This window comes from Massilia aquatica (assembly GCF_011682045.1).
Lineage (GTDB): Bacteria > Pseudomonadota > Gammaproteobacteria > Burkholderiales > Burkholderiaceae_D > Telluria_A > Telluria_A aquatica.
This window is the reverse complement of the sequence record NZ_VVIW01000004.1, coordinates 282,441-340,111: the sequence shown is the minus strand read 5'-3', so window position 1 is coordinate 340,111 and position 57,671 is coordinate 282,441. Positions and strand designations below refer to the sequence as shown.

Here is a 57,671-nt window from a genome sequence, read left to right as displayed (position 1 = left end):
TCAGGGTGAACAAGGCCGGCAGCTTGGTGCGCAGCAGCGCATCGAGCTTGCGGTACACGTCGATGACTTCCTGGTCGGTCTTGAACGGCTTGTATTTGGCCTGCTGCGACACCCACACCGGCAAACCCGCCGCCGGCCCGGTGTAGCCCATCTTCGGCCCCACCACGCCGTACTCGCCCTGGATGCGCGCCACTTCGGCCACGCCGATCGCATGGATCTGCTCCGGCGTGAGATTGGTGGTGGTGCGCACCGCCACGCTCTTTTCGTACCACTCCTTCCCTTCGGGCAGGGCGCTCCAGCCGGTGCTCTGGCGCGCCGCCGGCAGGTAGTCTTTTTCGATGAAGGTGGCCAGGCGCACCAGCGCCGGCGCTAATTTTGCGTCGATCGCCTTGCGGTAGGCGGCGGTCAGCTGCGCCTTGTCGGCGGCCGAAAAACTGGCCGGCATGTTGCGGATCGGGGTGTAGTAGATGCTCTCTTCAGCCTTGGCGCTGACCAGCTTCTGGTACTGCGGCAGCATCGACACCACCGCCGCGCGCGGCAAGGTGACGTTCACGCGCATCCCTTCGCGCATGTTGGCGATGGCCTGGTCGATCCATCCTGGCAGCTGCGTCAGGCGGTTCAGGTAGGCCTTGTACTGCTTGACCGTTGTCAGGGGCTGGGCGGCGTCGCCGCCGGCGTAGTTGGCGATGGTGACCGGCATGCCATCCATCTGGTTCAGCGGCAGCATCAGTTCCGGCAGGTTGGAGAACGACAGCAGGCTGTTCAACTCGAATTCGAGCACGTCGTAGTTGGTCTGCGAGCGCAGGTCGAGCGCGCGCCGGTCCAGCGCGTGCAGGCGGTTCAGGAACACGTTGTAGCGCGCGTTCTGGCGTGCCCGCTCCTTGGGGCCGATGCTCATGCCGATCTGGTCGTCGAAGCGGTTGTCGCCGCGTTCGGTGGCGTCGACCGGGTCGAAGCGCGCCACCGCTTCATAGTAGTCGGCGGCGAGTGCGTCGAGCTGCTTCTTGGCTTGGGCCGATACCACGCCCGATACCTTACCGGCCAGCGGCGCGGCCGGCGGCGCGGCCAGCGCGGCGGCGGGTGCGAAGGTGAGGGCGAGCGCGGTCCACAGCGCGGTCTGGGCGAAGATTTTATGCATAATAATTATCCGGAGAAAAATGAGCGCGGCAGTCAGGATACGCGATTTTTTTGTTCGCGTACCCTTGGCCGGAGGCGATGGATTTGCCCGATCGGCAGCGCGCGCACGAATGGGAATGTGATGCGAGCCGCTCGCCGCTTGTTGCGGGAGCGGCTTTGTTTTTTCAGCGCACCGCTGGCGCTTCGGTCAGCATGCCGCGCTTCTTGAACCAGATTTCGAGCGGAATCGTCACCAGCGGCGGCACCGCGGCCACCAGGGCGATCAGGGTCGCCCACCATGGCCAGCGCAGGCGCAAAGCGGCCAGCACGGTCACCACCACATACACCATGAACGCGCCGCCATGTACGGGGCCGAAGAAGCGCACGCCCAGGTCGGTGGTCTCGGTCGTATATTTGAGGAACATGCCGATCAACAGGCCGGTCCAGGTCAGGCCTTCGATCAGGCAGACGGCGACGAACAGCTTGCCGATGCCGGTGGGTTTGGTTGTGGTCATGCCAGCTCCGCGATGGTTGTAAGATGCGCGAAGCATAGACCACTCCGGTCCATGCGATCAAGCAAGTTTTTGTAGGGGCGTGATCCGGTAGACACAGCGCGCGGCGCCGGCCAGCACATGCTGCTCGCGCGTGACGGTCGCATCAAGCCCGGCGACTTCGGCGAACAGCTGGAGCTCGGAGCGGCAAAAGCCCTGGCAGGTGCGCGCCGCCACGCAGATCGGGCAGTGGTCTTCGATCAGCAGCCAGCCCTGCGCGTCGGCCTCGACGCGCGCCATATAGCCTTCGTCGGTGCGTACCGCCGCCAGTTGCGCCAGGCGCTCCTGCACAGTGGCGCCGTTGCAAGCTTGCCGGTACAGCAGGCGCGCTTCGTTCTCGCGCTGGGCCACCAGTTTATCGAGTCCCTCTTCGCCGAACAGCTGGCGGATCGATCCGATCAGCTGCACCGTCATCTGCGCATGCGTGTCCGGAAAGCGCCGGTTGCCGGCCTCGGTCAGCACCCAGTCCTGGCGCGGCCGCCCGACCCCGGCCGCATCCTGCTGGCGGCCCTCGATCAAGCCCGCCGCGACCAGCTTCTGCACCTGCTGGCGCGCCGCTTCCGGGGTCATCTCCAGCATCTGCGCCAGGCGCGCGGTGGGGCTCGGCCCCTTCGACTTGATGAAGAACAGGATGCGTTCGGCGGGCTTGCCCTCGGCCGAGTTATCCAACGATTTGCTTGCGTAATTCACGGCTCAGCCTTATTATCCAAACGTTTCCTTGCATATTAAGCCAATCCCGAAGTCCTGTCGATCAAAGAACCATGTCCACTGCTGCTACCACCACACCTGCCACCGCCTCCTGGGGCGCGCTGTTTTCCGGCCAAAACGGCCTGCTGGCCCTGGCCCTCACCGGGGGCGTGGCGCTGCACGCAATCAATGTCCACATCGTCACCACCGTGCTGCCGTCGGTGGTGCAGGATATCGGAGGCCTGGACTGGTACGCGTGGAACACCACCTTGTTCGTGGTGGCCTCGATCATTGGCGCGGCGCTGTCGGTGCGCTTGCTGGCGGGCGCCGGCCCGCGCGGCGCATGCCTGGCGGCGCTGGGCATCTTCGCGCTCGGCTCGGCCGCCTGCGCGAGCGCGAATTCCATGCCGTGGATGCTGGCCGGGCGCAGCGTGCAGGGCCTGGGCGGCGGCGCCCTGGCCGCCCTGAGCTACTCGCTCATTCGCGTGGTGTTCCCCGCGCCCCTGTGGCCGCGCGCGGTGGCGCTGGTGTCGGGCATGTGGGGCGTGGCCACCTTGTGCGGGCCGGCCGTGGGCGGCCTGTTCGCCCAGTCCGGGCACTGGCGCTGGGCCTTCTGGACCCTGCTCCCGGTGGCCCTGTTGCAGGCCATGCTGGTGGCCGTGCGACTGGGACCTGCCGCCGGCGCCTCCGTCAAGCCGGTGATTCCGGTGGCGCAGATCGCCTTGCTGGCCGCCTCCGTGCTGGCGGTGGCGGCGGGCGGCTTGTCGCGCGCGCTGGTGTGGCAGGGCGCCGGCGTGGCGGCCGGCATCGCGCTCGGCGTGGCGGCGATGCTGGTCGAACGCCGCTCCACGGTGCGCCTGCTGCCGTCCGGGACCTGCGAACTGGCGTCGCCACTGGGCGCGGTGTACGCCAGCGTGGCCCTGCTGCTGGTCGGCACCACCACCGAAATTTATGTCCCTTACTTTTTGCAGACCCTGCACGGCTACACGCCGCTGGCCGCCGGCTACCTCACAGCCGCCATGGCGGCTGGCTGGAGCTTCAGTTCCATGCTCTCGTCCGGGCGCCAGGGTAACGCTGCCGTGGCGATGCTGCGCGCCGGCCCGCTGCTGGGCGCCGTCAGCCTGGTGGCGCTGGCGCTGCTGGTGCCGACCGCCGGCGCGCTATCACCCGGCATGCTGATGCTGTTGTATGGCGTGGCGCTGGCCGCTGCCGGCGCCGGTGTGGGCCTGGGCTGGCCGCACCTGCTTACGCGCGTTCTCACCCTGGCGCCGGCGGGCGAGGGCGGCCTGGCCTCGGCGGCGATCACCACCGTGCAGTTGTACGGCATGGCGATCGGCGCGGCGGTGGCGGGGCTGGTGGCCAATGCCGCCGGCCTGACCGAACCGGGAGGCAAGGCCGGTGCGCAATCGGCGGCCCTGTGGCTGTTCGCCAGCTTCGCGCTGGCGCCTGCACTGGCGGCGCTGCTGGCGCGCCGCATTGCCCGCAAACGAGGAGAAGGCGCATGAGCGCTTCCACCTCCATCTGGCTGTTCCAGTCGGTGCACGCGCTCGGGCTGTCGGCCTGGCTGTCGATTGCCGTCATCAATAACCTGCAAGCGTTTGCCGGGTCGGCCGGGGCGGTCGGCGCCACCCTGTCGATGGCGCCCTTGAAGCAGGCGCCGGAAATCGCGACGCCCTTGCTGGCGCGCGCCATCGCCTCGCCCTTGCCGGCGCGCTTTGCCATGTTGATCGTGCTGGCGCTGCAGATCGCCGCCGCCGGCGCCGGCTGGACCGGCGCGTATGCGCTGGCGGTCGGAGGCGACCTGGCGCTCGCCCGTCCCGCACTGAACCTGGCCTTGAGCAGCTTTGCCGCCTTCCTGTTCGCGATGCATCTGGGCGGGATGTGGTTCGCCTACTGGATCCGGCAGGAGGGCCTGCAACTGACGCATATCGCTTTGCTGGTGTGGAGCGTGGCGGCCTTTTTGCTGTTTAACCTGCCGCTGGCATAAGGAGCGCGATGCGCGAACAACTCGAACAACTGCTGGCGGCGGGGCGCGACAACGCGCTGCTGCGCTTCGGCCTGGGGAACGCTTGTCTGAAAGAGGGCGACGCCGCCGCCGCCGCCCTGCATTTGCAGCACGCCACCGAGCAGAACCCCTTGCATTCGGCTGCCTGGAAGCTGCTCGGCAAAGCCCTGCTGGCGCTGGGCCGGATGGATGACGCCGACGCCGCATGGAACAAAGGCCTGGAGGTCGCCGTGAAGCAGGGCGACATCCAGGCCTCGCGCGAGATGACGGTGTTCCTCAAGCGCTTGCGACGCTAAGCGCTTATTTATAGAAGCGCCAGCGCGGCTTGAAGTCGCGCGCGATCTTCTCGTTCTTGAGGCGCGCGCGTACCAGTTCGACCGGCAGCATGCCGCCGTCGAGAATGCGGTCGTGGTACTCCAGCAGTGTCATCTTGCCGCCGTCGACCAGCTCGCGTTTCAGTTCGCGCAGTTGCAGCGCGCCGACCATGTAGCCGGCCTGGTACAGCGGCGGATAGTCGCCGTTGAACGAACGCCGCACCTCGGCGCGCGCATTGTCCGGCTCATGGCCGACGCGCTCGATCAACATCTCGACCGCCTGCTCGGGCGTGACTTTCCCCATGTGGAAGCCGAGCGAAAACAGGATGCGCGCGGCGCGGTGATTACGCCAGAACATCATGCCGATGCGGTCTTCCGGCGTGACCGCGAAGTTGCGCTCGTAGAGCAGCATTTCCCAGTACACGGCCCAGCCTTCGACGTAGAAGGGCGAGTCGAACAGGCGGCGCTGCGGCTGGTAGCGCTCGGCCATGAACAGTTGCAGGTGGTGGCCGGGAATCAGTTCGTGCTGCACGGTCGCGCGCGAAAAATGCGGGTTATTGCCGCGCATGGACATCATCTTCTGCTCGTGCGTCATGTCGGCCGTGGGGTAGGACACCAGGATCGTGTCGCCGCCCAAAAAGAAGGGGCTGATCAACTGGCTCTCGGGCGAGAGCATGTCCATGCGCCAGCTGCGGCGCGCCACTTCGGGCACCGTTACCAGCTTGTTGGCCGCCATGTAGTCGATCGCTTCCTTGGCCAGGCGCCGCACCATGGCGGGCTGCTCGCCCGGCGCCACGTACATGGTTTTCACCTTTTCCATGGCCGCGTGCCAGTCGCTCCCGAACCCCATCTCGGCGGAAGCCTTGCGCAGTTCGGCCTCGCCCCAGGCCAGTTCCTTCTCGGCCAGCGCCATCAATTCTTCCGGCGTGTACGGGATCATCTCGCGCTGCAGGGCGCTGACCAGGCCATCGCGCCCGATCGGGTCGCCCGTCACATTGAGCAGCTTGGCCGAGGCCTTGCCGACCAGCCGTTCGTTGAGAACGGCCGCGTACTCGCTCATGGCCTTGTCCAGGTCCGCATACGGACGCTTGACCCACCAGGTCAGCTGCGGGTCGTACCCTTCGTAATAGCCGTACCAGGCTTTCAGGTCGCGCGCGGTGGTAGCCAGCACCTGCGCGGCGCGGTTGGCCACGCTGCGGGTCGCCATCGGCTTGCGCGCATTGATGTCGGCCCCGGCCAGCAAGGCCTGGTGCGCCTTGCGCACGCCCACCAGCGCTTGCTGGAGAACCGCCGCGCTGGCCGCGCCGTCCTGCGCCTGCATCACGCGGCGCGCTTCGGCCATGTCGATCAGCGCTCGCGCGAACGGCGCCAAAGGTTCGGCTTCGATGAATCGCTGGCGCTGGGCCGCCAGTTCGCGCAGCTCGAAGTCGATCTGGTTGCGCATCATGACCACGTCGATGCGGTCTTCCACGCCGTAGCTGTCGAACGGCAGCGCGTCGAGCGCGGCGCGCCACTGGGTGAAGAAATCCTGCATCTGGCGCGCACGCGCCGTACCGTTGGCCACCGTGTACAGCTTATCCAGACTGGCGTAATCGAGCTGGTAGCGCTGGATAAAGGCCGGCATGGCCTGCTGCGCGATGGCGAAATGCGACAGCGGCGGCGTCAAGGGCGCTGGCGCCTGTTCTTGCCCACCGGCGGCGGCGTGCGTGGCCAGGCCGGCCGCGCCCAGCGCCGCCGCCAGCAGCAGGGAGCCGCGCATCAGTAGGTGGCCAGCGCGGAAGGCACGCCGTTCTTGAAGGTGTAAACGGTGACGGCGGACTTCAACATGTTCCCCTTGTCGTCGTAAGCGTAATTACCGACCACGCCCTTGTAGCTGCTGGCGCGCATGGCCGTGGCCACCACCGACGGATCGAGCGAATTGGCCGACTTCATGGCCTGCGCGATGAACATGGTCTGGTCGTAGAACGAGGCCGCGTAGACATCGGGCGCCTGCTTGAAGCGTGCCTTGTAGCGGGCCTGGAAGGCCGGGCCGTCGGCCTGTTTTTCCAGGATCGCGCCACCCTGCGCGCACAGCACGTTCTCGCCGACGGCGTCGCCCCCGAGCTTGGCCATTTCGGGGCTGCACAGGGTGTCGCCGCCGAGCAGTTTCGCTTTCAGGCCGAGCGCGCGCATCTGGCGCGCCATCGGAGCGCCCTGGGGCGCGTAGCCGCCGAAGAAGATCGCATCGACGTTCTTCGATTTGAGCTTGGTCAGGATGGCGGCGAAATCGGTCGCCTTGTCGGTCGTGAACTCGTGGCCCGCGACCACGATGCCGGAGGCCTTGGCCTGCTTGACGAACTCCATGGCGATGCCCTGGCCGAAGGCGGTGCGGTCGTCGATCACCCCGATGGTTTTCAGTTTCAACTGCTTGGCCGCGTAGCCGGCCATCGAGGCGCCGAGCTGGGTGTCGCTGGCGACGATGCGGAACACGCCCTTGTAGCCGCTCTGGGTGACCTTGGGATTGGTGCCGACGGTGGACATGAGCGCGCCGGCGTCGTCGTACACGCGCGAGGCGGGAATGGCCACGCCCGAGTTGTAGGGGCCGAGCACGAAGCGCACGCCGGCGTCGACCAGTTTTTGCGCCACCACCACGCCGGCTTTCGGATCGCCCTGGTCATCTTCGGACTTGAGTTCGAACTTGATGGCCTTGCCGCCGATGCTGATTTTTTTGGCGTTGAGTTCCTCGAGCGCGAGGCGCACGCCGTTTTCGTTATCCTTGCCGGCAAAGGCGTTGGCGCCCGAGAGCGGGCCGGTCACGCCGATCTTGACGAGCTGCTCCTGCGCCAGCGCGGCTTGGGAAACCAGCAGCAGGGCCGCTGCGGCGAAGGGAATATGTTTACGGTTCGGTGCCATGCGTTTGTCTCTCCTCTGGTCTGGACAGCGGCATCATCGCACGATTCGACTGATTTTTATATGCTGTTTTAAGCCGGCAGGCGCTTCGAAATCAGGTCGAGCGGCAGCGCCGTGGTGTACTTGATCTGCTCCATCGAAAATGCTGACGACACGCCGGTGATGTGCGCCGTCTTGATCAGCTTTTTGTAAAAACGGTCGTAGCCGCCGATGTCGGTGGTGACCACCTTGAGCAGGTAATCGACGTCGCCGCTCATGCGGTGAAACTCCATGACTTCGGGCAGGGCGATGACGGCGGCGGCGAAGCGGGTCAGCCATTTTTCGTCGTGTTCGGTGGTGCGCACGCTTACAAAAACCGTGACCGGCAGGCCCACCTTGTCGCGGTTGATGATGCTCACGCGGCTCTGGATGTAACCTTCTTCCTCCAGCCGCTTGACGCGCTTCCAGCATGGGGTGCTGGTCAAACCGACCTTCTCGCTCAGGCCCGCGATTGACAGGGTGCCGTCGGCCTGCAGGGCCGCGAGGATGGCGCAATCATACTTATCGAGAGAACTCATTCTGCTTTCTGCTTAAATGTGAGATGAATATGCTAAACGAGTACGAATATGAGCAAACTTTGGCATATTTTCTCACGTTTTAGCCGATAACATATCACGCAAGAACGACATACCCATGACACACCCATTTCAGAGCCATGCATACCGAAATCTACCTTGACGCAAATGCCACATCGGCCGTCCACCCTGCCGCTCTCGCCGCCGCCGCCCAGGCCATGCGCGACTGCTACGGGAACCCCAGCAGCAGCCACGCCACCGGCCTGAAAGCGAAGGCCATGCTCGACGGCGTGCGCGCACTGGCGCGGCGCGTGGTCGGCGCGGGGCAGGGCAGGCTGACGTTTACCAGCGGCGCCACCGAAGGCATCCAGACGGCGGTGCTGTCCGCCCTGTGCGAGGTGCGCGCGCGCCGCGCCAGGGGCGAGGCGACTGGCGGGCTGCTGCTGTACGGCGCCACCGAACACAAGGCGGTGCCCGAAAGCCTGGCGCACTGGAATACGCTGCTCGGCACCAATCTGGAGCTGCGCGCGCTGCCGGTCGACGGCGAGGGGCGCCACCGCCTGGACGTGCTGCGCGAACTGGCGCCGCGCGCCGCCTTCGTGTGCACCATGGCTGCGAACAACGAAAGCGGGGCCGTTTCCGATCTGGCCGCGATCGAAGCGGTCTTGAACGAATGCGCGCCGAAGGCGCTGTGGATGGTCGACAGCGTGCAGGCGCTCGGCAAGCTGCCGCTCGACCTGGCCGCCACCCGCATCGACTACGCGCCGTTCTCGGGCCACAAGCTGTACGCGCCCAAGGGCATCGGCATGCTGTACGTGCGCGAGGGCGCGCCCTACACCGCGCTGATGATGGGCGGCGGGCAGGAATCGGCCCAGCGTTCCGGCACCGAGAACATGAGCGGCATCGCCGCGCTGGGCGCGGTACTGGCGGCGCTGGATGATGGCGCGAGCTTTCGCAGTCATGCGCAACTGGTGAACATGCGCGATCGCCTGGCTTGCGCCCTGCGCGAAGCGCTGCCCGGCATCGTGTTCAACGCGCCGTTCGATACCAGCCTGCCGACCACCCTCAATTTCTCCGTACCCGGCCTGGCCAGCAAGGAACTGCTCGACCTGTTCGACGCCGCCGGCGTGCGCGTCAGCGCGGGGTCGGCCTGTTCGGCGGCCAAGGCCGCGCCCAGCTACGTGCTGGCCGCGATGGACCTGGCGCCGTGGCGCTGCGCGGCGGCGGTGCGCATGTCGTTCGGGCCGATGGCCGACGACGCCTTTATCGACGCCGCCTGCGAGCGCATCGCCCGCTGCGGCGCGGCCCTGCGCGCCAGCTGCCTGGTGCCGTCGGCTATTCCCGCGCCAGGTGGCGACGGCGTGATTCAACTCGGCGCCGACGGCGCCTGCACCTGGCTGCTGCTCGACGCCGCCAGCCGCACCTGCGCCATCGTCAATCCGCTCGTAGCGCTGGCATCGCGCATCAACGACGTGGTGCGCTGCCAGGGCTACCGCGTGCGCGCCGTGATCGACACCCATGGCGACGGTGCCGGCCGCGCGGCCCTGGTGGCGGTGCTGGGCGGCCAGCTGGCCGGCGCCATCAGCCACGACGCGCTGGGCTGGCCCGCGCTGGACGATCAGGTCACGCTCGATAACGGCCAGGCCGCCAGCGCGCTGATGTTCGGCAGCCGCCTGCTGGCGCGCGTGCAGCACGGCAGCGGCGCCAGCTACCTGTTCGGCGAGCGTTCGGCCGCCGGCCTGGCAGCCGGCGACGTGCGCTTCGCCTTCACCGGTCCGGACGCCGACATTCAACAACTGGCGGAACTGGTGTCGCGCAAGACCATCGTGTGCCGGGCCAGCGAGGCGTCAAGCCCGGCCTGCACCACCCTGACGGCGGAACGCGGCGGCCCCATTGCGCCCGCCAACCCCTTGACGATGCAGCTCGAGGCACATGGCCTCGAGCGCTTCTTCAACGACCATCCGGACGCGCTGCTGATCGACGTGCGCGAAGCCTACGAACACGCGGCCGCCGACACCAGGCAGTGGCACGGCCATGCCGTCGACAGCGTGCCCTTGTCGCGCCTGGCCGACCGCCTCTCGGTGTGGCTGCGTGCCGAGGAGCGTCCGCTGGTGTTCTTCTGCCGCAGCGGAGCGCGCAGCATCAAGGCCGCGCAGTGCCTGCGCCGCCTGGGCTATCGCAACGCCTGGCACGTGGCGGGCGGGGTGGCATTGGGCGCCGGGCTGCCGCTTGCCGCGTAAAAGGGCGCATTGCTTGCGTCACGGTGCAATGCCGTCGCGCGCGTGCGCCGTGTATGCGATGCGTCCTGGATCTCCATTCTTGGCGGTCGTCATCGTTTGATGCCCGCGGATTACAGGGATGATGGAAGGCGCAATATTTTTGTTGGATTGCATCCAAACTGCCCCCAGTTGCTTCCGGCGGACAAGCCCGTAGTGTTCGCTGGCGCACAGTCGCCACAGTAGCATCGTTATAAGATTGCAACAGCCGTACGACCCGGTCGCAACTCGCTGTCCCGCAGCGTGTTGGCTACTTATGCCCACGCGAGGTCTCTGTTGAATCAAGAAAATACTAAATTAGCCGACACGCTCTATGCCTGGCGCAATGTCCACGACGGCGAACGCCATGGCGGCGACGACGTCCCCCTGCGCTCGGAACTGTTCAGTGCCGCTCAAATGGCGATGCACGGCAAGCATCTGGCCTCGACTCACAAGCTCAGCGAGCGCAGCGGACCGGATCGCCTGCTTCCGCGCCTGACCGAAAATGCCGCCATCATCACCGACACCTGTTCGGAGCTGACCGCCGCCATCAAGGCGGGGCGACAGATTACGCCCGCCTCCGAATGGCTGCTCGATAACTTCTACCTGGTCGAAGAGCAGATCCGCATCGCCCGGCGCCACCTGCCGAAAGACTACTCCAAGGAGCTGCCGCGCCTGGCCAACGACGAAGCCGACGGCAATCCGCGCGTGTACCAGATCGCGCTCGAGATCATCTCGCACGGCGATGGCCGGGTCGATCCCGAAAGCCTGTCGCGGTTCGTGGACGCCTACCAGGAAGCAGCGACCCTCAAGCTCGGCGAATTGTGGGCCATTCCGATCATGCTGCGCCTGGCGCTGATCGAGAACCTGCGGCGCGTGGCCGCGCGCGTGTACGACAACCGTGTCCAGCGCGACCGCGCCAACACCTGGGCCGACCAGATGGCCGAAACGGCCGAAAAGAATCCGAGCGACCTGATTTTGCTGGTGGCCGACATGGCCCGTTCCGGCCAGCCGATGAATAGCGGTTTCGTGGCCGAACTGGCGCGCCGCCTGCAAGGGCAGAGCCCCGCACTGACCCTGGCGCTGCAATGGGTGACCACGCGCCTGGCCGATGCGGGTCTGACCATCGAACAGCAGATCCAGGCCGAAATCGGCCAGCAGGCAGCCGACCAGGTCTCAATCAGCAACAGCATCGGCAGCCTGCGCTTCCTCGGCACCATGGACTGGCAGGAATTCGTCGAAACCATGAGCGCGGTCGAACAGACCTTGCGCCAGGACCCCGCCGGCACCTACGGCAAGATGGAATTCGCCACGCGCGACAACTACCGCCACGTGATCGAAAAGCTGGCCAAGCGCAGCGACTTCACCGAAGTGCAGGTTGCCGAAACCGCGCTCGAACTGGCCACGGCCAAGCGCTCGCCGGCCGCCGGCGGACTCGATGAACGCACGCGCCACATCGGCTACTACCTGGTCGGCAGCGGCCAGGAACAACTCGAAAAACGCCTGGCGGTACGCAATCCGCCGCTCGAAGCGCTGAACAAGAGCGGACGCGCCTCGCCCCTGTCGACCTATTTGGGCGGCATCGTGGTGCTCACCTTGCTGTTTACCGGCACCGCCATCATCCACGCCCGCGCCGATGGCGTGGACGACTGGATGCTGATCGTGCTGGGCCTGCTGGCCCTGCTCGGATCGAGCCAATTGGCGCTGGCGCTGGTGAACTTCATGGCGACCCAGCTCACGCGCCCGCACCCGCTGCCGCGCATGGACTTTAAAGATGGCATTCCGACCGATGCGCGTTCGATGGTGGTGGTGCCGACCTTGCTGTACAGCCGCGACAACGTCGCCTCGCTGTGCGAAGCGCTGGAAGTACGCTACCTGGCCAACCGCGATCCGAACCTGCGCTTTTGCCTGCTGACCGATTTTGTCGACGCCCCCAAGCAGCACATGCCTGGCGACGACGAACTGGTCGAACAGGCCCGCGCCACCATCGACGAACTCAATGCCAAATACGGCTGCGACGTCGACGAAGAAATCCTCGGCCCTGACGGCGAGACGGCCATGGCGCGCTGCCACCTGCTGCCGTTCCTGCTGCTGCACCGCCCGCGCATGTGGAGCGAAAGCGAAAACGCCTGGATCGGTTTCGAGCGCAAACGCGGTAAACTCGCCGCGCTCAACGCCTTCCTGCGCGGCGGCGCGCGCGACCAGTTCTCGATGGTAGCCGGTTCCACCGACGGCCTGGCCAACGTGCGCTACGTGATCACACTCGATACCGACACCCAGCTGCCGCGCGACGCCGCGCGCCAGTTCATCTCCACCATGGCGCACCCGCTCAACCGCCCGACCCTCGATAAAGACGGCAAACGCGTGATCGAAGGCTACGGCATCCTGCAACCGCGCGTGGCCGCTGCCCTGCCGGGCGACAACGCCTCGCGCTATGAGCACATGTGCGGCGGCGAACCGGGCATCGACCCGTACACCCGCACCGTCTCGGACGTGTACCAGGACGTGTTCTACGAAGGTTCGTTCGTCGGCAAGGGCATCTACGATGTCGATACTTTTGAGACGGTGCTCGGCCACCGCCTGCCCGACAACCAGATTCTCAGCCACGACCTGCTGGAAGGCTGCTACGTGCGCGCCGGCCTGCTGAGCGACGCCCAGCTCTACGAAGAATACCCGGCGCGCTACAGCGACGACGTGAGCCGGCGCCACCGCTGGATTCGCGGCGACTGGCAGCTGGCCGGCTGGCTGCTGCCGCGCGTGCCTGGCGCGAACGGCAAGCGCGAGGCGAATCCTTTGAGCGCGCTGTCGCGCTGGAAGCTGTTCGACAACCTGCGCCGCAGCCTGATCGCCACCACGCTTACCGCCTTGCTGATCTTCAGCTGGGCGCTGATGCCTACCCCGCTGTTCTGGACCCTGGGCGTATTGTCGGTGATCTTCCTGCCGACCTTCTTCAGCACCCTGTTCGACATTGTCGAAAAACCGCACGACGTGCTGTGGCAGCAGCACCTGGCGACCGCGTTCAAGAGCGCGCGCCTGATGTTCGGACACTCGGCGCTGCAACTGGCCTTTTTACCGTACGAAGCGCACTTCAGCCTCGACGCCATCGTGCGCGCCTCCTGGCGCATGCTGGTCACGCGCCGCCGCCTGCTCGAATGGCGTCCATCGAGCCTGAACCGCTCGAGCACCGACATGGAGAGCAACTGGCGCAGCATGTGGATTTCGCCGGTGCTGGCCGCAGCCACCGCAATCATGCTGGCGTACTTCCACCGCGCCGCGCTGCCGGTTGCCGCCCCCGTGCTGCTGCTGTGGTTCTTCGCGCCGGTCGTGGCCTGGTGGATCAGCCTTCCGCAGGAACGCGCCGCCACCGCCCTGTCGTCGCCGCAAACCATGTTCCTCGAAACCCTGGCGCGCAAGACCTGGAGCTTCTTCGAGACCTATGTCACGCAGGAGGACAACTGGCTCGCGCCAGACAACATGCAGGAGCACCCGGTCAAGGTGGTTGCGCACCGCACCTCGCCGACCAACATCGGCATGGCGCTGCTGGCCAACCTGACCGCCTGGGACTTCGGTTTCATTACCACCGGGCGCCTGCTCAAGCGCACCCGCGACACGCTCAACACCATGGCGCGCATGGAGCGCTACCACGGTCACTTCTATAACTGGTACGACACGCTGACCTTAAATCCGCTGCATCCGATGTATGTGTCGGCGGTCGACAGCGGCAACCTGGCCGGCCACCTGCTCACGCTGGCGCCGGGGTTGACCGCCCTGGCCGACCAGCCGATCGTCGGCAAGCAGACGCTCGACGGCATTTCGATCACCCTGAACGTGGTGCAGGAACACGCCGGCGAAGCCGGGCCTGCCGTCAAGGCGGCGATCGACGCCATGCGCAGCCACTTGTCCGCCGACCGCGTGCGCGAAACCGAGAGCCTGCCGGGCATGGTGGCCGAACTGGCGCGCCTGTCGGGCTGCGCCGACGCCATTCTGGCCGCGATGCATCCGGTGGGCGAACCGACCCTGCAAGGCTGGGCCGACAAGCTCGCCGACCAGTGCCACAGCGCGCGCGACGAACTGCTGCAGTTCGCGCCGTGGATGCGCTCGGCCCAGGAATATGTGGTCGACACCAGCCTGACCCGCATTCCGACCCTGCGCGAACTGGCCAATTTTGCCCTTACCGGCAGTGCCAGCACCGACCTGGCCCCGAGCGAGCGCGAACGCCAGCAAACCCTGACCGACCTGGTCGCCCAGGGCAGCACCCGCGCCGCCCAGCGCATCGAAGACATCAACCGCATGGCGGCTGAAGCGCGCGAGTTCGCGAACATGGACTTCCGCTTCATGTACAACACCACCACCAATCTGCTGGCGATCGGCTACAACGTCTCCGACCGCCGCCTGGACGCGGCCTGCTACGATTTGCTGGCGTCCGAAGTACGCCTGTGCAGTTTCGTCGGCATCGCGCAGGGCCAGTTCCCGCAAGAGCACTGGTTCGCGCTGGGCCGCCAGCTGTGCATCATCGGCAACGAGCAACTGCTGCTGTCGTGGAGCGGCTCGATGTTCGAGTACCTGATGCCGCTGCTGGTCATGCCGACCTACCAGAACACCTTGCTCGACCAGACCTACCGCTCGGTCGTCAACGCGCAGATCGAGTACGGCAAACAGCGCGACGTGCCGTGGGGGATTTCCGAATCCGGCTACAACACCGTCGACGCCAGCCTCAATTACCAGTACCGCGCTTTCGGCGTGCCGGGCACGGGCCTGAAACGCGGCCTGGGCGACGATCTGGTGATAGCGCCGTACGCAACCATGATGAGCCTGATGGTCCATCCGGATGCGGCGGTGGAGAATTTGCAGCGCATGGCCGATCTGGGCTTCATGGGCAAGCACGGTTTCTACGAAGCGATCGACTACACGGCTGCGCGCCTGCCGCGCGGCCAGACCTTTGCCGTGATCCGCTCCTTCATGGCGCACCACCAGGGCATGGGTTTCCTCGCGCTCAGCTACCTGCTGCACGACCGTCCGATGCAGCGCCGTTTCGAGTCCGACCCGCTGTTCCAGGCCACCATGCTGGTGCTGCAGGAGCGCGTGCCGCGCGCCGGCGCTTTCTATTCCAACACCGCCGAACTGGCCGCCATGCGCGCGCCGGCGCAGGAAGTATCGACCGCCGCCACCCGCATCATCAGCCAGACCACCACGGTGCAGCCGGAAGTGCAGCTGCTCTCGAATGGCCGCTACCATGTGATGGTCACCAGCGCCGGCGGCAGCTACAGCCGCTGGAAGGACCTGGCCGTGACGCGCTGGCGCGAAGATGGCACCTCCGACAACTGGGGTAACTTCTGCTACGTGCGCGATGTGGACAGCGGCCATTTCTGGTCGACCGCCTACCAGCCGACCATGGTCGAACCGCAATCGTATGAAGTCATCTTCTCGGAAGGGCGCGCCGAGTTCCGCCGCCACGACCGGGGCCTGGACCTGTACACCGAAATCGTGGTCTCGCCGGAAGACGACATCGAGATGCGGCGTACCCGCATCACCAACAAGTCGAACGTCAAGCGCACCATCGAGTTCACCAGCTACGCCGAAGTGGTGATGGCGCCGGCCGCCGCCGACAATGCCCACCCGGCGTTCAGCAAGCTGTTTGTGCAGACCGAAATCCTGCGCAACGAAAATGCGATCCTGTGTACCCGCCGTCCGCGCGCCAAGGACGAGCAGATGCCATGGATGCTGAACCTGATGACGGTGCACGACGGCGCGCTGCTGGACGTCTCGTTCGAGACCAGCCGCAGCGAATTCCTCGGCCGCGCCAACAGCACGGTCGCTCCGCGCGCCATGCTCGAACCGCAGCCACTGGGCGGGGGCGAAGGCTCGGTGCTCGACCCGGTGGTCGCGATCCGCTACAAGGTCACGCTCGAACCCGACCAGATGGTGGTGCTGGACGTCGTGACCGGCATGACCGACACGCGCGAACAAGCGGTGCACCTGATCGACAAATACCAGGACCGCCACCTGGCCGACCGCGTATTCGAACTGGCATGGACCCACAGCCAGGTCGTGCTGCGTCAATTGAACGCCACCGAATCGGACGCGCAGCTCTACAGCCGCCTGGCCAGCACGGTGATCTACCCGAACGCCTCGCTGCGCGCCGACGCCAGCATTTTGATCCGCAACCAGCGCGGCCAGTCGGGCCTGTGGGCGTACGCCATTTCGGGCGACCTGCCGATCGTGCTGATGCAGATCAAGGACCCCGCCAATATCGACCTGGCGCGCCAGATGGTGCAGGCGCACGCCTACTGGCGCCTCAAGGGGCTGGTGGTCGACCTGGTCATCTGGTACGAAGACCAGTCGGGTTACCGCCAGCTGCTGCACGACCAGATCATGGGCCTGATCGCCTCCGGCATCGACGCCCAGGCGATCGACCGTCCGGGCGGCATCTTCGTGCGCCTGCTCGACCAGATCGCGCAGGAAGACCGGGTGCTGATGCAGTCGGTAGCGCGCGCCATCATTTCCGACAGCAGCGGCACGCTGGCCGACCAGGTCAAGCGCGCCACGCCGGTGGCGCCGAAACTGCCATTGCTGGTGGTCGAATCGCGCAACGAAGAGTATGAGCTGCGCGCCGATATTCCGGCGGCCGGCGCCGCGGTCTTGGAGCGCGACCTGATCCTGCACAATGGACTGGGAGGCTTCAGCGCCGACGGCACCGAGTACGTCATCCGCACCGATGCGCAAAACCGCACGCCAGCGCCGTGGGTCAACGTGCTGGCCAACCCCAACTTCGGCAGTGTTGTGTCGGAGAGCGGCCAGGCCTACACCTGGAGCGAAAACGCGCACGAGTTCCGCCTTACGCCATGGGCCAACGACCCGGTCTCGGACAGCAGCGGCGAGACGTTTTATATCCGCGACGAGCAGACCGGCCGTTTCTGGTCGCCGACCGCGCTGCCGGTACGCGCGGCGGGCGAATACATCACGCGCCACGGCTTCGGCTACAGCGTGTTCGAGCACAGCGAAGAGGGCATTCACACCGAACTGTCCACGTTTGTGGCGCTCGATGCGTCGATCAAGTATTCGGTCATCAAGATCCGCAACGACAGCACGGTGGCGCGCCGCCTGTCGGCTACCGGCTACGTGGAATGGGTGCTGGGCGACCTGCGCGCCAAGTCGGCCATGCACGTCACCACCGAGCAGGATCCGATGAGTGGCGCGATCTTTGCGCGTAACGCCTACAACACCGAGTTCACCGGCCGCGTGGGATTCTTCCACGTCGACGCGCAGCAAAAAACCTTTACCGCCGACCGCAACGAATTCATCGGCCGCAACCGCACCCTGGCCAGTCCTGCTGCGATGGGCCGCGCGCGCCTGTCCGGAAAAATCGGCGCCGCGCTCGATCCGTGCGCCGCGCTGCAGGTAATGGTGGAACTGCAACCGGGCCAGGAGCGCGAACTGGTGTTCATGCTCGGTGTCGGCGGCCGCCGCAATGCGGACGCCAGCGGCCTGGTACAGAAATACAGCGGCAGCGCCGCCGCCGCCGCTTCGCTGGCGATGGTGCGCAAGCACTGGGACCACACGCTCGGCGCGATCCAGGTGCAAACCCCGGATCCGTCGATGGACGTGATTGCCAACGGCTGGCTGATGTACCAGACCATCGCCTGCCGCCTGTGGGCGCGCAGCGGCTACTACCAGTCGGGCGGCGCTTTCGGCTTCCGCGACCAGCTGCAAGATGCGATGTCGATGATCCACACCGAACCGCACCTGCTGCGCGAGCACCTGCTCATGTGCGCGGCCCACCAGTTCGTGGAAGGCGACGTGCAGCACTGGTGGCATCCGCCATCGGACCGCGGCGTGCGTACGCACTGTTCGGATGACTATCTGTGGCTGCCGCTGGCGGCGCACCGCTACGTCATCGGCACGGGCGACCGCAGCGTGCTGACCGAACCGGCGCCGTTCCTCGAAGGGCGTCCGCTCAAGCAGGAAGAAGAGTCCTATTACGACATGCCCGGCCGTTCCAGCCAGACCGGCGACCTGTACGAGCACTGCGTGCGCGCCATTAAACGCGGCCTGCGCTTCGGCGAACATGGCTTGCCGCTGATCGGCACCTGCGACTGGAACGACGGCATGGACCGGGTCGGCAACGAAGGCAAGGGCGAGAGCGTGTGGCTGGCCTTCTTCCTGTACGAAGTACTGCAACGCTTCTCGGAAGTGGCGGTGGTGTACGGCGACCACGCGTTTGCCGAAACCTGCAAGACCGAAGCAGCCACCCTGGCGGCCAATGTGGAAGCGAACGCGTGGGACGGCCAGTGGTACCGCCGCGCCTACTTCGACGATGGCACCCCGCTCGGATCGCACACCAACGACGAATGCCAGATCGATTCGATCTCGCAGAGCTGGGGCGTGATTTCGGGCGCGGCCAATCCGGAGCGTACGGCGTCGGCCATGAAGGCGGTCGACGAGCGCCTGGTGCGGCGCGACTACGGCCTGGTGCAGCTGCTCGATCCGCCGTTCGACGACGGCGTGCTCAATCCCGGCTACATCCGCGGCTACGTGCCGGGTGTGCGCGAAAACGGCGGGCAGTACACGCACGCCGCGATCTGGACCGCGATGGCGTTCGCCAAGATGGGCGACACCGAGCGCGCCTGGGAGCTGCTGCGCATGATCAATCCGGTGCAGCATGGCAGTACGCCGGAGAGCGCGGCCCTGTACAAGGTCGAGCCATATGTGGTCGCTGCCGACGTGTACGCGGTGTCGCCGCACATCGGCCGTGGCGGGTGGAGCTGGTACACCGGTTCGTCGGGCTGGATGTATCGCCTGATCGTCGAGTCGCTGCTGGGCGTGAGCCTGGCTGGCGACAAGCTGACCATGACGCCGCATCTGCCGGCTGACTGGCCGGGCTTCAAGCTGCAGTACCGCTATCGCGAGACGGTGTATGCGATTTCGGTGCAGGCCGGCGAGGTCGATGCGATGACGGTCGACGGCGTGGCGCAGGAGGCGAACGTGATCCAGATGGTCGATGACGGCCGTCCGCACACGGTGCTGTTGCAGGTGCGCCGCCAGGGTTAAGCCGGGCGTCGAAAAACCGCCGCGATGTTCGATGACAGGAGTAATTCCTGGCCTCGGACATCGCGGCGGTGTTCATTTTTGCGCAGGGTTTGTCTGCGGGTTTTGGTCCTCGGTAGAGAGAAAGATCCGGAACAAAATGTCTCAATCTGGACATTTTCATGTTTCCCGCAACAAACCGACTATTTAGTTTTCCACAGGCGCACGGCGCTGCTCCTCGGCAACAAATCCATCTCCCCCTGCTAAGCCCGCCATTCTTGAGTTGACTCTCGGCAAGGCCCGTGTTGCTTCACCTAACGAAATATCATCTTCCTCCGAAACACATTTCCAAATGTAAATACTTTGTCACGGAAACGTCATGCATAGTTGCGAGAATTCAGTTGTCTGTACCTATCAATGTTAACGGGATTCCCATGCGCAACCTCACCACCTTCAAGCTGTTCCGCCCGCTCGTAATCGCCCTGGCGCTGTCCGCCAGCCACGCCGTCATGGCCTCCGAAGCCGACCACCAGGAATTCGAAGCCACCCTGCACGTGCCGTACGCGGGCGCCAGCGCGGCGCGCACCTTCACGCTCGCCTTCGACTATCCGCATGCCGAACGTGCGCAGGAAGTGAGCTGGAAACTGGAACTGGTCAGCCCGGGCGGCCAGGTGGTCCAGCAATGGACGGGCGTGCAGCGCATGTTCCAGAAGCCGGTCGACGTCAAGGTGCGCTGGGCGGGCAAGGGCGGCCTTGCCGACGGCATCTACAAAGTGCGCATGCAGGCGGTTTCCAACGACGCAGCCGAGCGCGGCCGCGCGCCGGACCAGTCGCCGGAGTCGGTCGAGCGCCTGCTGGCGGCCGGCGCCGACGAGATGGTGGAACAAAGCTGGGACCTGGCGCTCGGCAAGACCGCCCAGGTCGCCATGCCGGCCTTCCGCGCTTTACCCACCAACAAGGTCAGCGGCAAGGCGGGCGAGCTGTCGTCCGTGCAAACGGCCGGCCCCGCGCCGGGATCGCTGCCGTACACCGTGTATTTTGCCAACCTGCACAGCCAGACCAATCACAGCGACGGCGGCGGCGCGATCGGCAGTTGCAGCGGCTCGCAAGCGCCGCAAAGCGCCCCCTTCGGTCCGGCCGACGCGTTCGCCTACGCCCGCAACAAGGGGCTCGATATTCTCGCCACGTCCGAGCACAACCACATGTACGACGGCTCCGACGGCACCAACAGCGGCGCCAGCCCGGCCACGGCCAAGGCCCTGTTCAAATCCGGCCTGAGCGCCGCGGCCGATTTCAATGCCGCCAATCCCGACTTCCTGGGCGTGTACGGCATCGAGTGGGGCGTGATCAACAACGGCGGCCACCTGAACATCTTCAACACGCCGGAATTGTTGCAGTGGGAACTCAATAGCAGCGGCCAGCTGATCGGCGACACGCTCACGCCCAAGGGCGACTACAGCGGCCTGTACACCCTGATGCGCCAGCGCGGCTGGGTGGGGCAGTTCAACCATCCTTCGTCGAGCGGACAATTTCTGGTCGGCGGCGTGCCGCTCGGCTACACGGCTGACGGCGACGAGGCCATGGTGCTGTGCGAAGTGCTCAATACCTCGGCGTTCTCGACCAATACCAGCGAAACCGAAACCGGGCGCAGCAGTTTTGAAAGTGCCTGCAACAAGGCGCTCGAGTCCGGCTTTCACGTTGCCTTTGCCACCAATCAAGATAATCACTGCGCCAACTGGGGCGCGTCCTACACCAACCGCACCGGCGTGTTGATTCCCAACGGCACGCCGCTGACGCAAGCGAGCTTCATCGAGGCCCTCAAGGCGCGGCGCGTGTTCGCCACCATGGACAAGACCTCGCAACTGGTGCTCACCGCCAACGGCAAGCTCATGGGCGAGCGCTTCAGCAACAGCGGCCCGCTCAACCTGATCGCCAACTTCGCCAGCACCAGCGGCAGATTGGCGTCGACGGTATCGATCGTCGAAGGCGTGCCTGGGCGCAAGGGCGCGGTCAGCCAGCTCGCCAGCAGCGCCAACACCACCATTACCCCGTCGGTCGGCGAGCACTTTTACTATGCCAAACTGACCCAGGATGACGGCAAGATTTTGTGGTCGGCCCCGATCTGGGTGACCCAGACGGCGGGCGGCGGCGGAGGCGACACCACGGCGCCGGTGGTCAGCGCGAGCCAGAGCGGTAGCACCGGCAACATCACGCTGGCGGCCACGGCAAGCGATGCCGGCGGCATCAGCCGGGTCGAGTTTTATGTCGACAATGTGCTCAAAGGGGTCGACACCACGGCCCCGTACGCGTTTAGCCTGGACTCCGCGACCCTGAGCAACGGCAGTCACCAGCTGACCGCCAAGGCGTACGACGTGGCGCTCAACAGCGCGGTCTCGGCGCCGGTCGGGTTCAGCGTCAGCAACGGCGGTACGGTGCAGCAGCAACTGCTGATCAACAGTGGCTTCGAAGCGGGCGTGAGCGGATGGGTGGCGTCGGGCGGCGTGATCAACTCGACCGGCCAGGCGGCGCGCGGCGGCAGCTGGAAGGCCGCGCTCAACGGCGAGGGTGCAAGCAACACCGACACTGTGTACCAGCAGGTGGCGATTCCATCGACGGTGACCAGTGCCACCTTGGGATTCTGGGTGAAGGTGGTATCGAGCGAAACCACGACCACCAGTTCCTACGACAAGCTGAAAGTCCAGGTGCGCAGCGGTGGCAACGCCGTGCTCGCAACGTTGGCCACCTACTCCAACCTCAACAAAGGCAGCAGCTACGTGCAAAAGACGTTCGACCTGACGGCCTACAAAGGGCAGACGGTGCGGATCTACTTCGAAGGCGTGGAAGGCTCGACCATCCCGACCGCCTTCCTGATCGACGACGTCACCCTCACGACGCAATAAGCAACACCAAACCGGGGTCAGAGCTCTGACTCGAAACTTTTTGTTGCCGCCACACCGGGGTCAGAGCTTTAACTTGCAACTTTTTTGTTGGAAACGACGATGCGTCGCATTATCACGATAGAACGTTGTCAACTGCGCAGTTATCGAAGCAATTTGCCACGTGCTGCGCAACCGGCAACTTGTGAAATCGGGGCAGGCCGCGAGTTTGCAGTCTTTCGAATTAAAGCTCTGACCCCGGTTGTAGGAGTCGGAGTTCAAAATTGGTAGGAATTCAGAAGCCGAAGCGGGCGCCGGCGCCGAGCAGGGTGAGAATGCCGAGCACGGCAAAAATGGCGGCGGCGATGCCGTGCACCAGTTTTAACGGTACTTTGTTGGCAATCCGCTCGCCGAAATACACCGCCGGCACGTTCGCCAGCATCATCCCGAATGTGGTGCCGGCCACCACCGCCACCATCGATTCGTAACGCGCCGCCAGCGCCACCGTGGCGATCTGGGTCTTGTCGCCCATCTCAGCCAGGAAAAATGCGATCAGGGTCGTCAGGAAGACGCCGTAACGCCCCAATCCCGGCTGTTCGTCGTCATCGAGTTTGTCGGGCACCAGGGTCCACGCGGCCATCGCCAGGAACGATACGCCCAGCACCCAGCGCATCACGTTCGGTCCGAGCAGGGTGCTGATCCACGCCCCCACCGCCGCCGCAAACGCATGGTTGGCCAGGGTCGCCACCAGGATCCCCAGCACGATCGGCACCGGGCGCCGGAATTTGGCCGCCAGCAGAAAGGCCAGCAGCTGCGTCTTGTCGCCGATTTCGGCGAGGGCGACGATGCCCGTTGATACAAGAAAGGCGTCCATACAGATATGATCCAAGCGGCAAGCGCGGATCATAACAGAGCCTCCGGCGTGGCTGTGCGCCACAAGGCGCCGTCAATACGCCCATGCGCGCTTTCGTCCGGCCTGCGGAAGTGATATTCTGCCTGCGCCAATCCACATGCCACCGACCCGGAAAGACCATGAAGACATCGACCCTCCTGCGCGCCACCGCCTGCGCCGTATTCTGCCAATTGAGCGCCCACGCGTACGCCCTCGATCCCCTGAGCTACGCGCGCTACGACCAGGTGAAAACCAGCGCCCTGCACATGGACCTGAAGGCCGATTTCGCAAAAAAGACGCTGTCCGGCCACGCCGAACTGACCTTGAACTGGATCGATAAATCGGCGCGCATGCTCGATCTCGATACGCGCGCGCTGACCGTCTCCAAGGTACAGGCGCTCGATGCCAGCGGCAAATGGGTCGGCGTGCGTCACACGATCGATAAACTCGACGCCGAAAAAGGCCAGGCCATGCACATCGACCTGGCCGCGCTGCCCGCGCAGCCGGAAAAGGTGCGCATCTATTACCGCACCTCGCCAAGCGCCACCGCGCTGCAGTGGCTCGCGCCGGTGCAGACCATGTCGGGCAAGCAGCCGTTCATGTTCAGCCAGTCGCAGACCATCGACGCGCGTTCGTGGGTGCCGCTCCAGGATACTCCGGCCGTGCGCTTCACCTACAGCGCCCACATCGAGGCGCCCAAGAACCTGCGCGTGGTCATGAGCGCCGATAACGATCTCAATGCCACCGGCAAGGGCGGCTGGGATTTCAAGATGCCGCAGCCGATTCCATCCTACCTGCTGGCCATCGGCATCGGCGAGATCGACGTGCGCGCCCTCGGTTCGCGCACCGGCGTCTACGCCGAACCAAAACGCATCGGCGCGGCCGCGTATGAATTCATCGATACCGAAAAGATGGTCGCCGCCGCCGAATCGCTGTACGGCCCGTATCGCTGGGGGCGCTACGACATGCTGGTGCTGCCGCCGTCGTTCCCGATCGGCGGCATGGAAAACCCGCGCCTGACCTTCCTCACGCCGACCATGATCGCGGGCGACCGCAGCCTGGTCGACCTGATCGCGCACGAACTGGCGCACAGCTGGTCGGGCAACCTGGTCACCAACGCCTCGTGGAAGCACTGGTGGCTCAACGAAGGCTTCACCACCTACGTCACCACCCGCATCCTGGAATCCTTGTACGGTGCCGAAGTGGCCGACATGAACCTGCAGCTCGAACAGGAAGAAGCGATCGCCTCGCTGGCCACCATCCCGGCCGCCAAGCAGGCCTTGCTGACCAAGGACCCGGACACTTCGTCGGCCAACTACACCGATGAAGGCCTGGCCTACCCGAAAGGCGCCTGGTTCCTGCGCACGCTCGAGCAGCGCGCCGGCCGCGCGCTGTTCGATCCCTTCCTGCGCGGCTGGTTCGACCAGCACGCGTTCCAGAGCGTGACCACCGAGCAGTTCGTGGACTACCTGCGCAAGAACCTGCTGGCAAAAAATCCCAAGCTCCTGACAGAGGCAGAACTGACCGAGTGGCTGCACGGCCCCGGCATCCCGGCCAGCGCCAGGCGCGTGGTCTCGACCCGCCTGGCGGCACTGGACAAGGCGCGCAACAGCTGGCTCTCCGGCGCCACGCCGACCGCTAAACTCGATACCAAAAAATGGAGTTCCACCGAGTGGATGAAGTTCCTGAACGATATCGATAACAAGGCCAGTGCCGCCCAGCTCAAGGAACTCGACCAGGCTTTCAACCTCGCCAAGAGCACCAATAACGAAGTGGCCTTCCGCTTCTTCCGCGCGTCGATCAACGCCGGGTATGCCGATGTGCGAACCCCGCTCGAAGCCTTCCTCATGAGCGTGGGCCGCCAGAAGTTCGTGGTGCCGCTGTACGCCGCACTGCGCGCCAAACCGGCCGACAAGGTGTTCGCGGAGTCGGTCTACAAAAAGGCGCGCCCGCGCTACCATCCGGCCACGCAGACCAGCGTCGACAAGAAAATGGCAGCCAATTAAGGGGACCGGAACTGTGCACCATATGAACCGTATCGCGGCGGCGACCCTGCTTGCGTTCTCTAGTTTTGCGGCCGTCGCGCAGGCGCCGGCCGCGCCAGGCGCTCCGCTGGCGGCCAGCGCGCCGGCGCGCGCCTATGACCTCGAGGCCGATGTCGCGCGCGCGATGAAAACCTTCGATGTTCCCGGCATGGCGATCGCCATCGTCAAGGATGGCAAGGTGGTGGCCGCGCGCGGCTTCGGCGTGCGCAAGCTGGGCGAGCCGGCGCCGGTCGACGGCAAGACCATTTTCGAGGTGGCGTCCAATTCCAAGGGCTTCACCGCCGCCGCGCTGGCCATGCTGGTCGACGAAGGCAAGCTGGAATGGGACGACAAGGTTATCAAGCACCTGCCCGACTTCCAGATGTACGATGCCTACGTTACCCGCGAGATGACGGTGCGCGACCTGCTGGTGCACCGCAGCGGCCTGGGACTGGGCGCCGGCGACTTGCTGTGGTGGCCGACCACCAGTTTCACGACCGACGAAATTATCGGGCAGCTGCGCTACGTGAAGCCGGCCACGAGTTTTCGCAACAGCTACGCCTACGATAACCTGCTCTACATCGTAGCCGGCAAGATCATCGCGCAAAAGGCCGGCAAGCCGTGGGGCGATGCGGTGCGCGAGCGCATCCTCACGCCGCTTGGGATGAACACGACCACCACCAGCCTGGCCGACAACGCGGGCAATCCCAACGTGTCTTCTCCGCACAGCAAAATCAACGGCAAGATCAGCGCGGTGCGCGCGCTGCCTGTGCCGAACGCGGTCGGCGCGGTCGGCATCAATACCAGCGCCGAGGATATCGCGCGCTGGATGACGGTGCTGCTCGATGGCGGCGCCATCGCGTCCGCGCCGAAGGATGCGCAGGGCAATCCGGCGCGCCTGTTCAGCGAGGCGCAAGGCCGCGAAATGTGGACCGCGCAAACGCCGATGAAAATCAGCGAGCCGAAACCGACGCTGGAGGCGACCAGGCCGAATTTCTTCGCCTATGGCCTGGGTTTCCAGCTGCGCGACTACAAGGGCCGCAAGCTGGCCATGCACGGCGGCGCGCTGCAGGGATTTTATTCGCGCGTGGTGATGGTGCCGGAAGCGAAGCTGGGCATTGCGATCCTGACCAATGCCGAAAGCGGCGGGGCCATGACGTCGCTGCAGTATCGCCTGCTCGATCATTACCTCGATGCGGAACCAAGCGACTGGATCAAGTTGATCAGCGATGTGGAAGCCGAGATGCGCAACAAGGATTTGGCCAGGCAGAAGACGGCCAGCGCCACCCGCGCCGCCGCCTCGCGCCCCTCGCTGCCGCTGGCAGCCTACGACGGCGAGTATAACGATGCCTGGTACGGCGCGGTGAGCATCAAGCCGGTCGGCGGCAAGCGGGTGATGAGCTTTACCCGCACGCCCGACCTGACCGGGGAACTGGAGCACTTCCAGCACGATACCTTCATCGTGCGCTGGAAGGAGCGCAACTTCAACGCCGACGCTTACGTGACGTTTTCGCTGAACCCGGACGGCAGCATCGAACGCATGAAGATGGCGCCGGTGTCGTCCGAGACCGATTTCAGCTACGACTTCGCGGACCTGCTGTTCACGCCCGCGAAGAAGAAGGAAGTCAAGGAAGCGAAGTAACCATCAACCCTTCGGCAGTGCGGCGGTCAGGTCAACCCAGCTTTTCGGCTGCGGTTGGCCGCGTTCGCGCACGCCGAAAAAGCTCACCACCTGTTCGCCCTCGTTGTCGTAGAACTCGACCGAGGTCACGCCCGCGCGCCGCACTACCCAGCCGCTCTTGAAGGCGCTGTCGCGCAGGTGCAGGTTAAAGGCCGGGTCGAGCACGTTGTACCAGCCCGCGCTCGGCGCTGTCTTGGTGATCTTGCCGCTGAAGATCTGGATCAGCGCGCCGTTGCCCAGGAAGGACATGATCGGCAGCTGCTGTTTGGCCGCTTCGTCGAGCAGGGTACGTACCGCTTCTGGCTTGAGGCGCTGCACCATACCGGCCGGCGCCAGACGCATCGCCTGTTCGCGCGTGATCTTGAATTCGGTCAGCAGGCGGTTGAACTGGTGCACGTCGCTCATCTCGTTCCAGGCTTGCTGGAATTCCTTGACATCGACTTTGCTGTCGGCCAGTTCGGGGGCTTTTGGCGCGCGCGCGGCCACCTTGAGCGCCGCACTTTGCTCTGGATGGCGGAAGTCGGCCACCAGCTTGTCGAACACCGCCACGCCGGTGGCGTCTTTCGGATAGATCTTGTGGATCGCGGCGCCGTTCTCGTCGAAGAATTGCAGGCTGCGTTTGATCACGCCGTCGGCCCCCGGCTGCACCACCGCAAAGGCGTGCTTCCATTTCGAGAAGGTGAAGCGCAGGTCGATCTCGCCACCGAGGTAGCCGCCGGCGATGTTGCGCTGGCGCGCTTCGCGCTCTTCATCTTTCACAACCTCCTTGTCGTCCTCCGGCTGCGGCTTGACCTTGGTCGCCACGCCGGTGCGTTCGATCACGCCGTTCTCGTTGCGCGTCAGCGCCAGCACGGTGCCCAGGTCGAGCGCGCGGCGCATGATCTCGCGCGGGTCGTTGCCGTCGCTGCGCAGGCGCGTGACGGTGCTGCCGATGCCCGTCGCCAGCAGTTCGGCTTCGGACACGCCGAGCGTGCGCGCAGCGTCACGGATCATCACCTTGGGCTGTTCGGCGCGGAGCAGGCTCCAGCGCTCGGCCAGGGTGGCGGCGCCGGCGTGGCCGGCCAGCACAAGCAGGGCGCCGGCAATGGCCAGCGGAAGGGTGCGTAAGCGTTTCATGGGAGTCTCCAGATGGTGAAAAAGAGTAGTTAGTATTGGAACGACAGCATGGCCGCGGCATTGCGGCCGGGGCGTGTCTGGCGTTCGATGTCGGCCAGGGTGGCGGCGTCAAGGCCTGCGGCCAGCGAGCGCGATGTGGCGTAGTCCCAATAGCGCTTGTCGCCCAGGTTGTAGATGCCGACGTTGAGTTTGATGTTCTTGCCGATGTTCCAGTACGCCGCCAGGTCGGCCACGGTGGCGCCGGCGATCCGGAAGCGCGGCACGCTGGTGTCGCCGATGGTGTCCGAGGCCGGCTGCTTGCCGGCGGTGGCCACGGCGCTCAGCGAAACGCCCCAGGCCTCGCCCGGCGCATCGTAGGCGAGGGTGGCGCTGGCCTTGCGCGGCAGGGTGGAGGCCAGTTCGCCTTCCCTGCCGGTGCTGCTGTCGCGCGCCTTGCTGTGCGAGACACCGGCGGCGGCCGCAATGCTGTAGCCGGCCAGCGCCGGCGCCCACGTACCCAGCTCCGCGCGCAGCGACGCTTCGCCGCCCCAGGTGCGCGCGCTGCCGTTGTTCTCTGGCCGGTACAGGCCGCGCGTGACGGTCGGGTAGTTCACCGGGTCCGGCGCCTGCGCCACGTAGTCGATGAAGTTCTTGTACTCGGTGCGAAACACCGATGCGCTGAGCTGCATGCCCTTGGCCGGGCTGCTTTTGATGCCCGCCTCAAAGGCCTGGCTGGTTTCTTTTTTCAGGTTCGGGTTACCCAGCACCGCGTAGCCGACACCCGATCCGGTGTAGCTGAACGAGTCGTAGGTGCCGGTGCGCTCGGCCGCCGTGGGCAGGCGCGCGCCGCGATTGAGGCGCGCATAGACCGACAGATCCTGCGACAGCGCAAGCGACAGATTCAGGCTCGGGGTGGCGTAGGCGTCGCTCTCGGTCTTGATTTCGCCGGCCGCCGATGGCACGGCCACCACGTAGCCGCCCAGGTTCCTGGGCGTGAGCTTGCGGTGCTCAAAGCGCAGGCCGGGCGTGAGCGTGGCCTTGTAACCGCCCAGCGCAAAGCCGAATTCGCCGCGCAGGTAGGCGCTGGCTTTGTCGCTGTCCATGTCGGCCATGCGGTTCTTCATGGTGAACTGGTGCGCACCGGTGGCGATGACGGTACGGTCTTCCAGCCACGGACGGCGCGTCTCGGTTTGCTCCCAGGCGGCGCCATAGGCCAGGCTGAGCGAATCATTGAGCTTCAGGGTGGCGTCCGCCCCTGCGCCGGCGCTCTTGTTGAAGTAGCCGGTGTCGATATTGCGCAGGTAGGGCTGGTTGCCGGTGATGTAGCGCGCGCGGGTGCGGTCTTCCACGCTGGCGTCCTGCACGTACAGGCGGCTCTCTAACGTGTCGAAGATGCCGTTGGTGGCGCCACTGATGCGGTGTTCAAGGCTCACGCGCGTGCGCTTGGTGTGCGAATCCTGTAGCACGCCGTTCGGATACAGGCCGCCGGTCTTGTTGACGTAGCTGCGCGCGTTGTCGCGTTCATAGCCGTCCAGTGTCAGGCCGATGCGCTGGCCCTGGCCTGGGGTCCACTGGAACTTGGCCAGCAGCGCGTTCGAATCCCAGTCGTCCGGGTTTTCCGCCACGCTGCCCTTGTTTTCAAGCTCCTTGCCGCTGCGGTGCACGGCCACGGCCAGCGCATCGAGTGCGCCCATGCGCGCCGCGCCCGTCAAGCTGTGCGAGCGGCTCTTGTTGGCGGCGCTGTAGCCGAGCGCATAGGCCAGGTAGCTGCGCTTGTCGTCGCTCAGGTAGTCGGAAGGCGATTTGGTGGCAAAGGCAACGCTGCCGGCCAGGCCGGGCGAGCGCGCCGCAGCCGGGCCGGTGCCGGAGCCGATGCGCACTTCGCGGAACATGGCAGGGTCAAAGTAATCGCGCCCGATGCCGAAGGTGTTCATGGCGGTGCCGTCCGGCTTGGGGGCGGCGTCGGGCAGGGCGATGCCGTCGATATCGAGGCTGACGCGGTTGCCTTCGACCCCGCGGATATTAAAGCCGGTGTTGCCGGCGCCGTCCCACACGCTGCCGCTGCCGCTGAAGGCGGCCGGTACGCTGACCAGCGGCTCGTAGCGCGCGATGGCGCTCATGTCGCCGGCGTTGCGGCGCGCCAGTTCCTCGGCGCTGATGATGGCCACGCTGCCTTGCAGCGCATCGGGCGCCTTCTCCTTTTCGCGCAGCGGCGTGACGACGATATCGGACAACTGCTGCGGTGCGCGCGGGCCTTGCGCATGCGCGCTGGCGGAGCTCAGCATCGCCAGCATGGCGGCATTGAGGGTGGTATTGAGAAGGCGGCGCGCTGGTGCGGCGGCGGGCCGGCGCGCATTCGCGCGTGCCGGCAGCGGGAGCTGAGTGGTCATGGTGGTCCAGGTCGGAGAGTGTCAGGCTGGCTCTCGGACCTGGCGACGCGGGCGCGTCGCGCAGGAACACTTGCTGGCGGGTGTCAAATGATAACAAGAATCATTATCATTTGCAATGCATCCCCGCCGGGCGCTTTGCTACCAGTTGCTTACTTGCGGTTCCAGACGTCCATCATGTCCTGCGTGCCCTGGAGGCGGATGCCGTTATCGGACAAGATACTTTCGGTCGCGTCGACCATCTCCTTGCGGCGCAGGACCATGTTTTCGCCGCCGCGCTGGTCGAAATGGATCACGATCAGTTCGTCCTTCGAGTCGCGCAGCAGCTGCACCATGTGCGCCAGGCTGCGCACCGGGACCTTGTTCACCGAATAGATCACCGAGCCGAAACGGTTGGAGTAGCCGGCCACCGATTTATGCGGGAAGAAGGGCGAGCTGACCACCACCAGCTCCTGGCGGTCCGGCGTCGGCGGGTCGCCGCGGCGCGTTACCAGCGGGCTGGCAATGTAGCTGGCCGTCGCCATCACGTTGACGCTCGAGTTGAGGAAGGCGAGGAAGTCGGTGCTGGCGCGCGAGAACACGATCGGGCCGTAGATGAAGTACGACGGATAGCCGTTGTTCAGGTCTGGAATGAGCAGCTTGCGCCCACCCACGGCCGGTACCTTGACGTTCATGCTTTTGCCGGCGCGGACAATCGTCAGCGGCACCGCGCCATCCCTGGTTACCTGCTGCACGCGGTACTGGAAGCGCACGCGCAGGTTGGTGCCCAGCTTGACCATGCCCTGGTTGTCGATAGGCGAGTCGCCGATGTGGGTGATCACGTCCCACTCCTTGAGCGGATAGGCCGCGTCGTTCTGGTTGGGACGCTGCACCACGGCCCCGGCGACGTTTTTATCGAGCTTGAGGAATTCGCGCAGGACCGGGTTTTCCAGGGTCTGCACTTCGTCGGTCAGCGATGGCTTGCCGTCGTATTTGCCGTCGGCGACATCGCGCAGGAACAGGTCGACTTCTTCGTTCGGAATGATGTAGCCGATATTCTGGGTGTTGGCGGCGCCGCCGAAGGCCAGGCCCACCATCTTGTCGTTGGCAATCGCCGGGCCGCCGCTGTTGCCGGGGTTGATGGCGGCGTCGATCTGGATGCGCAGGCCGGTGGTGCCCATGCTGTAGTTGGCGAATTCGATGCGCGAGACGATGCCCTTGGTGATCGAGAGCGAGGTGCCGCCGGTCGGGTAGCCGTAGGCGAAGACCTGGTCGCGCACGTCCGGCAGCACGCTGGCGCGCGCGACCGGCGCGTGGGTGTCGAAGAACGATTCGTCGTCGAGCTTGAGGATGGCCAGGTCGATCCCGCGCGCGACCGCCACCACCGTGGCCGAGACCTTGCCGCCGGCCTGGCTGGCCTGCACCTGCACCTGGCTGGCGTAGCCGACCACGTGGGCGTTGGTGAGAATGCGCTTGCCGTCGATGACCACGCCGGAGCCGGTTACTTCTTGCGGCGAAGCCTTGGTCCATGGTTTGTACGGGTCCGGACGGCGCAGGGTGGCGAACACCTTGACGACCGAGTTTTCCAGGTTGGCGGGAATGGCGGCCACCGGTGCGGCCGGTGTCGAGCCACTCGTGACGTCCTGTGCTGCCTGGGCCAGTGAAGCATGGGCCAGCAGGCTTGCCGCGGCAAGGGCGGCGGCGACGGCGATACGCGATATGTTCATTGGGTAATTTATGGTTGGGAGAAGGGCGGCGAGCGTTAATCATACACGCGCGCGGCGCGCCGTTCCAGCGCCTGGCCGTGCGGAATCGGCAGGCAAAAAAACGGCCCCTTGCGGAGCCGTTGTACCTGTTACTGCTTCACGAACTTGAGCGTCATGCGGTCGCTCTCGCCGATCGCCATGTACTTCTCGCGGTCGACATCCTTATTGGCCAGCACCGGCGGCAGCGCCCATACGCCCTTGTTGTGGTCCGCCTTGTCTTTCGGATTGGCGTTCACTTCCGATTTGCCGGCCAGCTTGAAGCCGGCGCTTTCGGCCATCTTGATCACGTAGGCTTCCTGCACGTAGCCACTGTCTGCCTTAGGCTCCTTGCCGGCCGGCGCGCGGTGTTCCACCACGCCGAACACGCCGCCCGGTTTCAGGCTCTCGTGGACCTTCTTGAAGATTTCCTTGACCTTGTCGTCGCCATTGCCGGTCCAGTTATGGATGTTGCGGAAGGTGACCACCAGGTCGGCCGTACCCGGCTTGGCGAAGTCGTACGCGGTCGGCACTTCGAACACGCCGCGCTGGACCTTGTCGAACATGGCCGGTTTCGATTCGAGCTTCTTGGTCAGGTTGGCGGCGTATTTGCGCGCGCCTTCCTTGGCCGAGGTGGGGGACTCGCCGGCGGCGATCAGCTTGCCCTTCTCGCGCAGGTAGGGCGCCAGGATTTCGGTGTACCAGCCGCCGCCCGGCGACAGCTCGACCACGGTCATGGTCGGTTTGATGCCGAAGAAGGTCAGCGTTTCGTAAGGATGGCGGGCGCTGTCGCGCGCGGCGTTGGCAGGGGTGCGCTCGGTGTTGGCGATGGCTGCCTTGAGTGCGTCGTCGGCGTGGGCTGCGCCGGCCATGCCTGCGGCCAGCATCGCGGCCAGGATCAATCGTTTCATGTTGTCGTCTCCGGTATCGGTAAGTAGTGCAGGGGAAGCTGCGGGAGGCGATGCAATCTCGCCAACCAGCGCGATGATCGAGTATGCACGCTTGCAGGTCAAGCCGAATCTGCATATGTACATACTGTCCGATACAGCGGGCGGACACTGCTCCGGACACTGCGGACAGCCTGTCCCGGACACTCCAGGATTTCCAAATCAAGCACTTAGGAAATGGCATAAGTTTTGCGTATTCTTTTCGCCATTTTGCTGGTAAGGTTCTTGTTGATTTTTTGGTTCAGGCCAGCGATCGGCATGGTCCCGGTAAGTACAAAAACAAAGAGCGCTCGCGGCATTTGCGGGGCGCATACCTTGGTGGTGATTGTCAGGAGATACTATGGAACGACGTGCTTTTCTCAATATCAGCGGGCTCGCACTGGGCACGATGCTGGTGCCGGTGTTCGGCAACGCCATCGCCGCTGAAGAATTACTCAATCCCCTTGCAGCAAAGTTCAAGAAGACCCTGGCCGACACGGCCCTCAGCGCCGCCACCGGCGCCGGTGCGACCTACTGCGACGTGCGCATCGGCCGCTACCTGAATCAGTTCATCACCACGCGCGACCTGAACGTCGAAAGCGTGACCAACACCGAATCGGCCGGCGTCGGCGTGCGGGTCATCTGCAACGGTGCCTACGGCTTTGCCGCCACCTCCGACATGTCGCCCGATGCGGTGGCCGGCGCCGCGCGCCAGGCGGTCGCCATCGCCAAGGCCAACGCCAGGCTGCAATCGGAACCGGTGCGCCTGGCGAGCGTCAAGGGCGTGGGCGAAGTGGCCTGGGCCACCCCGATCAAGAAGGACTGGCGCACGGTCCCCATCAAGGAAAAAGCCGAGCTGCTGATCGCCGCCAACAAGGCCGGCATGGACGGCGGCGCGAGCTTCATGCAGTCGCTGATGTTCCAGGTGAACCAGCAAAAGTACTTCGCCTCGACCGACGGTTCCTACATCGACCAGGACGTGCACCGCATGTGGATGCCGGTGTTCGCCACCGCCGTCGACAAGGCCACCAACAAGTTCCGCTCGCGCCAGGGCTTGTCCACGCCGGTCGGCATGGGCTACGAATACCTGGACGCGCGCGCGGAAGACAAGATCAAGGCCGCCGGCGGCGTCTGCACCCTGTACAAGAATTCCTACGACCTGATTGAAGACGCGCGCGCCTGCGGACGCCAGGCCAAGGAAAAGCTGACCGCCAAGTCGGTCGCGCCGGGCAAATACGACCTGGTGCTCTCGCCCGAACACCTGTACCTGACCATCCACGAATCGGTGGGCCATCCGACCGAGCTCGATCGCGTGCTGGGCTACGAGGCCAATTACGCCGGCACCAGCTTCGCCACGCTCGACAAGTGGGAAACCAAGAAATTCAAGTACGGCTCCGAGCGCGTGAATATCGTGGCCGACAAGACCACGCCAGGCTCGCTGGGCGCGGTCGGCTACGACGACGAAGGCGTGCCGGGCAAGCGCTGGGACATCATCAAGGACGGCATCCTGGTCAACTACCAGGCCACGCGCGACCAGGCCCACATCATCGGCGAGAAGGAGTCGCACGGCTGCTCGTACGCCGACAGCTGGAGCAGCGTGCAGTTCCAGCGCATGCCTAACATTTCGCTGGAAGCGGGCAAAACCAGGCTCACGCCGGACCAGATGGTCAAGGATGTCAAGAAGGGCATCTACATCGTCGGCGCGGGTTCGTTCTCGATCGACCAGCAGCGCTACAACTTCCAGTTCGGCGGCCAACTGTTCTACGAAATCAACAACGGCAAGATCGGTGCGCCGCTCGAAGACGTGGCCTACCAGTCGAACACCCAGGAATTCTGGAACGCCTGCAGCGCCATCTGCGACGAGAGGGACTGGCGCATGGGCGGCTCCTTCTTCGACGGCAAAGGCCAGCCAAGCCAGGTCAGTACGGTGTCGCACGGGTCGAGCACCGCCCGCTTCAATGGCATCAACGTCATCAACACCGCACGCAAGATCGGCTAAGCCAGGGGACCGCACATGAAGATTCTGACTCAAGAAGAAAGCAAGCGCATTGCCGACCGCGTGATGGCGCTGACAAAAGCCGACGAATGCACGGTGCGCGTTTCCGGCGGGCGCACCGGGAACATCCGCTACGCGCGCAATAACGTTTCCACCGCCGGCCTGGTCGACAACGCCGACCTGGTGGTGCAGGTCGCCTTCGGCAAACGCCAGGGCACCGCCACCATCAACGAATTCGACGACAAGTCGCTCGAAAAAGTCGTGCGCCGCGCCGAAGACCTGGCGCGCCTGGCGCCGGAGAACCCGGAGTTCATGCCGGCCGTGGGCAAGCAGGCGTTCAAGGCGTCGCAGACCTTCAACCGCGCCACCGCCGCCATCGATCCGGAGTTTCGCGCACAGACGGCGGCCTACAGCATTGAGGCGAGCCGCAAGAACAAGCTGGTATGCGCGGGCTTTTTCACCGACAGCCATGCGTTCCAGACCATTGCCAATTCGAACGGCGTGTTCGGCCACCAGGAAGAAACCAACGTCGACTTCACCTGCACCGTGCGTACCGAAGACGGACGCGGCTCGGGCTGGGTCCAGCGCTTGGCCACCGATGTGGCGCGCTTCGATGCGCGCGAAGCGTCCGACGTGGCCATCGAAAAGGCGCTGCGTTCGGTCGACGCCAAGGCGCTCGAGCCGGGCCGCTACACGGTGATCCTGGAGCCGGCCGCCACCTCGGACCTGATCGGCTTCATGCTTGGTGGTTTCGACGCGCGCCAGGCCGACGAGGGCCGCAGCTTTTTGTCGAAGAAGGGCGGCGGCACGCGCCTGGGCGACAAGCTGTTCGACGCGCAGGTCAATATCTGGTCCGACCCGTGGGACAAGGATGTGCCGGTGCTGCCGTGGGATGCGAACACCATGCTGGCGCGCGAGCGCATGAACCTGATCAAGGATGGCAAGGTCTCGGCGCTCGACTATTCGCTGTTCTGGGCCAAGAAGAAAGGCGTGCGCGCCATTGGCGCGCCGGGGAATATGATCATGGGTGGGACCGACAAATCGACGGCGGAACTGATCGCCGGTACCAAGCGCGGCGTGCTGGTCACGCGCACCTGGTACATCCGCGAGGTGGACCCGCAGTCGGTACTGCTGACCGGCCTCACGCGCGACGGTACCTTTTACATCGAGAACGGCAAGATCAAGCATCCGATCAAGAATTTCCGCTTCAACGAAAGCCCGGTGACCATGTTGAACAATATCGAGGCGATCGGCAAGCCGCAGGTGATCGCGGGCGACGAGGTGCCGTATTCGATGCTGATTCCGCCGATGAAGGTCAGGGATTTTAACTTTACGTCTTTGTCGGACGCGGTGTAAGCCCAGACCAGGCAACGAAGCTGATCTAATCGATAACTCGTCGTTCCCGCGCCAAGGCGGCCCTCGGCGCGGGGACGACGGAGCCTTGCAAGCAGGAGTAAATAGTGGAACGACGTACCTTCCTCAAGATCAGCAGCGGCGCCGCGGGCGCCATCCTGGTCCCGGTCTTCGGCAACGCCATCGCGGCCGAAGAATTAATGAACCCGGTCGCCATCGCATTCAAGAAGTCGCTGGCCGACGCCGCCATGAACGCCGCCACCAAGGCCGGCGCCACCTACTGCGACGTGCGCATCGGGCGCTACCTGAACCAGTTCATCACCACGCGCGACCTGAGCGTGGAGAACATCGTCAACACCGAATCGTCCGGCGTGGGCGTGCGCGTGATCGCCAACGGCGCCTACGGCTTCGCCTCCACCAACGACATGTCGCCGGACAGCATCGCCGCCGCCGCGCGCCAGGCGGTTGCCATCGCCCGCGCCAACAGCAAGCTGCAAAGCGAGCCGCTGCAAATGGCGCCGGTCAAGGGCGTCGGCGAAGTGGCCTGGGCCACGCCATTCACCAAAGACTGGCGCACGGTCCCCATCAAGGACAAGGCCGAGATGCTCATCGCCGCCAACAAGGCGGGCCTGGACGCCGGCGCCAGCTTCATGACCTCGACCCTGTTCCAGGTCAACCAGCAAAAGTACTTTGCCTCCACCGACGGCTCCTACATCGACCAGGACATCCACCGCCTGTGGGCGCCACTCACCGCCACCGCCGTCGACAAGGCCAGCAACAGGTTCCGCACGCGCGACGGCCTGGCCTCGCCGGCCGGCATGGGCTACGAATACTTCGACGCGCGAGCTGCCGATAAAATCAAGGCCGCCGGCGGTGTCGCCACGCTCTACACCAAGTCCTACGACATCGTGGAAGATGCGCGCGCGGCCGGCCGCCAGGCACGCGAAAAACTCTCCGCCAAGACGGTCGAACCGGGCAAGTACGACCTGGTTCTCGCGCCCGAACATCTGTTCCTGACCATCCACGAGTCGGTCGGCCACCCGACCGAACTCGATCGCGTACTGGGCTACGAAGCCAATTACGCCGGCACCAGCTTTGCCACGCTCGATAAATGGCAGACCAAGAAATTCAAGTTCGGCGCCGACCGGGTCAACTTCATCGCCGATAAAAACGAACCGGGTTCGCTCGGCGCGGTCGGCTACGACGATGAAGGCGTGCCCGCCAAGCGCTGGGACATCATCCGCGACGGCGTGCTGGTGAACTACCAGGCCACGCGCGACCAGGCCCACATCATCGGCGAAAAGGAATCGCACGGCTGCTCGTACGCCGACAGCTGGAACAGCGTGCAGTTCCAGCGCATGCCGAACGTGTCGCTTCAAGCCGGCAAGGAGCGCCTCACTCCCGACGAGATGATCAAGGACGTCAAGAAGGGTATCTACATCCTCGGGCGCGGTTCGTACTCGATCGACCAGCAGCGCTACAACTTCCAGTTCGGCGGCCAGCTCTACTTCGAGATCAAGAACGGCAAGATCGCCGGTCCCCTGGAGGACGTGGCCTACCAGTCCAACACCCAGGAGTTCTGGAACGCGTGCAGCGCCATCTGCGACGTGCGCGACTGGCGCATGGGCGGCTCGTTTTTTGATGGCAAAGGGCAGCCCAGCCAGGTCAGCGCGGTCTCGCACGGGTCAAGCACCACGCGTTTTAACGGCATCAACGTCATCAACACCGCCCGTAAAATCGGCTAAGCCGGCTAAGGAGACCACGCAATGAAACAGTTGAACCAGGAAGAAGCAAAACGCATCTGCGAGCGCGTGCTCGGGTTTTCCAGGGCGGACGAATGCCGCGTGGCGATCAGCGGCACCCGCACCGGCAATATCCGCTACGCCCAGAACAGCGTGTCCACGGCGGGCCTGAACGAAAACATGCAGATGACCGTGAGCGTCGCCTTCGGCAAGCGCCAGGGCACCGCCTCGATCAATGAGTTCGATGACAAGTCGCTCGAAAAAGCCGTGCGCCGCGCCGAAGACGTGGCGCGCCTCGCACCCGAGAATCCGGAATTCATGGCAGCCATCGGCAAGCAGGAATACAAGGCGTCGAATGCGTTTGCGCGCGAGACGGCCGCCATCGACCCGGAGTTTCGCGCCGAAGTGGCATCGCACAGCATTCTGGCGGGGCGCAAGAACAAGCTGGTCACAGCCGGCTTCTTTGTCGATAACACCGGTTTCGAGACTATCGCCAACTCCAACGGCGTGTTCGGCCACCATGAATTTACCAACGTCAGCTTCACCTGCACCGCGCGCACCGAAGACGGCCGCGGTTCCGGCTGGGTGACCCGCTCGGCCAACGACGTGCGCCGGTTTGACGCGCGCGAAGCATCCAGCGTGGCCATCGAAAAGGCATTGCGGTCGGTGGACGCCAAGGCGCTGGAACCGGGCCGCTACACCGTGATCCTGGAACCGGCCGCCACCTCGGACCTGGTGGGCCGCATGTTCGGCGCGTTCGACGCGCGCCGCGCCGACGAGGGCCGCAGCTTCCTGTCGAAAAAAGGCGGCGGCAATCGCTTGGGCGAAAAGCTGTTCGACGAACAGGTCAACGTATGGGCCGACCCGTGGGACAAGGATGTGCCGGTGCGTCCGTGGGACACCGAATCGATGCTGCCGCGCGAACGCACCGACATCATCAAGAACGGCAAGATCGTCTCGCTCGACTACTCGCTGTTCTGGGCCAACAAGCAAAAGATGAAGGCGCGCGGCCGCCACGGCAACATGATCATGTCGGGCGGATCCAAGTCGCTCGACGAATTGATCGCCTCGACCAAGAAGGGCATCGTGGTCACCCGCACCTGGTACATCCGCGACGTCGATCCGCAGTCGCTGCTGCTCACGGGCCTGACGCGCGACGGCACCTTCTACGTCGAAAACGGCAAGATCAAGCATCCGGTCAAGAACTTCCGCTTTAACGAAAGCCCGGTCTCGATGCTCAATAATCTCGATGAACTGGGCAAGCCGCAGATCCTTGGCGGCGACGGCATGAACTTCCAGATGATGATCCCGCCGATGAAAATCCGCGACTTCAACTTTACGTCGCTGTCGGACGCGGTGTAAGGCGGGGCCGGGCGATGCGCAACTACGATTTCTACTTCACGCGCCTGATGTACGAGTCGGGCGACTGGGACGTGGATATCCGCATGCCCAGCAACGTGCTCAATTCGCTGGTGGAGTACACCACGCTGCGCGTCGATCCGGTGGAGCGGGTGATTGCGCTGGCGGACGCCAAGATGCTGGAGTCGCCCTTCTGCTACCTGGCCGGGCACAAGCTGGTGCAGTTCACGCCGGCCGAGCGCAAGAACTTCGAGCGCTATGTGCGCGGCGGCGGCTTTGTGTTCGTCGACGACTGCAACCACGATATCGACGGCCTGTTCGCCAAATCCTTCGAGGCCGAACTGGCGCGCATTTTCGGCCCCAGGGCGCTTAAAAAAATCCCCAACAGCCATCCGGTGTATTCGAGCTTCTTCCAGTTCGACGGCCCGCCCAACACCGGCAATGAGCTCAATGGCTGGGGCGACGACCTGGTGCACGAGTACCTCAAGGCGATCGAGATCAACGGGCGCGTGCGGGTACTGTATTCGAACAAGGACTACGGCTGCGAGTGGGACTACGACTTCCGCAACAAGCGCTGGCTGGTGGTCGACAATACCCGCTTTGCGGTCAATATCATTCAGTATGCTTTGGGAGCGTGACAGTGTCAGTAGCCTGGGAAGAAAAAGAAATCGCCGACCTCACGGCCAAGATCGGCGCGCTCAAGGCGAGCATGTCGACCGTGATCATCGGGCAGGATGCCGTGATCGAGTCGCTCGTCATCTGCCTGCTGGCCGGCGGCCACGCGCTGGTCGAGGGCGTACCGGGCCTGGGTAAGACCTTGCTGGTCAAGTCGCTGGCGCAGGCCACCGAGCTCACCTTCCAGCGCGTGCAGTTCACGCCCGACCTGATGCCGTCCGATATCATCGGCACCGAAATCCTTGAAGAAAACCAGGCCACGCGCCAGCGCCTGTTCCGCTTCCAGCCCGGTCCCGTATTCACGCAGGTGCTGCTGGCCGATGAAATCAACCGCGCCCCGCCCAAGACGCAGTCCGCACTGCTCGAAGCGATGCAGGAACGCGCGGTGACCTTTGCCGGCGTCACCCACACGCTGCCCAAGCCATTCTTTGTGCTGGCCACGCAGAACCCGATCGAGCAGGCCGGCACCTACCCGCTGCCGGAAGCGCAGCTCGACCGCTTTTTGCTGCGCATCGACGTCGGCTACCCGACCGAAGACGAAGAAATGATGATGGTCTCGCGCACCACCCATGCGGGCCTGCTTGATGCGCCGCGGGTGATGGACGTGGACAGCCTGCTGCGCCTGCAAAAGCTGGTGCGCGATATCGAAATCGGCGAACATCTGCTGCGCTACGCCACGCGGCTGGTGCGCGCCACGCGCCCGCAGGAGTCGCGCGTGGCCGCCGTTGCCAAGCATGTGGGGTGGGGTGCCGGTCCGCGCGCCGGGCAGGCACTGGTGCTGGCCGCCAAGGCGCGCGCGCTGATGCACAAGCGCCTGGCGGTGACGCGCGACGACATCGGCGCCATGCTGCTGCCGGTGCTGGCGCACCGCGTGCTGCGCAATTTCGAGGCCGAAGCCGACGGTGTATCGATTGCCGACATCCTGCTCGCCCTGCGTGCCGACGTCAAGGCCGACAAGGATTAGTCATCGCATGCTGTCGACGTCCGCGCTGCTCGCGCACACCAATGACCTGAACCTGATCATCCGCCATGTACTGGCGGGGCTCGGTCACGGCATTCATGCGGGCCGCGAGCGCGGCGCCGGCGTCGAATTTTCCGAATACCGCGCCTATGCGCCCGGCGACGAATGGCGCCGCATCGACTGGAAGCTGCTGGCGCGCGCCGACCGTTACTACGTGCGCGAAGCGGAGCGTGACAGCCACGTGGCGGTCTGGCTCTGGTTGGACGCCACCGCATCGATGGCGGAGCCGAGCCGCAGCGGCGTGTCGGGCCTGGACAAACTCTGGTACGCGCGCACCGTGTTAGCCTGCATCGCCGCCATCGCGCAGCGCCAGGGCGACGCCTTCGGCCTGGTCATCTGCAGCGGCGAGCGCGTGCAGTTCACGCCCGCTGCGCGCGGACCGCGCCAGATGCAGCGCGTGCTGGCGCAATTGCAGCGCATTGAAGCCGGTGGCACCCTGCCCGATGGCGAAACCCTGCGCGCCAGCATGCCGTTCGTGCGCGCACCCAGCCTGGTGTTCGCCGCCAGCGATTTTCTCGACTGGCCCTCCAGCCAGGCCGAAGCCCTGCTGCGCCTGCGCCGGATGCGCCACGACGTGCGCCTTCTGTGCCTGCAAACGCGCGCCGAGTGCGACGCCAGTTTTGAGCTAGACAGCATCTGGCGCGATCCCGAAAACGCCGACGGCGTGTTCCGCTTCGCATCCGACACGGTTGGGGTCTATCGCAAGAACCGCGACGAACACCTCGAGCGCATGCTGGCGCAATGCCGTCACAACGATATTGCGGTGCTGGCCGCCTGCATCGAAGAGCCGCTGCCTGCCGTGCTGCGCACCTGGTTGCGCCGGGGCGCACGCGCATGAATACGTTTTGGTGGCTGGGACTGGCCCTGCTGGCGTTGCCGGTCCTGTGGCACCGCCAGCGGCGCCAGCGTGTCCACCAGGAGCCGCTGGCCACCGCCCGCTTCCTGCCGCGCACCGATCCGCAGCAACTGCGCGTGTGGCGCTGGACCGAACGCATGCTGCTGCTCGCGCGCTGCCTGTTGATTATCGCCGTTCTTGCCTGGCTGGCCGACCTGGTACTGCCATGGCGGCGCGACGCGGTGCTCATTGCCGCCGGTACCGACAGCGACTGGGCCGAGCGCCAGATCAGGCAGGCCGGCTTTTACGACGCCAGTTGGATCGCCGTGCCCGCTGAAGATCCTTTTGCGTGGCTGGCGCGCCACGACCGCGAATGGCGCGCCGATTCGCGCCTGCTGGTACTCGGTAACGTGCCGATGCCCGCCACGCCGCCACGCTCGCGCCACCGGATCGAGGTGCGCAGCAAGGCGCCGGCTTTCGCGCAGACGGAACAACGCGTGGTTATCGTCAGCAAGCGCGCGGCGCAATGGCGCGCTATGTTCGCCGCGCTCGACGGTCCACGCCGCTACAAGGTCGACGAGGCGCCGCAAGGCGAGGCGGAGCTGGTGATCTGGGATGTACCGCAAGCGGCGCCCGCAGGCCTCTCCGCCCCGCTCTGGTGGGCTGGCGACACGGCCTCGTTCCCGGAACTGGAGAAGGCGGCACAGGTCGACGGCATCCGCTACGCCGGCGGCGCGCGTGGGCGCGTATGGGCCGCCAGTGCATGGCCGCCGGCCGGGCCGGACGCGGCGCGCCGCCTGTTCGAGAACTGGCAGCGGCTGCACTACGCGCCGGTGCCCTACACGATGCCGCCGCAAGTGATCGCCGCCATGTCCACGGCCACGCCGGCGCAGTCCAGCGGCGCCTTGCGCTATCTGCTCACGCTCGTGCTGCTTGGCCTCTTTGCCATGGAACGGATACTGGCCCATGCAAGCCGACGCTGACATCTGCGGGCGCTTACAGTTCGCCGCCACGCGCCGGCGCGCGCCGCTGTGGATCGCGGCGATCCTGCCATGGTTGCTGCTGCTGTCGCTGCCCGGCATCCTGGTGTGGAGCGCATGGGCGGTATGGGATTGCCGCCGCCTGCGCGCGCGCGTGCAGCGCGACTGGACCGGCTGGATCGACGCCACCGTGCCCGCGCTGGAAGACAGTAGCGCGCTGCTGGCCGGCGCCACCAGCGCCATCGGCCAGCTCCAGCGCCGCCGCCTGCTGGCACGCATCGCCACCACGCTCACCGACGACGTGCTGGCGGCCATCGCCAGGGAACGCGTGCGGTTCGACGCGCGCTGGCTCGCGTTAAGCGTGTGCGCGGCGCTGGCCGTGTTCGCATGGCGGCTGGTAGAAGCCGCGCCACTCACGCCGCACGAAGTCAAAGCCCTGGTCGCAAAGCAGACCAGCGAGATCACGGTGCGCGTAACGCCGCCAAAATACACCGGTATGCCCAAATCTGACGGCCCGCCGCGTGAACTGCAGGTGCCGGAGCACAGCGTCGTCGAATGGTGCCTGCGCGCGCCGCAGCCGGTCGATACGCCGATTGAGCTGAGCGACGGCCAGTCGCTCAAGATCGGCCGCGAGTGCGCGCGCTGGAGTGCGACCGAGTCGGTGTTCTGGCGCTGGCGCGGGGCGCGCTACAACTTGCGCGTCATTCCCGACCGGGCGCCCGAGGTCACCTTGACCGCACCGCGCGAGATGATCCACACGCTCGCCCCGGACGCCGCCAGCGCCACCATCACCCTGGCGGTGCGCGACGACTATCAGGTACGGCGCGCCACCCTGCACCTGACCCTGGCGCGCGGCAGCGGCGAGAATATCCGCTTCAGCGACCGCGAACTGCCGCTGCCCGAATCGAACGACCCGCGCACGCGCAACTGGCACAAGCAATGGACGCTGGCCGAACTGGGCATGGAGCCGGGCGACGAACTGTTTTTCTTCGTGCGCGCGACCGACAACGCCGAGCGGCCGCACACCACCGTCTCGCCCACCTATACCCTGCGCCTGCCAGGGCCGGTGGAAGAAACCGACGAGTCGTCGGCGCAGCCGATGCTGGTCAAACCCGAGAGCCTGCGCAGCCAGCGCCAGATCATCATCGACACCGAACAACTGCTGGCGGACCTGAAGGCGACGCCCGGCATGAACCCGGCCACGCTGCGCGAGCGTAGCGAGTCCATCGCCGGCGATCAGGCCCAGTTGCGGCGCCGTTACGGCCAGTTTCTCGGCGAAGAGTCGACCCTGTTCGGCGGCGAAGAGCATCACGACGACGATGAAAAACACGACGTGGTCGCCGAATTCGGCCACGCGCACGACCAGGCCGAAAACGCGACCCTGTTCGACGAGTCGACCAAAAAGATCCTGCGGCGCGCCCTGAGCGCGATGTGGGATGCCGAAAAAGCCTTGCGCGCCATCACGCCGAAGACCGCGCTCGCGCCCGAGCACAAGGCGCTCGAGGCGATCAAGCAGTTGCAGCAGGCCGACCGCATCTACCTGCACAAGACCGCGTTTGTGCCGCCGCCGCTCAAGGAAGAGATCCGCATGACCGGCGACGTGGATGGAACCAAAAGCTACCGCCGCGAGCAGGCAACGGCGGCCGTGCCGATTCCCGAGGAGGTGCGGCGCCTGATCGAAGCGCTCGATGGCGATGGCGCCTTGCCGGCCCTGTGGAGCCGCGGCGCGCACGAGTGGATTCGCTCACGCATCACGAGCGATGAACAGCGCCTCGAAGCGCAGCGCGCCGTGCAGGATGTGGCGGACGGCTGCGCCACGTGCCGCCCGCTGCTGCGCGCCTGGCTGCGCGGCGCCATCACCCAGGCGCCGGTGCTGCTGCAGGCCAGGCCCGCCCCGCAAACCCCATTCACCCGCGCGCTGCGCAAGGAAGTTCCACGATGATCGCCGCAGGCCTGATTTTCCTGATCGGCGCCGGCAGCGCCGCCGTCTACCTGTGGCGGCGCCAGTGGATCGACGCCTTGCTGATCCTGCTGGCCGCTGCGGCGCTGGGCGTGATCGTCGGCGACGTCAAGCTGCCGGCGGGGGTGGGTGGGACACTGTCAATCGATTCCGACGCCGAAGCGATCGACCTGAACGAGGCTGCGGCGGTGCGGCTTTCCGGCGACGGCTTGTCCGCCGCCCAGTGGCACGACCTGCCGGCGCGGCCCGTGCTGTGGGAGGCGCCCACCAGCGAAGTTCTGCATCTGGATTTTCCGCGTGAGCTGACGCTGGGGCGCATGTTCGCGCTGACCGTGCGCCGCAGCCAGGCTGCCAGCTGGCGCTTGCAGCTGCTGGCCGAGAACAAGCAGGTGATTGCGGACGTCGCCGGCAGCGGCGCGGCGCTGACGGTGCAGTGGCTGCCGCCGGTGGCCGAAACGCTGGTGCTGAGCGCGCGCATGCTCGACGCCAGCGGCAAGGTGCTGGCGCAGGGGCCTGTGCCGTTTTCGGTATCGGCGCCGGTGCCGCTGCAAGTGGTGGGGCGCTTCGGCGCGCCATCGTTCGATGCGCGCACGCTCAATGAACTGCTGGTGGGCAGCCATGCGGTGATTGACTGGCAGGTCGTGCTGGGCAAGACCGTCACCCGTAACGAAGGCCCGCGCGCCGCGCTCACGCAGCCCGATTTGCTGGTGGCCGACGCCGCCCACGTGGAGCGCCTGGGCGACGGCGCGCGTGCGGCGCTGCTGGCGCAGGTGGCGGCGGGCACGCCGCTGGTGATCCTGGCGGCCAACGCGCAGGACAAGCAGCTGTGGTCACGCGCGCTGCAGCTGGAACTGCGCGAGCAGGCCGAGGCCCGGCCTTCCGGCACCCCGCTGGCACTGGCATCAAGCCCGCTCAATCCGGCCGGGGCCTCAGGCCAGTGGCGTACGGCGGGTGACCGCATCTGGACGCGGCCGTGGGAAAAGGGCCGCATCGTCTGGCTTGGCGTGGCCGACTGGCACCGCTACGCGATCAGCGAGCCGCAGGCGCTGGCCCTGTGGTGGCAGGGGGTGCTCGACCGCGCCGGCATTGAGCGCGCGCAGGATGTGGCCTGGCTCGATCCGCAAGAGATGCCGCTGCCCGGCCGGCGCCTCGAAGTGTGCGCGCTCGGCGTGCAGGGCAACGTCACCTTCCCGCAACTGAAACAGACGCTTGCCTGGCAGCGCCGCCCGGACAAGGCCGATGCTTCCTGCGTGGCCGTGTGGCCGCGCAAGGCCGGCTGGCTGGCGATGGAAACCCAGGGCGCAAAGCCGGTCGCTGGCAAGCTGTATGTGTACGACAAGGCCGACTGGCTATTGTGGCAAAAGGCGCAGCGGCGCGAGGCCACGGCGCGCTACGCCGCGCGCACGCCGGTGGCGGCGGCGGCGGGCACGGCGCCGCTGCCGGCGTGGCCGTTCGCGCTGCTGTTCGCGGCGGCGATGCTGCTGCTATGGTGGCGCGAGCGGCGCTGACAGCTTGGCAGGGTCGCAACTTCGGTTAAGATGCCGCTGCCAATCTGGCCATCCCTTTCATCCTGGAGTTTCGTCCGCATGGCCGCCCACATTCTGTCACGGCTGTTTTCCTTGCGCCCAAGCGCGCTCGACGCGCATCTGCTGGGGTTTCAAGCCCGGCCCGGGCTCACCGGACTGACCCGCTTTGCGGTGGAGTTTCTCTACTTCGGCATCAAGGAAGCGCGCGCCTGCCTGTTCGCCGGGCTGTTCTTCGCGGCGGTGTTCCTGGTGCCGCGTACCGGCTTGTGGGGTGTGGCGCGCTACGATGCGCTGCTGATCGTGGCCCTCGCCATCCAGGGCTGGATGATCTGGTCGCGGCTGGAGACGCTCGATGAACTCAAGGCCATCACGCTGTTTCACCTGATCGGTTTTGCGCTGGAGGTGTTCAAGACTTCCGGCGCGATCCAGTCATGGTCATATCCGGATTTTGGATGGACAAAGGTGTTCGGCGTGCCGCTGTTCTCGGGCTTCATGTACGCGGCTGTCGGCAGCTACATCATCCAGGCGTGGCGCCTGTTCGACTTGCGCGTCGAGCATCACCCGCCGTTCTGGATGGGGGTGGTGATCGCGCTGCTCATTTATATCGATTTTTTCACCCACCACTACATCGGCGACTATCGCTGGTATGTGGCGGCATGCGCGCTCGGCCTGTATGCCCGCTCGTCCGTCATTTTCCGTCCGCTCGACGTCGAACGCCGCATGCCCTTGCTGCTGGCGTTCGTGCTGATTGGTTTTTTCATCTGGCTGGCCGAAAACCTCAGCACCTTCTTCGGCATCTGGAAGTACCCCAACCAGCTTGGCGCATGGTCGATGGTGCATGTCGGGAAGTGGAGTTCGTGGTCTCTGCTGGTAGTGATGACGTTTACGATCATCGTCAACCTCAAGCACATCAAGGCGCGGATTCACGTGCCGGCGTAAAAAAGGCCACGCCGTCGCCGGCGTGGCCTGTTCATGCAACGAGGACCAGCTTAGAACGCCCAGTCAACCTTCGCGTACATCTGACGGCCGTTGATGCCGATCGGGCAGGTTTCCCAGCAGCGGGTGAAGCCCAGTTGCGGGAACGGTGCGGCGCGGGTTTTGTCCCACTCGGTAGGATAGGTGTCGAACAGGTTGTTCACGCCGAACGAGGCGCTGAGCTTCTTGGTGAACGAGTAGCGCAGCGACATGTCGACCAGCCATTTGGCTTCCCAGGTCTGGATGAACGGGGCGGTGAAGCCCTGGCCCTGCACTGCGCCGTAGTAGTTGGCACGGGTGTTCACGTTCCATGCGCCGGTGGAGTAGTCGGCGGCGATCACATGCTTCTTGCGCGGCTGGCCGCGTTCGATCAGGGTCACCTGGGCGTCGTCGAACAGCTGGGCGCCGGTCAGCACCGGCGATTGCGATTTGCGGTTCTTGACTTCGGTCTTGTTAAAACCCATCTGGCCCGACAGCACCAGGGTCGAACCGGGCCACTTGGTGGTGTGCTCGGCCACGATGTCCAGGCCATCGGTGGTGGTGTCGATCGCGTTGGTGAAGAACTGGGCCTGGCCGACCTTGAGCGGATCGAGGATCGACTTGATCGGGCACTTGGAGGCCGGTACGCAGTTACCGGATTCCGGTGCGATGTTACTCGAGAAGACGATGCGGTCGTCGATGTCGATGCGGTACAAGTCGGCGGTGACCGAGAAGTTCGGCATCGGACGCAGGATCACGCCGATGCTGGCGCTCTTCGAGGTTTCTTCCTTGAGCGGCGAAATGCCGAAGGCGCGCGTGACGGCGCTGCCTTCGCGCGCGGTCAGCGTTTCGGTCAGCACGCCGGCCGAATTGAGGTTGGTCGAGACGGAGCTGTAGAACTTCTGCTGCACGCTCGGTGCGCGGAAACCCGTCGAGACGCTACCGCGCAGGCCGATCTGGCGGGACGGATCGTAACGCATGCTCAATTTGCCGGTCGTCGTGTTACCGAAGTCCGAGTATTTTTCGAAGCGCACCGCGGCGGCGACCAGCAGCTTTTCGGTGATGTTGTGTTCCGCATCGAGGTACATGGCGATGTTGTGGCGGCCCTGGTCCACTTCGGTGCCCGGCGTGTAGCCCGGGAAGCCTTGCGCCCCCGATGCTGCGATGCCGCCGACCTGGTCGAAGATCTTGATGGCCGGGTTGTTGGTGCGGCCGTACTGGTACGAGACCGGGTCGCCCGCTTCGATCGCGTAGTTGTCGCTGCGGTACTCGAAACCGGTCGCCAGCTGCACGGTACGGTCGCCGAACTTGAGCGGGCCGCGAATGTCGGCGTTGAAGGTAGTCTGGTTGAATTTGAGCGTGCCGGTGTCAGCTTCGAGGGGCGACTCGGCGTAGATGCCGCCACCCGGTTTCGGTTCATACCAGTAGCTGACGTTGATCGAATTGCGTTCATGGAAACCGAGCTGGCTGCGGCCGTGGTTCACGCTCACGTCGAACTTCCATTCGTTGGCCAGGTCGCGCTTGTAGCCGACGGCGAACGAGGCGTCCTTCACGGTGGTCATGATGTTCGGCAGGTAGCCGTTCGGGTACACGGCCGGCACAGTGCGGCCGTCGCCGGGCGAGCGGAAAAAGCCCGCCGAGTCGCCGGTGCGCTTGGAGACGCCGCCGAAGGCATAGAACTCGCTGCTGTCGTCGATCGGCAGGCCGGCATTCCACCACAGGTAGGCATCCTTGGCCAGGCTGTCGCCGATGCGCTGGGTCACGCGCGGCGGATTGACGCGCTCGGAGTCGACGCCGGCGCGGTTGGTCTCGTTGCGGCGGCGGCCTTCGACCGACAGGTTCAGGTAACCGCTTTCGCCCAGCTTGACGCCGGTGTTGGCGCTGCCGGAGATCAGGTCGCCGTCGCCTTCGGAGGTGGTGCCGACGCTGCTGCTCAGTTGCGTCTCGTTGGTCTGCTTCTTGAGGACGATGTTGATCACGCCGGCGATGGCGTCCGAGCCGTATTGGGCGGCCGCGCCATCGCGCAGCACTTCGATGTGGTGGATAGCCGACAGCGGAATGGCGTTGATGTCGGTACCGGCCGAGCCGCGTCCAATGGTTTGCTGCACATTGACCAGCGCCTGCTGGTGGCGGCGTTTGCCGTTCACCAGCACCAGCAGCTGGTCGGGACCGAGGCCGCGCAGGGTTGCAGGGCGGATGATGTCGGTGCCGTCGCTGATAAAGGTCGAGGTGAAGTTGAACGACGGGTCCAGCGTTTGCAGCAGCTTGCCCAGTTCAAGGGGACCTGCGGTCTGCATGTCCTTGATGTTGATCAGGCCGACCGGCGCGGCGGTATCGAGCGAGGTCTTGGCGGTCGAGCGCGAGCCGAGGATCACGACGGAAGCGGGGCTGTCTTCGCCGCTGCGGGCCGCTGGTGCTGCGCCCTGCTGCGCATAGGCGCTTGTCAGCGCGAGCAGGAGCGCCGATGCGAGCAAGGTGCGTTTAAGGTGAGGGCTGCCTGGGGTATTCGTCATGTAGATGTCTCGTTTTCGTTTTCATTTTTAGGGAATTCACTGGACACACCCTCGTGGGGCCAGCCAATGTGAAAACGATACTACCCGACGAGTTTTGCGACGCGCAACGAGTCATGTGAGAGTGTTGTAAATGCGTGCAATAGTGGCAAACCGCAGCAAAATGTAGTGCTTCGACCTAAAAAACGATGTAATCTCGACTACGTACCCCGCGCGCGCGCATCACTTATACGCCCACGCTATATGCTTAGAACCTGCGTCGGTAGAACGGCGCCGGGCGCCTATTCCTGCTGGTCCTGCATCCAGCCCTTCAAACCCGTCACCCAGTTCTTGGCCGGCAGGTTCATGCTCTTTTTAATCGCCCCGGCGCGCTCGTACAACACGCTGAAGTCGATCGACGGCGCGCGCTTGAACGCCACCACGATAATGTTCGCGTCATGCACTTCGGGTAGCCACACCACCGCATCGAACACCAGTTCCATGTTCTGCAGGTTCTTGTCGTAGCTGGCGAAGTCGCCGAACACATTGGTAGTCATGATGCCCTCTTCGGACAGGCAATCCATGCAGGCCTGGTAGAACTCGGGCGAATCGAGCACCGGGCCGCGCGCATCTTCGTCGTACAGGTCCACCTGCAGCACGTCGACCTTGCCGTGGTTGGCCGGGTCGAGCACGAAATCCATCGCATCCATCTCGCGCACGTCCAGGCGCGTGTCGTTCGGCGGCAGGCCGAAATGTGCGTGGCAGATGTCGATTACATTGGGATTGAGTTCGGCCACCGTCACCCGCGCCTGCGGGAAGCGCTGGTAACTGAACTTGGTCAGCGCCGCGCTGCCCAGTCCCAGCTGGACGATGTGCTTCGGATTGTCGAGGAAGAGCATCCACATCATCATCATCTGCACGTATTCGAGCTCGATGTTGTCCGGCTTGGCCAGGCGCATGGCGCCCTGCACCCACGAGGTGCCAAGGTGCATGAAGCGCACGCCCTTGAATTCGGTGATGGTGGCCGGCGGGTGGCCGGGTGCGTCGAAACGGGTGGAAGTGGGGGTGTCGGACATCGCGCGCGCAGAAGAAGGGGAAGCGCGATTTTATCATCCGCCCGCCGCCGCTTACACCGGCAGGATCATGGTCACCGTCAGGCCGCCGCCATCGCGGTTGCCGAGCGTGATGCGCCCGCCATGCGCTTCGGCGATTTCGCGCGCCAGCGCCAGGCCCAGGCCGGTGCCGCTGCGCTTGGTGGAGTAGAACGGCACCAGCGCATTGGTCAGTACCGCGTCGTTCATGCCCTGGCCGCGGTCCATCACCTCAATGCGCAAGGTGCCGTGCGCCTGGCGCACCTGCAGCGCCACGTCGCCAGCGGGCGAACCCGATTCGTGGGCATTCTTGAGCAGGTTGAGCAAGGCCTGTTCCATCTGGGCCGGGTCGAAGCGGGCGCTTTCCTGCGGCAAGGCGCCTGCCACCGTCAGCGCCACCTGCGACGCCAGTCGTTCGACAAACGCAGGCCACTGGCATTGTTCGATGCGCGGCGAGGGCAGCTTGGCGAAGCGCGCGTAGCCGAGGATGAAGCTCTCCAGGTGGCGCGTGCGCTCTTCGATGGTTTCCAGGATCTGCGGCAGGCGCTCGGTCTGGCCGCGCCGCACCAGCTCCGCGCCCGAGTGGGCCAGCGAGGTGAGGGGAGCGAGAGAATTATTCAGTTCGTGGCTGATGACGCGGATGACCTTTTTCCAGGTCTGCACTTCCTGGCGCCGCAGCTCGTGGGTCAGCTGGCGCAGCAGCAGCAGTTCGTGCTTGCGGCCATTGAGGCTGAAACTGCGGCGCGCCAGGTGGTAGACCTCTTCTTCCTCGCCTTCGCCGGCGGAAAACAAGCCGTCGCCGCCGCGCGCCAGCGCGTCCACCAGCGCCGGCGAGGCCTGGCCGAGGATCTCGGACAGGCGCTGGCCTTCGAGCTTGCGGCCCTGGCCCAGCATCTGGCGCGCCGACAGGTTGGCGTAGACGATGGCGCCGGGGCTGCCCGCCGCGTCGTCGACCAGCAGCATCGCCACCGGCGTGTTCTGGACCATGGTATCGAGCAGCAGTTCGCGCTGCACCAGCGCCAGGCGCTGTTCGCGCAGCACGTTGCCGAGTGCGTTGTGGGCCGCTACCAGGTCGGCCAGTTCGTCGTTCTGCGGCCAGTGCAGGCTGAAGGAAAAGTCGCCGTCCTTGTAACTGGTGACGGTGCCTTCGAGCGCGCGAAACAGCGACAGGATCGGGCGGATCTGGGCGCGCATGGTGATCACCGCGAGCGGCACCACGCAGGCCAGCGAGAGCGCCACGACCAGGACCAGGCGCCCCGGCAGCAGGCGGTCCAGCCCGAGCGCGATCAGGATGCCGAGTACCAGCAAGGTGCCGACCAGCGCCGAACAGCGTGTGATCAGCGATAAACGCAGGGACGGCCGCATCGGCTAGCGCGCGATCCCGAGCCGCTCCATGCGCCGGTACAGCGCCTGGCGCGACAGGCCCAGGTCGGCCGCCGCCTGCGCCACCACGCCGCCCGCGCGCGCCATGGACTGCACGATGGCGTCGCGGTCCGGCTCCACCTCGACGCTTGCCGCAACCGTGACCGGCAGCCCCAGGTCGGTGGCCTTGATGATGTCGCCGGCGGCCAGGAGGCTGGCGCGCGCCATCACGTTTTTGAGTTCGCGCACATTGCCGGGCCAGGCGTGCGCCAGCAGCGCGGCCTGGGCGCAGTGGTGCAGGCTCTTGCCACGCGGGAGAAAAGCGGACGCCAACGGCAGAATGTCGGCCGGGCGCGCCGCCAGCGCCGGCAGGCGCAGTTCGATCACGTTGAGGCGGTAGAACAGGTCTTCGCGGAAGGTGCCGGCGCGGATCATCGCGCCCAGGTCGGCGTTGGTGGCGCTGATCACGCGCACCTTGACCTGGCGTTCGCGGTTCGACCCAAGGCGCTCGAAGCGCCCGGTCTCGAGCACGCGCAACAGCTTCATCTGGCCGGCCAGCGGAAGGTTGCCGATTTCATCCAAAAACAGGGTGCCGCCGTCGGCCGCTTCGAACTTGCCTTCGCGCGCGCGCGAGGCGCCGGTGTAGGCGCCCGCTTCCGCGCCGAACAGTTCAGCCTCGATCAGTTCGGCCGGCAGCGCGCCGCAATTGAGCACCACGAACGGGCCGTCGCCCACCAGCGAATTGGCCTGGATGATCTCGGCGATGCGTTCCTTGCCGGTGCCGTTGGGACCACTGATCAGCACCGGCACGTCGGCCCGCGCCACCTGGCAGGCCAGGTGCAGCACCCTTTCGGTGGCGGCGTCCTGCCACACCATGCCGCGCAGGTCGAAGCCCTGTTCCAGGTCGCGCCGCACGCGCCGTTCCTGCTGCACGCGCTGGCGCAGCGAGCGGTTGGCCTGCCCCAGTTCGATCAGGTTGGTCACCGTGGCGATCAGGCGGTTGTCGTTCCAGGGTTTGGACAGATAGTCGGCTGCACCCGACTTGACCAGGTCGACCGCCGCGTCCAGGTGGGTCCAGGCGGTCAGCAGGATCACCGGCAGGTCGGGGTGGCGCCGGCGGATGTCGCGAAACAGCGCCGTGCCTTCTTCGCCCGAGGTGGTGTCGGCCGAAAAATTCATGTCCTGGATGACCAGGTCCACGCTGGTTTGTTCCAGGATGGCCAGCCCTTCTTCGGGGGAGGCGGCGCGCAGCGCACCGATGTCGTGCAGCGAAAACAGGACATCGAGTGCGATGGCGACGGCGGCGTTGTCGTCGATGATCAATACAGTAGGCATGGGCGACAGCATACCATTGGAACCGTCAGACACTGCGGGTGGCGCTGGCCGGCGAGATCGAGGCGGCGCGCCAGGCCGGCCCGTACACCGCCGCCATGCCCAGCACCCAGAACACGCCCGCGCCCACCACCAGATAGGCCAGCGGCAGGCGCGCCATCGCGAGCTGGGTTACCAGCAGCTGGTTCAGCGCGGCCGACAGCGCCACCCCGCAGGCCACGCCCACGCTGGTGATCATGAAGTTCTCGGTGATGAAGTAGCGCAGGATGTCGGCCCGGCGTGCCCCCAGCGCGCGCCGCACGCCGATCTGCTTGCGGCGCTGGGTGACCCACAGGCTGGCCATGCCGACGATGCCGCTGGCGGTTATGAGCAGCAGCAGCGCGCTGACCACGATCAGCATCCATGACAGCGCCATGTCGGTCCGGTAGCGTTCCTTGCGGTGCTGGTCGACGGCTTTCATGCTGATGATGGCGCGGCCCTGGTTACTGGCGCGCATGGCCGCTTCCGCCTCCTTCATGACGCGCTCGCGCTGCCCGGCCTCGGCGCGCACGGCGTACATGATGGCGCCGAACGACTTGCGCATCGGGGCGATCAGCGAGTAGGCGCCGCGCGGCGCCACTTCCGCGCTCTGGGTTTGCAGCGTGTCGATCACGCCGACCACGGTGGCCGCGTTGGCCTGCGCCCCGGTGCCGAAATAGACGGTCTTGCCGACCGCCTGGGTCGAGCCCGGCCACAGCGCGGCTGCCAGCGCCCTGGTAATGAGCACGGACTTGGGAAACAGTTCGTCGGGCGAGGTATTGCCGTCGATGTCGACCACGTCGGCCTGTGTGAAGTCGCGTCCTTCGGCCAGGTTCAGGCCCCAGGTCTTGACCAGCGAATCGCTGGTGTAATACATCGAGGCGGAAGCGCTGTCCTTGCGCGAGGTGCGCGAGTTGGCCAGGTTGGTGGTCCAGCCGGACTGCGACATCGGCGCCTGGCTGGCAAACGCCACCGAGGTAACGCCGCCGATGGCGCGCAAAGCCCTGGTTTCAAGCTCCTGGCGCGCCAGTTGTTCCTCGTGGCTGCCTTCGACCAGGTGGCGCACGCGTATGTAGAACACGCTGGCCTCATCGGCAATGCCGCTCGGGCGCGCCGCCACTTCCTGGCGCACGCTCACGATGTGCAGCGCATTGGTGAGGATCGCCAGGCTGATGGCCACTTGCAGCGCCACCAGGATGGCGCCGGTTTTGCTGCGCATGAGCGCTGACAGGATGGGACGGATTTCCATGACGGGTCTTTCGTAAATCACTGCGATTTAAGTTGGATGGCGGGCGTGACCTGGCACGCGCGCCAGGTCGGCAGCAGGCCGGCCAGCATGGCGGCGCCGAGCGCCATCAGGAAGGTCATGCCCAGCATCTGCCAGTCCATGTTGGCGATGGCGTTGAGTTCCTTCGACTGCGTGCGGATCAGGGCCAGCGCGCCGCCGGCCAGCACCAGTCCGAGCACGCCGCCGGCCAGGCCGATGACGGCCGTCTCGGTCAGGAACTGGCGAAAGATCTCCTTGCGCGAGGCGCCCAGCGCACGGCGGATGCCGACCTCGGAGGCGCGCACCGAGAATTTGGCCAGTAGCAGGCCGATGGTGTTGACCAGGCAAAGCAGCAGGAAGCCGAAGGCCAGCCAGGCTGCCAGGCGGCTGTCGTTGGCCACCACCTTGCGGTATTCGAGCCACTGCATCACGTCGTACAGGCGGTTCGGCTGCTTGCGCTTGAGGCGCCCCAGCTTGCGCTGTTCGGCGGCGTAGCTATCGAGGTAATCCTGCAGTTCGGCGCGTCCGGCGGCGCTCTTGGTCTCGAAGAACACTTGCATCCAGTTGCATTCGGAATCGAGAAAGCCCTGCCATCCCGGTTCGGCGCGGCCGAGGCAACTGACGCTGCCTTCCGGATCCGTCCGGTGCCGGATCGCGGTGGCGAAGGGCAGCATGATCTCGTCTTCGTCGGCGAAGGCGCCGCTGCCGATCAGGCGATAGAACTTGGGTACCGGCAGCCAGGGTTTGAGCACGCCCACCACCTGGTACTGCGTGTCTTTCAGGCGGATCCGCTTGCCGACCGGGTTGGCCGCGCCGAACAGCTTCTCGGCCAGCGCGTTGCTTAATATGACCACATCGGCAGCGGCCCGTTCGTCGGCGTCGGTCCAGGCCTGGCCGTGCAGGAAAGGCACGTCCATCATGGCGAAGAAGTCGCGCGTCACGGCGATGCCCTTGACCGACATCACCGCCAGGTCGCGGCGCTCGGTCTCGAGCGGCATCGACACGCCATACAGCACTGCGCGCCGTTCGCCCTGGCCGCTCTTGAGGAAGTTGGTGGCGTCGGTGTAGCTGGCCTGCGGGTCGCTGCGGTCTTCGTCCTCGGGATTGAAGCCTTCGAGCGGGCCATTGTCGATCCTGGGCACGAACAGGCGCTCGCTTTTTTGCGGAATCGGATTGCCCGCCATGACGTGCAGGATGGTCAGGGTCGAGACGCTGGCGGCCACGCCGATGGCGAGCGTGAGCACCATCAGCGCGGTCAGGGCCGGATTGCGGCGCAGGCTGCGAACGCCCAGCAGAAGATAGTACGAAAACATGGATGCTCCTTATGCGGCCTGGCCGGACGCTTTGGCGCCGGCCAGGGTGGACGGCGCGCGCACCAGGTCCGATACCTGGCCGTCGATGATGTGCACATTGCGCTGCGCGCGCACCGCCAGTTCGGGGTCGTGGGTGACCATCAGGATGGTGGTTCCCTGGGCGTTGATTTCTTCCAGCAGTTCCATCACCCCGCGCGCCATCTGCGTATCGAGGTTGCCGGTCGGTTCATCGGCCAGCAGCAGCTTGGGCGAGCCGGCCAGCGCGCGCGCGATCGCCACGCGCTGCTGCTGGCCGCCCGACAGTTCGGCCGGATAATGCTTCATGCGCGATGCCAGTCCGACCTTGGAAAGCGCGTCTTCGATGCGCTCCTTGCGTTCGGCGGCGTTAAAACCCCGGTAGCGCAGCGGCACGTCCACATTGTCGAACAGGGACAGGTCGGGAATCAGGTTGAAACCCTGGAAAATGAAGCCCAGTTTTTCATTGCGCAGGCGCGAGCGGGCGTTGTCGTCCATGCCCTTGACGTTGACGCCATCGAGCACATACTCGCCATCGGTGAATTCTTCGAGCAGGCCGGCGATGTTCAGGAAGCTGGTCTTGCCCGAGCCGGAAGGACCGGTGACGGTAACGAATTCGCCCCTGGCGACGTGGATGCCGAAGCCGCGCAGGGCGTGGGTTTCGATCATGTGGGTGCGGTACACCTTGCTCAGGTTGGTCATGCGCAGCATGGGATTTCCTTTGGTTGAAGTTCAATTCGTGATGGAGACGCGGGCCGCGTTGGCGAAGGTGTCGGTGCCGGCGATGACGACCTTGTCGCCCGGTTTCAGGCCGCTGACGATTTCGACCGACGACACGCTGGTCGCGCCCAGGGTGATCGGGGTGCGCACGGCCTCGCCGCCTTGCACGACGTAGGCGAAGCGCCCGCCTTCGCTCTCGACGAAGGGGCCGCGCGGCAGCAGGATGACGTCGCGCTTTTCTTCGATCAGCAGGCGCGCGCTGACGCGCTGGCTCTGGCGCAGGCCCTTGGGCTGGGCGCCGTCGAAGCGCACCCGCGCCAGCACCTGGTTCTTGACCACTTCGGGCGAGAGGGCCGACAGCTTGCCAGTGGCGGTGGCGTTGCCGAGCGAGATCTCGGCGCTCATGCCCAGGCCCATGTCGTCGACATAGGTTTCCGGGACTTCGAGTTCGACTTCGAGGCGCGACAGGTCGACCAGGGTCATGAGGGCCGCATTGGCCGCCACCACGCTGCGGTTTTGCACCGACAAGGTACCGATGAAGCCATCGACCGGCGCGCGCACCGACAGCTCATCAACGCGGCGCTGGGCGTTGGCCATCGAGAGGCGCTGGCGATCGAGTTCGGCCAGCTTGGTTTGCAGCGCCAGGCCGACGTCGTCGCCTTCCAG

38 protein-coding genes (2 of these 38 cut by a window edge) are annotated in these 57,671 nt (G+C 65.4%); 19 read left to right on the top strand and 19 right to left on the bottom strand.

The window, feature by feature from the left end; translation table 11 throughout:
- From F1609_RS10070 to F1609_RS10060, 3 genes are all read right to left on the bottom strand, one after another.
- Positions 1 to 1,138, bottom strand: the 5' portion of a protein-coding gene (locus tag F1609_RS10070) for a DUF885 domain-containing protein (RefSeq protein WP_167076301.1). Its footprint begins 683 nt before the window's first position; the window shows 1,138 of its 1,821 coding nt (coding positions 1–1,138); it begins with the start codon at positions 1,136 to 1,138; its stop codon lies off the left edge, out of view.
- Between the two features lie 163 nt (positions 1,139 to 1,301).
- Positions 1,302 to 1,631 carry a DUF3817 domain-containing protein gene (locus tag F1609_RS10065; protein ID WP_167076300.1) on the bottom strand — a complete coding sequence of 110 codons (330 nt, stop codon included), beginning with the start codon at positions 1,629 to 1,631 and terminating at the stop codon, positions 1,302 to 1,304.
- A gap of 57 nt (positions 1,632 to 1,688) precedes the next feature.
- Positions 1,689 to 2,357, bottom strand: coding sequence for a helix-turn-helix transcriptional regulator (locus F1609_RS10060; protein ID WP_167076299.1), 669 nt, complete (start codon positions 2,355 to 2,357; stop codon positions 1,689 to 1,691).
- Between the two features lie 71 nt (positions 2,358 to 2,428).
- Between F1609_RS10060 and F1609_RS10055 the strand changes: the two genes are divergently transcribed.
- The 3 genes from F1609_RS10055 to F1609_RS10045 are packed head-to-tail and all read left to right on the top strand — an operon-like array spanning position 2,429 to position 4,655.
- Entirely contained in the window at positions 2,429 to 3,859 is a 1,431-nt protein-coding gene (locus F1609_RS10055; RefSeq protein ID WP_167076298.1) for an MFS transporter, read from the top strand.
- Positions 3,856 to 4,341: a DUF2165 family protein gene (locus tag F1609_RS10050; RefSeq protein WP_167076297.1), complete on the top strand. Its 486-nt coding sequence runs from the start codon at positions 3,856 to 3,858 to the stop codon at positions 4,339 to 4,341. Before F1609_RS10055 ends, F1609_RS10050 begins: the two co-directional genes overlap by 4 nt.
- 8 nt (positions 4,342 to 4,349) lie before the next feature.
- A complete protein-coding gene (locus F1609_RS10045) occupies positions 4,350 to 4,655 on the top strand; it encodes a tetratricopeptide repeat protein (RefSeq protein ID WP_187362977.1) in 306 nt (101 codons plus the stop codon).
- 4 nt (positions 4,656 to 4,659) lie between these two features.
- Here the strand turns inward: F1609_RS10045 and F1609_RS10040 are convergent, their stop codons facing one another.
- The 3 genes from F1609_RS10040 to F1609_RS10030 form a co-directional block, all read right to left on the bottom strand.
- Complete coding sequence (locus F1609_RS10040) at positions 4,660 to 6,432, bottom strand: DUF885 family protein (RefSeq protein ID WP_167076296.1); 1,773 nt, start codon at positions 6,430 to 6,432, stop codon at positions 4,660 to 4,662.
- A complete protein-coding gene (locus F1609_RS10035) occupies positions 6,432 to 7,565 on the bottom strand; it encodes a branched-chain amino acid ABC transporter substrate-binding protein (protein WP_167076295.1) in 1,134 nt (377 codons plus the stop codon). Before F1609_RS10035 ends, F1609_RS10040 begins: the two co-directional genes overlap by 1 nt.
- Positions 7,566 to 7,633: 68 nt before the next feature.
- Complete coding sequence (locus F1609_RS10030; RefSeq protein ID WP_167076294.1) at positions 7,634 to 8,119, bottom strand: Lrp/AsnC family transcriptional regulator; 486 nt, start codon at positions 8,117 to 8,119, stop codon at positions 7,634 to 7,636.
- A gap of 137 nt (positions 8,120 to 8,256) precedes the next feature.
- Between F1609_RS10030 and F1609_RS10025 the strand changes: the two genes are divergently transcribed.
- The 3 genes from F1609_RS10025 (at position 8,257) to F1609_RS10015 (ending at position 22,295) form a co-directional block, all read left to right on the top strand.
- Positions 8,257 to 10,356, top strand: a complete 2,100-nt coding sequence (locus F1609_RS10025; RefSeq protein ID WP_167076293.1) for an aminotransferase class V-fold PLP-dependent enzyme — start codon at positions 8,257 to 8,259, stop codon at positions 10,354 to 10,356.
- A 312-nt stretch (positions 10,357 to 10,668) separates the two neighbouring features.
- Positions 10,669 to 19,419, top strand: coding sequence for a GH36-type glycosyl hydrolase domain-containing protein (locus F1609_RS10020; RefSeq protein ID WP_308609355.1), 8,751 nt, complete (start codon positions 10,669 to 10,671; stop codon positions 19,417 to 19,419).
- A 410-nt stretch (positions 19,420 to 19,829) separates the two neighbouring features.
- The gene (locus F1609_RS10015) at positions 19,830 to 22,295 is read left to right on the top strand and encodes a CehA/McbA family metallohydrolase (RefSeq protein ID WP_167076292.1); all 2,466 of its coding nucleotides are present in this window, start codon (positions 19,830 to 19,832) and stop codon (positions 22,293 to 22,295) included.
- A 271-nt stretch (positions 22,296 to 22,566) separates the two neighbouring features.
- On the opposite strand, the gene F1609_RS10010 is transcribed toward F1609_RS10015, so the two are convergent.
- Positions 22,567 to 23,145 (bottom strand): TMEM165/GDT1 family protein, encoded by a 579-nt coding sequence (locus F1609_RS10010; protein ID WP_167076291.1) that lies wholly within the window; start codon positions 23,143 to 23,145, stop codon positions 22,567 to 22,569.
- A 158-nt stretch (positions 23,146 to 23,303) separates the two neighbouring features.
- On the opposite strand from F1609_RS10010, the gene F1609_RS10005 reads away from it, so the two are divergent.
- Positions 23,304 to 25,169: a M1 family metallopeptidase gene (locus F1609_RS10005; RefSeq protein WP_167076290.1), complete on the top strand. Its 1,866-nt coding sequence runs from the start codon at positions 23,304 to 23,306 to the stop codon at positions 25,167 to 25,169.
- Positions 25,170 to 25,191: 22 nt separating this feature from the next.
- Positions 25,192 to 26,829, top strand: coding sequence for a serine hydrolase (locus F1609_RS10000; protein WP_167076289.1), 1,638 nt, complete (start codon positions 25,192 to 25,194; stop codon positions 26,827 to 26,829).
- A gap of 3 nt (positions 26,830 to 26,832) precedes the next feature.
- Here F1609_RS10000 and F1609_RS09995 read toward each other — a convergent pair whose 3' ends face one another.
- The 4 genes from F1609_RS09995 to F1609_RS09980 form a co-directional block, all read right to left on the bottom strand.
- Positions 26,833 to 27,984: a hemin-degrading factor gene (locus F1609_RS09995; protein WP_167076288.1), complete on the bottom strand. Its 1,152-nt coding sequence runs from the start codon at positions 27,982 to 27,984 to the stop codon at positions 26,833 to 26,835.
- 29 nt (positions 27,985 to 28,013) lie between these two features.
- Entirely contained in the window at positions 28,014 to 30,353 is a 2,340-nt protein-coding gene (locus F1609_RS09990; RefSeq protein WP_167076287.1) for a TonB-dependent receptor domain-containing protein, read from the bottom strand.
- A 149-nt stretch (positions 30,354 to 30,502) separates the two neighbouring features.
- Positions 30,503 to 32,056 (bottom strand): S1C family serine protease, encoded by a 1,554-nt coding sequence (locus F1609_RS09985; protein ID WP_167076286.1) that lies wholly within the window; start codon positions 32,054 to 32,056, stop codon positions 30,503 to 30,505.
- A 128-nt stretch (positions 32,057 to 32,184) separates the two neighbouring features.
- Positions 32,185 to 32,982 carry a class I SAM-dependent methyltransferase gene (locus F1609_RS09980; protein ID WP_167076285.1) on the bottom strand — a complete coding sequence of 266 codons (798 nt, stop codon included), beginning with the start codon at positions 32,980 to 32,982 and terminating at the stop codon, positions 32,185 to 32,187.
- A gap of 376 nt (positions 32,983 to 33,358) precedes the next feature.
- Here F1609_RS09980 and F1609_RS09975 point away from each other — a divergent pair, with 376 nt between their 5' ends.
- The 11 genes from F1609_RS09975 (at position 33,359) to F1609_RS09925 (ending at position 47,383) form a co-directional block, all read left to right on the top strand.
- Positions 33,359 to 34,996: a TldD/PmbA family protein gene (locus tag F1609_RS09975; protein WP_167076284.1), complete on the top strand. Its 1,638-nt coding sequence runs from the start codon at positions 33,359 to 33,361 to the stop codon at positions 34,994 to 34,996.
- A gap of 15 nt (positions 34,997 to 35,011) precedes the next feature.
- Positions 35,012 to 36,349, top strand: a complete 1,338-nt coding sequence (locus F1609_RS09970; RefSeq protein WP_167076283.1) for a TldD/PmbA family protein — start codon at positions 35,012 to 35,014, stop codon at positions 36,347 to 36,349.
- A 104-nt stretch (positions 36,350 to 36,453) separates the two neighbouring features.
- Entirely contained in the window at positions 36,454 to 38,091 is a 1,638-nt protein-coding gene (locus F1609_RS09965; RefSeq protein WP_167076282.1) for a TldD/PmbA family protein, read from the top strand.
- A 21-nt stretch (positions 38,092 to 38,112) separates the two neighbouring features.
- A complete protein-coding gene (locus F1609_RS09960) occupies positions 38,113 to 39,450 on the top strand; it encodes a TldD/PmbA family protein (RefSeq protein WP_167076281.1) in 1,338 nt (445 codons plus the stop codon).
- Between the two features lie 14 nt (positions 39,451 to 39,464).
- A complete protein-coding gene (locus tag F1609_RS09955) occupies positions 39,465 to 40,085 on the top strand; it encodes a DUF4159 domain-containing protein (RefSeq protein WP_167076280.1) in 621 nt (206 codons plus the stop codon).
- Positions 40,086 to 40,087: 2 nt separating this feature from the next.
- The gene (locus F1609_RS09950) at positions 40,088 to 41,086 is read left to right on the top strand and encodes an AAA family ATPase (protein WP_370661611.1); all 999 of its coding nucleotides are present in this window, start codon (positions 40,088 to 40,090) and stop codon (positions 41,084 to 41,086) included.
- A gap of 7 nt (positions 41,087 to 41,093) precedes the next feature.
- The gene (locus F1609_RS09945; RefSeq protein WP_167076279.1) at positions 41,094 to 41,981 is read left to right on the top strand and encodes a DUF58 domain-containing protein; all 888 of its coding nucleotides are present in this window, start codon (positions 41,094 to 41,096) and stop codon (positions 41,979 to 41,981) included.
- A complete protein-coding gene (locus F1609_RS09940) occupies positions 41,978 to 42,961 on the top strand; it encodes a BatA domain-containing protein (protein WP_167076278.1) in 984 nt (327 codons plus the stop codon). The genes F1609_RS09945 and F1609_RS09940 overlap by 4 nt, the downstream gene beginning before the upstream one ends.
- The gene (locus tag F1609_RS09935) at positions 42,945 to 44,900 is read left to right on the top strand and encodes a DUF4175 family protein (protein ID WP_167076277.1); all 1,956 of its coding nucleotides are present in this window, start codon (positions 42,945 to 42,947) and stop codon (positions 44,898 to 44,900) included. Before F1609_RS09940 ends, F1609_RS09935 begins: the two co-directional genes overlap by 17 nt.
- Positions 44,897 to 46,426, top strand: coding sequence for a hypothetical protein (locus F1609_RS09930; RefSeq protein WP_167076276.1), 1,530 nt, complete (start codon positions 44,897 to 44,899; stop codon positions 46,424 to 46,426). Before F1609_RS09935 ends, F1609_RS09930 begins: the two co-directional genes overlap by 4 nt.
- A gap of 78 nt (positions 46,427 to 46,504) precedes the next feature.
- Positions 46,505 to 47,383, top strand: coding sequence for a DUF817 domain-containing protein (locus F1609_RS09925; RefSeq protein ID WP_187362976.1), 879 nt, complete (start codon positions 46,505 to 46,507; stop codon positions 47,381 to 47,383).
- A gap of 50 nt (positions 47,384 to 47,433) precedes the next feature.
- Here the strand turns inward: F1609_RS09925 and F1609_RS09920 are convergent, their stop codons facing one another.
- The 8 genes from F1609_RS09920 to F1609_RS09885 form a co-directional block, all read right to left on the bottom strand.
- Complete coding sequence (locus tag F1609_RS09920) at positions 47,434 to 49,911, bottom strand: TonB-dependent receptor plug domain-containing protein (protein ID WP_167076275.1); 2,478 nt, start codon at positions 49,909 to 49,911, stop codon at positions 47,434 to 47,436.
- Between the two features lie 278 nt (positions 49,912 to 50,189).
- Positions 50,190 to 50,963 (bottom strand): spermine/spermidine synthase domain-containing protein, encoded by a 774-nt coding sequence (locus F1609_RS09915; protein ID WP_167076274.1) that lies wholly within the window; start codon positions 50,961 to 50,963, stop codon positions 50,190 to 50,192.
- A 51-nt stretch (positions 50,964 to 51,014) separates the two neighbouring features.
- Complete coding sequence (locus F1609_RS09910) at positions 51,015 to 52,343, bottom strand: sensor histidine kinase (RefSeq protein ID WP_167076273.1); 1,329 nt, start codon at positions 52,341 to 52,343, stop codon at positions 51,015 to 51,017.
- A 3-nt stretch (positions 52,344 to 52,346) separates the two neighbouring features.
- On the bottom strand, positions 52,347 to 53,675 hold the full coding sequence (locus F1609_RS09905) for a sigma-54-dependent transcriptional regulator (protein ID WP_167076272.1): 1,329 nt from the start codon (positions 53,673 to 53,675) through the stop codon (positions 52,347 to 52,349).
- Between the two features lie 25 nt (positions 53,676 to 53,700).
- The gene (locus F1609_RS09900; RefSeq protein WP_167076271.1) at positions 53,701 to 54,939 is read right to left on the bottom strand and encodes an ABC transporter permease; all 1,239 of its coding nucleotides are present in this window, start codon (positions 54,937 to 54,939) and stop codon (positions 53,701 to 53,703) included.
- Between the two features lie 17 nt (positions 54,940 to 54,956).
- Positions 54,957 to 56,270, bottom strand: coding sequence for an ABC transporter permease (locus tag F1609_RS09895; RefSeq protein ID WP_167076270.1), 1,314 nt, complete (start codon positions 56,268 to 56,270; stop codon positions 54,957 to 54,959).
- Positions 56,271 to 56,279: 9 nt separating this feature from the next.
- Complete coding sequence (locus tag F1609_RS09890) at positions 56,280 to 56,996, bottom strand: ABC transporter ATP-binding protein (protein WP_167076269.1); 717 nt, start codon at positions 56,994 to 56,996, stop codon at positions 56,280 to 56,282.
- 21 nt (positions 56,997 to 57,017) lie between these two features.
- Positions 57,018 to 57,671: the 3' portion of an efflux RND transporter periplasmic adaptor subunit gene (locus F1609_RS09885; protein WP_167076268.1), read on the bottom strand. It continues 615 nt past the right edge of the window; only the last 654 of its 1,269 coding nucleotides appear in the window; its start codon lies off the right edge, out of view; it ends in the stop codon at positions 57,018 to 57,020.

Excerpts from the sequence above, each read along its gene's own strand:
- F1609_RS10065 (WP_167076300.1), bottom strand. The coding sequence starts at position 1,631 with ATGACCACAACCAAACCCACCGGCATCGGCAAGCTGTTCGTCGCCGTC.
- F1609_RS10055 (WP_167076298.1), top strand. The coding sequence starts at position 2,429 with ATGTCCACTGCTGCTACCACCACACCTGCCACCGCCTCCTGGGGCGCG.
- F1609_RS10050 (WP_167076297.1), top strand. The coding sequence starts at position 3,856 with ATGAGCGCTTCCACCTCCATCTGGCTGTTCCAGTCGGTGCACGCGCTC.
- F1609_RS10045 (WP_187362977.1), top strand. The coding sequence starts at position 4,350 with ATGCGCGAACAACTCGAACAACTGCTGGCGGCGGGGCGCGACAACGCG.
- F1609_RS10040 (WP_167076296.1), bottom strand. The coding sequence starts at position 6,432 with ATGCGCGGCTCCCTGCTGCTGGCGGCGGCGCTGGGCGCGGCCGGCCTG.
- F1609_RS10035 (WP_167076295.1), bottom strand. The coding sequence starts at position 7,565 with ATGGCACCGAACCGTAAACATATTCCCTTCGCCGCAGCGGCCCTGCTG.
- F1609_RS10030 (WP_167076294.1), bottom strand. The coding sequence starts at position 8,119 with ATGAGTTCTCTCGATAAGTATGATTGCGCCATCCTCGCGGCCCTGCAG.
- F1609_RS10025 (WP_167076293.1), top strand. The coding sequence starts at position 8,257 with ATGCATACCGAAATCTACCTTGACGCAAATGCCACATCGGCCGTCCAC.
- F1609_RS10015 (WP_167076292.1), top strand. The coding sequence starts at position 19,830 with ATGCGCAACCTCACCACCTTCAAGCTGTTCCGCCCGCTCGTAATCGCC.
- F1609_RS10010 (WP_167076291.1), bottom strand. The coding sequence starts at position 23,145 with ATGGACGCCTTTCTTGTATCAACGGGCATCGTCGCCCTCGCCGAAATC.
- F1609_RS10005 (WP_167076290.1), top strand. The coding sequence starts at position 23,304 with ATGAAGACATCGACCCTCCTGCGCGCCACCGCCTGCGCCGTATTCTGC.
- F1609_RS10000 (WP_167076289.1), top strand. The coding sequence starts at position 25,192 with ATGAACCGTATCGCGGCGGCGACCCTGCTTGCGTTCTCTAGTTTTGCG.
- F1609_RS09995 (WP_167076288.1), bottom strand. The coding sequence starts at position 27,984 with ATGAAACGCTTACGCACCCTTCCGCTGGCCATTGCCGGCGCCCTGCTT.
- F1609_RS09990 (WP_167076287.1), bottom strand. The coding sequence starts at position 30,353 with ATGACCACTCAGCTCCCGCTGCCGGCACGCGCGAATGCGCGCCGGCCC.
- F1609_RS09985 (WP_167076286.1), bottom strand. The coding sequence starts at position 32,056 with ATGAACATATCGCGTATCGCCGTCGCCGCCGCCCTTGCCGCGGCAAGC.
- F1609_RS09980 (WP_167076285.1), bottom strand. The coding sequence starts at position 32,982 with ATGAAACGATTGATCCTGGCCGCGATGCTGGCCGCAGGCATGGCCGGC.
- F1609_RS09975 (WP_167076284.1), top strand. The coding sequence starts at position 33,359 with ATGGAACGACGTGCTTTTCTCAATATCAGCGGGCTCGCACTGGGCACG.
- F1609_RS09970 (WP_167076283.1), top strand. The coding sequence starts at position 35,012 with ATGAAGATTCTGACTCAAGAAGAAAGCAAGCGCATTGCCGACCGCGTG.
- F1609_RS09960 (WP_167076281.1), top strand. The coding sequence starts at position 38,113 with ATGAAACAGTTGAACCAGGAAGAAGCAAAACGCATCTGCGAGCGCGTG.
- F1609_RS09955 (WP_167076280.1), top strand. The coding sequence starts at position 39,465 with ATGCGCAACTACGATTTCTACTTCACGCGCCTGATGTACGAGTCGGGC.
- F1609_RS09945 (WP_167076279.1), top strand. The coding sequence starts at position 41,094 with ATGCTGTCGACGTCCGCGCTGCTCGCGCACACCAATGACCTGAACCTG.
- F1609_RS09940 (WP_167076278.1), top strand. The coding sequence starts at position 41,978 with ATGAATACGTTTTGGTGGCTGGGACTGGCCCTGCTGGCGTTGCCGGTC.
- F1609_RS09935 (WP_167076277.1), top strand. The coding sequence starts at position 42,945 with ATGCAAGCCGACGCTGACATCTGCGGGCGCTTACAGTTCGCCGCCACG.
- F1609_RS09930 (WP_167076276.1), top strand. The coding sequence starts at position 44,897 with ATGATCGCCGCAGGCCTGATTTTCCTGATCGGCGCCGGCAGCGCCGCC.
- F1609_RS09925 (WP_187362976.1), top strand. The coding sequence starts at position 46,505 with ATGGCCGCCCACATTCTGTCACGGCTGTTTTCCTTGCGCCCAAGCGCG.
- F1609_RS09920 (WP_167076275.1), bottom strand. The coding sequence starts at position 49,911 with ATGACGAATACCCCAGGCAGCCCTCACCTTAAACGCACCTTGCTCGCA.
- F1609_RS09915 (WP_167076274.1), bottom strand. The coding sequence starts at position 50,963 with ATGTCCGACACCCCCACTTCCACCCGTTTCGACGCACCCGGCCACCCG.
- F1609_RS09910 (WP_167076273.1), bottom strand. The coding sequence starts at position 52,343 with ATGCGGCCGTCCCTGCGTTTATCGCTGATCACACGCTGTTCGGCGCTG.
- F1609_RS09905 (WP_167076272.1), bottom strand. The coding sequence starts at position 53,675 with ATGCCTACTGTATTGATCATCGACGACAACGCCGCCGTCGCCATCGCA.
- F1609_RS09900 (WP_167076271.1), bottom strand. The coding sequence starts at position 54,939 with ATGGAAATCCGTCCCATCCTGTCAGCGCTCATGCGCAGCAAAACCGGC.
- F1609_RS09895 (WP_167076270.1), bottom strand. The coding sequence starts at position 56,270 with ATGTTTTCGTACTATCTTCTGCTGGGCGTTCGCAGCCTGCGCCGCAAT.
- F1609_RS09890 (WP_167076269.1), bottom strand. The coding sequence starts at position 56,996 with ATGCTGCGCATGACCAACCTGAGCAAGGTGTACCGCACCCACATGATC.